The following is a 56,404-nucleotide window of genomic DNA, read 5'->3' as shown; positions in this document are numbered from 1 at the left end:
TCACGTAGGCAAACTGCATTTCCACCAGCGCTTCCCATTGCCCGGCGCGCGCCAGGGCAATCATCTGACTGCTCAGGGTATGGATCTGCTGATAGGCGGCTAAAAGCTGCTGTTGGCGTTCCATCACAATGTACCCTGAGCAGGTTGATAGTTTGGCCCAATTTGCCGCCAGGCATCGGCGATATTCTCCAGCAGCTTGACCACTTCGACGATCGCCGCTTCGTCATTATGCAGGTTGGCCTGCATCAGGCGTCGCTTCATATAATCGTACAGCGCCGCCAGATTATCGGCGATTTCGCCGCCTTGCTGGTGGTCGAGGCCGCTTTTCAACCCGTTGTCGATGATGTTGATTGCCTTCGACAGCGCCAGGCCTTTACCGGCGATATCCCCCTGATTCATCAGGATGCGTGCGCGAAGCAGGGCGTTAAGCGCCCCGTCGAACAACATTACGATTAACTGGTGCGGACTGGCGCTCATCGCGCTGCTTTCCAGACTGACCTGTGCGTAGGCTTGCGTGCCGCTACGGTTATACATGCTGTTTCATTACCTGATTAAGGGTTACTGGGACGAGAACTGCTGTTGTAAGTAGTTACCCGTGCTGCTCAGCTTGGACATCATGGTATCCAACTGAACAAACTGTTGTTTATAGCGATCGATAGTGTTCTGGATGCTGTCGGAAACGGTGTCGATCTGGATATTCAGGCGATCGAGATTGGTGTTGATGCTTTTGGTCGAGTTCTCGATGATGCCGCCCGCTTTAATATAGTTCTGGATTTCATTATGGATTTCGGTGGCCATCCCGGTGTCTTTACCGTTGCCGGCGAAGAAGTTGGCGACCTGATCCGGTTTCTCGTCGAGCGCTTTATTGAGCTTCGTGCTGTCGACTTCAAGCTTGCCGGTTTTGGGATTGGTAGAGATCCCGAGGTTACCAAGGCCTTTCAGCTCCGGGTTGTCCTGAGCGGCGCTGAGCGCGCTTTTAATCGAGGACTGAATGCCGCGCAGGGTGTTATCGCCGAGCAGCGCGCCGTTCTTGGCGCTTTGCGCTTCACCGCTTTTCACTGGGGTATATTTGGTCAGCGAGCCGAAGGTGTCGAGCAGGGAATTGTAGTTATCCACCCAGGATTTGATTTTGTCGGCGGTGCCGCTTTTATCGATGCCGATCACCAGGTTTTGCGGTTCGCCGGCTTTGGTGGTGGTTTTCAGGTCGATGGTGACGCCCTGCAGCGCATCGGCAATCGAGTTGGTGCTGCGCTTAATTTTGGTGCCGTTGACGACAATCTCCGCATCCTGCCCGGCGACGGTCTGCTTCATCGCGCCGCTTTTGCTGCTGCTGTCGTAGTTGAGGATGGCGCCGAGTTTATCGTCGTTATTCACCTGCACCGAAACGGTGTTTTTCTCGCCGGTGGTGGAGGAGCTCAGCGCCAGCTGATAGTCATTGTCGCCGACGCGCATGATGCTGGCGGTGACGCCGGCTTTAGCGCCGTTGATGGCATCGCGCATCTCCAGCAGCGAGGTCTGGTCGTCGCTCAGCGGAATCGTGGTCTCTTTTGGTGGGTCGCCGGCGGTGATCGTAATGGAGCGATTGCTATTGCCGGCGGTACCCAGCTTCTCTTGTTGGTCGGTAATCGTCGCCTGGGTGGTCAGGGTTTGCGGCTGCGCCAGCTTCTGCACTTCAACGCTATAGTTGCCCGGCACCGCCTTATTGGTGGTGGTGATGGTGAACTGGTCGTGCTTGGTGGCGGTGGTGCTGTTGAAAAACTCCGGCTTGGCCAGCTCCTTGCTCAGGTTATCGAATTTTTCCAGCGAGCTTTTTAACGTGCCGTAAGCCGTTAGCTGCGCGTTATAGCTGGTTTGCTGAGTGGTATACGGCGTCAGGCGCTGTTGTTCCGCCTTGCTGAGTTTGTCCAGTAAACCGTTGAGGTCGAGTCCTGAGCCGATGCCTAAGGAACTGATCGATGCCATTGGTGTTTCTCCTTACTAATGACGTTATTCGCTTATTGCGTTATCGGCCCAGTGGAGAAAAAGTTTACCGAAAAAGTGAAAAAGGCGATGGCGTAATAGAAGAGGGAAAAAGCGCGTTATTTTCGCCATTGGCGGAGGGGCAAAAATTTTTCAAAAAATGGCTAAAGGTTGCAAAGGATACGTCGATACCAGAAGGGACGGTGGTTGACGCCGTGGGCAAGCAAGCCCGAACCTTTTAACCACGTTGCACTGAACGCAACTGACTCGTAAGGAATGCATATAATGGCACAAGTAATTAATACCAACAGCCTGTCGCTGATGGCGCAAAACAACCTGAACAAATCCCAGTCTTCCCTGGGGACGGCGATTGAGCGTCTGTCTTCCGGTCTGCGCATCAACAGCGCCAAGGACGATGCCGCGGGTCAGGCGATCTCCAACCGTTTTACCGCTAACATCAAAGGCCTGACTCAGGCTTCCCGTAACGCTAACGACGGTATCTCCCTGGCGCAGACCACCGAAGGCGCGCTGAACGAAGTCAACGATAACCTGCAGAACATCCGCCGTCTGACCGTACAGTCACAGAACGGTTCTAACTCCGCAAGCGACCTGCAGTCCATCCAGGATGAAATCTCCCAGCGTCTGTCTGAAATCAACCGTATCTCCGAACAGACCGATTTTAACGGCGTTAAAGTCCTGAGCGGCGACCAGAAGCTGACCATCCAGGTCGGCGCCAACGACGGCGAAACTATCGATATCGATCTGAAAGATATCAATGCGAAGACTCTGGGTCTGGATAAGTTCAGCGTGGCTAATCCGATGGATCCTGCAACTCAGATCGGTGCAACCGCGGTTACTCAAGTAGGTGGTACATCTACTACAACAAATACAGCGGTATCCACGACTAGCACCGGTGCTGATACGGCGGATCTGTATCAAGATGTGGGTGGTACGGGTGATTACTACGTTAAGAAAGGTACTGATACTTTCAAAGTGGACATGGATCCTGCGACAGGTAAATATACCTACGATGTTTCTGATGCAACGACTAAAATCACAGCTACTGGTACTGAAACTAAAGTGACAACCGTACCTGTTACCACCACTACTGGTGGTAAAACCGTCTCAGGTTTGGGTACTGGTGAAGAGTTACGTACTCTGACTGATGCGAAAGGCAATGCTAACGGCTATGCCATCAAAGGTAAGGATGCAGACGGTAATGATGCTTACTTTAAGGCGAATATCGATGAAGCTACTGGTAAGGTAACGAAAGGCGATCAAATCCAGACTTCAGCGAAAACTGCCGATCCGCTGGCTACCCTCGACAAAGCCCTGTCCCAGGTTGACCAACTGCGCTCCTCCCTGGGTGCGGTACAGAACCGTTTCGATTCTGTAATCAACAACCTGAACAGCACCGTTAACAACCTGTCCGCTTCCCAGTCCCGTATTCAGGATGCTGACTACGCGACCGAAGTGTCCAACATGAGCCGCGCGAACATCCTGCAGCAGGCGGGTACCTCCGTGCTGGCGCAGGCTAACCAGTCGACTCAGAACGTCCTGTCTCTGCTGCGTTAATCGCACGTCTGATTACTGTCGCATCGCAACCCCGCTTCGGCGGGGTTTTTGTTTTTTGCCCGTAGCCGCCTGGCAAAACGGCTGAATGAGAAAGCATGTCGTAAATAGAGACGCTTTTATGCGGTTTTTCCGGCGATTGGCATTTTTGCCCCTGCGCATAATAGCGCTGACTCTCTTATCCGCAGGTTTCAGAAATAGTGAGCGATTTGTATACCGCCGAAGGCGTGATGGACAAAAATTCCCTCTGGCTGCGCTACGTTCCGTTAGTGCGGCACGAGGCGTTACGCCTGCAGGTCAGGCTGCCCGCCAGCGTCGAGCTTGACGATCTGCTGCAGGCCGGGGGAATCGGGTTGTTGAACGCCATCGAGCGTTATGACTCGCTACAGGGCACGGCCTTTACCACCTATGCGGTGCAACGTATCCGCGGCGCAATGCTCGATGAACTGCGTAGCCGCGATTGGGTGCCGCGCAGCGTGCGGCGTAACGCCCGCGAAGTCGCTCAGGCGATGCTGAAGCTGGAGCAGCATCTGGGCCGCCCGGCCACGGAAAGCGAACTCGCGCAGACGCTGGGTATCACCCTTGCCGAGTACCGACAAATCCTGCTGGATACCAATAACAGCCAGCTGTTCTCCTATGACGAATGGCGGGAAGAGCAGGGCGAGAATGCCGAACGACTACTGGAAGGGCACGAAGAGGCCAATCCGTTGTATCATCTGCTGGAAGGCAGCCTGCGCCAGCGGGTCATTGAGGCGATTGAAGCCTTGCCGGAACGCGAAAAAATGGTCCTTACCCTCTACTACCAGGAAGAGTTAAACCTTAAAGAGATCGGCGCGGTGCTGGAGGTGGGGGAATCCCGCGTTAGCCAGCTACACAGCCAGGCGATTAAGCGCCTGCGCGCGAAGCTGGCCAACGAAGGCTGATAACCACCTGCCGGGCAGGTGGTTAGCGGATTACGATTTACGCAAATCAATGCGCAGAATGCGCTCCTTCGCCCCTTCGACAAATACCTCAGGATCCCACTCGCGATTGAACCCTTCTTTAATGCCGACGTACAGGGTATCCATGTCCGGCGACAGCACCATTTGATTCGGATAAACCGGGGCGCGGAATTCACGGGTTACGCGCCAGGTTTTGCCATCCACGACGCTGATGGTGCCGCTGGTGAAATTGCTGACGTACAGCTCGTTATATTTCGGATTGAAGCGCACCGCGTTAGCGCCGATGCCGGTACGCACGTAACCCAGCGATTTGCCGTCTTTCAGATCGAATATATACAGGCCGTCGTGAGGGCCGCTGCGATCGTCGTGATCAAAGGCGACGACGAAAATACGCCCTGAGTCGGAATCGACGATCAGGTTTTGCGCGCTGGCCAACTGCGGCGCGTTAAGCGGGATAGTGCGGACAACCTGCTGGGTTCTGGCATCGATCTCGTTGATATAGTCGCGGCCGCCAACGTAGATCTTCTGCGTCTTTTCATCCAGCGTCAGGCCGTAGGCGGTGCCACGATAGGCGCCTTTGACTTCCCCTTTCAGCTGTAACGTCGTGCCGTCGAGCATCAGTAATTTATGTAGCGGACGCATCCCGTCCTGGGTTTTCAGCATATGGCTGTAGCTGACGAATAACAGGTTAGCGGCGCGGCTGTATACCATATGCCGCAGATGCTCGAAGCGCGCATCGGCGGCGCCGTCGGTGGTGAAGCTCAGGCGCGGACTGGTGCGGGTGATTTTACCGCTGGCGGCGTCGAACTGGCTGATACGCAGCGAAGCCGCCTGGGTATGGCCGACGTAAAGCACGTGCGCCGGCTGATTCATCGCCAGCGAGAAGGCTCGCCTGGGCATATCATAGCGCTGGATAACCTGCAGGGTGGCCGGATTAAAGGCGTAGAGATAACCTTTATTGGCCGCGCGGTTAACCCGGTCGGTCGCCGCGGCGAATAGCAGGTTGTCGCCATTATCGAACGCCAGCTCATAAACCCCTTCATTGGCTTCCTGCAGGTAATTGGTTTTCATCGCAAAGCGCGACGCTTCCCGCGGCGGTGGATCGATGGCGAATGCCGGCGGGGGAATCAGAGCGGCGAGCAGCAGCGCAGCCAGCGGTTTTATCAAGTTGCGATTAGGCATGATGGTTATCCTTGTTGATAAATAGGGCTCAGAACTGGATTTCGCCGCCGAAAATATAGGTGCGGCCGCGGGCGGTGGTGTTAACAGACGCCCCCTCTTTGGCGTTATCGAGACTCTGGTTCATACGGTTTAGCGCTTCGGAATAGTCACGATTCGTCACGTTCTGCACGCTAAAGCGCAGCAGCACGTTCTCGGTCATCTGCCAGCTGCTATAGAGGTCGATAATGGTCGGGATGTTCGGCATGCTCTCTTTCGGCACCGTATTGGTATCGAGGCTAATACCTTCAGTACTCAGGCGTTTTGATTTACCGGTGAATTTCACCAGGCTGCCGACGGTGAGTTTGCGATCGAACAGACGCCCGCCGACATCAACCGTGGCGTAGCTGCTGGGAAGATCGCTCAGGTCGCTATAGGCGAAGCTATAGACCGTGCTGGCAATAGAGGTGGGCTGATCGGTACGCTGCTTGCTCCATGACACATTGGCGTAGGCAAAACCGATGTCGTATCCGGCTTCAATCTCATAGCCCTCGGTGGTCACCGGCGAGGTCACGTTAACCGAGATATTGGCGTTGAAATCCGGCGAAGCATTGGCGACATCTTTACAAAGCCCGCCGTTGCTGCACAGCAGGAAGGATTCGCTGGTGATGTAATCTTTAATCCGCGAGCGGTAGGTAAGCGCTTTCAGATGCAGGCTATCCTGCTCGCTCAATAACCCTTTTTTGATAACGTTAAAACCGGCCTCCCAGGTCTCGGCTTTTTCCGGCTTCAGGAACGGATTCATCGATGCGCCGCCCTCGTTGGCGAAGAACACTTCCTGAACGTTCGGCGCGCGCGATGAACGGCTCCAGCTGACAAACGGCTGTAGCCATGGCGTCACCTGAGCGGAGAAGGTCGCCGAGGGATTAAAACCGTTATCTTTGACGTTGAGCTGGGTTGCCCCCTGCGGGAAGCATTTTTCGTTATCTGCACAGGCCGGTTTATAGCCCTGTACCCGGCTACGGGTATAGTTGAGATTAAGATCGAGCTGATAAATATCCTTGTTTAATGTCAGCCCGCTATAGAGCGAGGCGATCTTCTGTTTGCCCGCCGGGGCAAAGGCGTTATGGTCGGTCTCGTTATCCTGCACGAAGCGGCGGGAATAGCGGGTGTCCATTAACTTGCCGCCTAGCTGGAAAGCGGCATACAGATCGTCGGTAATACGAAAACGGCTGGTGTTGTTCACGTCCAGCGCGTTGGACTTATTGGTGGTCGAGGAGTCGTTAAAATTATACAGCGACTCCGGTTTATATGCCTGATTGCCGCGGCTGGTGCTGGCCAGGACATTAAACTCGACCAGTTCATTGAGCGGCGCATAGTTATAGCGCAGATAGTAGTCGTCGCTGCTAATATCGCGACGGGTAAAACTATTGCGATAATTACGCCCGGAAAACTCGAAGCGGTTAAATTGATCGACGTTGAAATTGATTTTATACAGCTGCGAGCGCGGCTCCTGGCGCAGATATTTATTATCTTCACCGATAAACTCTTCGCTGCTGCGTCCGCCGCCGTTTTTATAGGTGGCATAGGTGCGGGTGCCGCTGATGCCGAGCAGCGCGCCAAGGCCGCCGCCGTTATCGAAAGTGTCGGTTTTGCCGGCTACCGTTACCATACCGGTACGGCCGAGTCCGTTATCGCCCACGGAAAAACGCGACAGCAGGCCGACCTGATGCCCCGGTTTTAACACATCATCGATACCGATCGTACGCAGGTTGGCGCTGCCCGCCAGCGCGTTGACGCCTTGCGAACCGGCGCTATTGCCGCGGGTGATATCCACTTCGGCCAGAAAGTTAGGATCCAGCGGCACCCCGGCGGCGGTATTCGCCCCGCCGTGATAGTTAGCCGGCGCCATGCCGAAGAAGGTCTGGGTGACGCCATCCACCATGGTGTTTACCCGGCCCAGCCCGTTCATGCCGCGAATATTGACGCTGATGGTGCCCTGCAGCGGGTCGATTTGCGTATAGGTGCCCGCCATGCTGCGCAGCGAGGCGTCGAGGCTTTGCAGATTCTTATTGAGCGTTCGCGAGCTGTAGGCGCCGGGACGGGTATAGCTCTCCTCTGAGGAGCCGACCTGGCCGGCATTCTCCGCCAGCGGGTTATCGGTAATGGTGATAGGAGAGAAAACCGATTCTCCTTCGCTTTCGGCGGCGAAAGCCTGGCCGTTGACGATAAGGAGCCCGGTGACGAGCCCCTTAATGAGCTGTGATTTTTCCATAATCTAATCCTGAGGTAATAAATATTTAACGCACAAAAAGGGCAGCAGCGTGCATCGCGCTTATTGCTAAGTGCGATGACACATTGCCCAAAATAAAAAAACATCAGCGGTCAGTGACCGTTATAAATAACGTCCGGGTTGCCTGAATAAATAACAGGGAACCTGGGGTCTATATTTTTAATAAGCCGAATTCCACCGGCAGCGTGACCTTATTTATACCGTTACGCAGCAGCTCTTTTGGCGGCGGCGGAAGCGGACGCGCATTTTCCAGCGCCATCAGCGCGGCGCGATCCAGCGAATGGGTCCCTGAAGAGTTCACCAACTGTGATTGCAACACCTCGCCGCGTTCGTTGACGCTGAAGGTAATAATGGCGGTACCGGTACGTTTACGGCGGCGCGCATCTTCCGGGTAGTGGCGCATTTTGTTGATTTTGCCTTTCACCAGCGATTCCCAACTGATCTTGTTGTCGCTCAGGCGTGCGGCATCGCTATCGAGCGGCGCGGTGGTACGCTGAGTGAGGGCGGCTGGCGCCGGGGGCGCGGCGAAGCTGGTGATGGTTGAGTTACCCTTTTCCTCTTGCTGCTGGCGGCGGGACTGTTTTTTAACCTCGATTTTCTTTTTCCGCTGCGGTTCGGGTTTGCTGGCGGAGAGCTTTATTTGCGCATTGTCATGAATGAGCAGCTTCGGCGCCTCTTTCACCGCGGCGGTTTCCTGCTCGGTCATCGCCTCGACTTTGCGCTGCTGGGTGACGCCCGGCGGCAGCTCGGGGTGAATAAATGACACTTCCAGTTCCGGCGCGAACTCTACCATCACCGCGGCAGGGGGGGCGACATCCGGCGGCGAGGCGAAGTGAATGATAAAAGGCACCGCCAGCGCCAGATGGCCCAGCACGCTGGCCGTTGTCCCCGCGAACCAGCGGGGACGCGACGCTATTAATGGCGTGGAGAGAGGGATATTCATTTTTCTGCCGCTACCGACCAGACATAATCAGCCTGCTTCGCCGTCGGCGTGGCGCCGTCGGTGGTCAGCAGCAACACCAGCGGTTTTTCCGCCCTGAGGTCGGCCAGATGCAGCGGTACGCCAATATCTTTGGCCGCATGATAGCCGCCGGCAATCAGCAGCGCCGGGCGCGGCGCGGCTTTCATTTGCGTCGCCATCAGGCGATCGCGCTGCTGCTGGATGGCGAGCATGGAAGTGACCTGCTCGCCATCGATTTGCCCGTTATGCATCAGATAGATAATGGCCGATAGCGATTCATGTACCTGCGGGCTGTTGGAGAGCGTTCCGCGGGGAAACGTGGGATGCTGATAGATGTCGCTCACCTGCTGGCGGCTGAGATTGGCTGCCAGCAGCGGATAAGGCGCTTGCAGCGCGGTCATCACGACGTCGCGATAAAGCGCCCACGGCCAGCCGGGATTCCAGCGCAGGGTTTCCGCCGCGCGAGTGGCGGAAACGGTCGTCCCGCTGAGGCTGGCCTGCTTGACCCGATTAACCGCTTCCTGCTGGCTTAGGTCGATCATTTCCATCAGCACGCTACCCTGCGGGCGAAGGGTGTGAAGGTTCTGCAGCAACCAGCGCTCAATCTGGTGATGCTGGGTGTTGGTATGTTCTTCGCCAACAATAACCAGCGGCGCCTGGGCGAGTTGGTTCAGCAATTGTTGTGGCGTCAGGGAGCGCCCGCTGGCGGTATCACGAATATCCGCCTGCTCTACCAGCGCGCGCTCACCGGCAGGGGAGAGGGGATAAACCGGGCTGTGACAGGCGCTCATGAGCAACGCGCAGCCTATAACCAGAGTGTTTAAAAGGGTTTCCTTAAACATAAAATATCCATTTTCGGCTTTTTAGTCGTCTTTTCTTCGTATCTTGCTGCTGGAACAGGATGATATGTGATATTGAGAATGATTATCAAGATCATTCTCATTTAAAATTATTGGCAAGAGTGATGGTTTCATCCGGCAAACAGCGGTCCGTTGCCGTGTCGCGGGGAGAATCTGTGAAGACGATCAAGATTTTAAACAGCGATAATATTTAAATCTGCAGGCTTAATGTTGTCTTAATGTTTGTTTCGGTCGCACGTTGAAATAAGCATTTTGTCATCAGGAAATTCTAATTGGCGGTGTTTTTCACTTTTTTAAAATGATGGTAATTGTTTTCATTATCATTCACATTCCTCTGTGATTTAATCCGTGCCAGCCCGGTTTCTCCACGGCTTTTCGACTACCCATACTAAGGATTAGCTTATGAATTTCCGCTTATCGGCATATTGCGCGGCGATGCTCGCTGCGACGGCTCTGTTTACCGCTCCGCAGGTTATGGCTGCTGACAATGGCGACGGCATTGTGGTGTATAACGCCCAGCACGAAAACCTGGTGAAATCCTGGGTTGACGGCTTTACCAAAGAAACCGGTATTAAGGTCACGCTGCGCAACGGCGACGATAGCGAATTGGGTAATCAACTGGTGCAGGAGGGGTCAGCCTCGCCGGCGGATGTCTTCCTGACTGAAAACTCGCCTTCCATGGTGCTGGTCGATAACGCCAAACTGTTTGCGCCGCTGGATGCCGCAACGCTGAATCAGGTCGCCCCGCAGTATCGTCCCGAGCACGGCCGCTGGATTGGCATTGCCGCCCGCAGCACCGTTTTCGTCTATAACCCGGCGAAAATCAGCGAATCTCAGCTGCCGCATTCGCTGATGGACCTGGCGAAACCTGAGTGGAAAGGGCGCTGGGCCGCCTCACCATCGGGCGCAGACTTCCAGGCCATCGTCAGCGCCATGCTGGCATTGAAGGGCGAAAAAGCGACGCTCGACTGGCTGAAGGCGATGAAAACGAACTTCGTGGCCTACAAAGGCAACAGCACGGTGATGAAAGCGGTCAACGCCGGACAAATCGACGGTGGGGTGATCTACCACTATTACCGCTTTGTCGACCAGGCGAAAACCGGCGAGAACAGCAAAAACACCAGGCTGTATTACTTTAAAAACCAGGATCCGGGCGCTTTCGTGAGTATCTCCGGCGGCGGCGTACTGGCGTCCAGCAAACATAAAGAGCAGGCGCAGGCCTTTATCAAATGGATCACCGGCAAGCAGGGTCAGGATGAGCTGCGTACCAATAATGCTTTCGAATATGCGGTGGGCGTGAATGCCGCCTCTAACCCGAAACTGACGCCGCTGAAAGAGCTGGACGCGCCGAAGGTAGAGCCGTCAACGCTGAATAGCAAAAAAGTGATCGACCTGATGACCCAGGCTGGCCTGCTGTAATTTTATGCTGAAGTGATTTATCTATGTCTGTCCTGAGTCTGGTACTCGGAAAGAAAACAGGACGCCTGCCCGAGCGCAGGCGTCCTGCATTTCCGATGGTTGCCTTAGCTGTACTGTTTTCAGTAATGGCGTTACTGCCGTTAGGTTTTGTGGCCGCGGTGGGGATTGAGACCGGCTGGCCGACCATTAAAGCACTGGTGTTTCGCCCGCGGGTAGCTGAACTGCTCAGCAATACGCTGTGGCTGACGCTGCTGGCGGTGCCTATCTCTATCGTACTGGGCGTGGCGGTGGCCTGGCTCACTGAACGCACCGCGCTTGCCGGGCGTCAGCTGTGGTCGGCGCTGGCGGTCGCGCCGCTGGCTATCCCGGCATTTGTCCAGAGCTATGCCTGGGTCAGCGCGGTTCCTTCGCTCCACGGTCTGTCCGCCGGGGTGTTCCTCTCCGTGCTGGCCTACTATCCCTTTATCTACATGCCGGTGGCGGCTGTGCTCCGTCGTCTTGACCCGACGCTGGAAGATGTTGCCGCCTCGTTGGGCACGCCGCCGTGGAAAGTTTTTTTTCGCGTGGTGCTGCCGCAGCTGCGGTTGGCTATCTGCGGCGGCGCGCTGCTGGTGGCGCTGCATCTGCTGGCGGAATATGGCCTGTATGTGATGATTCGCTTCGACACCTTCACCACCGCCATTTACGACCAGTTCCAGTCCACCTTTAGCGGCCCGGCGGCGAATATGCTGGCGGGAGTGCTGGCGCTGTGCTGCCTGGCGATCCTGCTACTGGAGAGCGTTTCGCGCGGTAAAGCGCGCTACGCGCGCATCGGCGCCGGCGCGGCGCGCGAACAGAAGCGACGTCTGTTGGGGAACGTGGCCGCATGGGCCGCGCAACTGCTGCTGCTGACGCTGGTGATGCTGGCGATGGGCGTCCCGCTGCTGGTGCTGTGCCGCTGGCTATGGCTCGGCGGGGTGGAGAACTGGCTGCATGCCGATCTCTGGCATTCGCTACGCCAGACCCTGATGCTGGGCGCGGGCGGCGCGCTGCTGACCACCGCCTGCGCGATTCCTATCGCCTGGCTCGGCGTGCGTTATCCGCGCCGGCTGTTCCGCCTGCTGGAGGGCTGTAATTACATTACCAGCTCACTGCCGGGTATCGTCACCGCGCTGGCGCTGGTGACGGTGACTATCCACTATGCCCGCCCGGTGTATCAGACCGAAGTGACGCTGTTTCTGGCGTACCTGCTGATGTTCATGCCGCGAGCGTTAATTAACCTGCGCGCCGGTATCGCCCAGGCGCCGGTTGAGCTGGAAAACGTCGCCCGTAGCCTTGGGCGCAGTCCGGCCCGCGCCTTATGGAGCGTCACCATGCGTCTTGCCGCTCCGGGAGCGGCCGCTGGCGCCGCGTTGGTGTTTCTTGGCGTGAGCAACGAGCTTACCGCGACGTTGCTGCTGTCGCCGCTAGGCACCCGCACGCTGTCGACCGGTTTTTGGGCGTTAACCAGCGAGATCGACTACGTCGCCGCGGCGCCTTATGCGATGCTGATGATCGTGATTTCGCTACCGCTGACGGCGGTTCTTTATGTGCAGTCGAAAAAAATTGCAGGGTTGTAACATGCTGGAATTGTCTTCTATCTCGAAATCTTTCGCCGACGCGCTGGTGCTCGATAACCTTAATCTGACCGTGGCGCCGGGAAGCCGTACCGCTATTGTCGGCCCGTCGGGTTCCGGTAAAACCACGCTGCTGCGAATTCTTGCCGGTTTTGAAACCCCGGATCACGGGCGAATCGTTCTGCAGGGCAACACCCTGTTTGCCGACGGCGTGTTTGTGCCGGCGCATCAGCGTGGGATCGGTTTCGTGCCGCAGGAAGGGGCGCTGTTCCCCCATCTTAACGTCGCGGACAATATCGCCTGGGGGCTCGATTGCGGTCGCGAAGAGAAACGCCGCCGGGTCGCCGCGCTGATGGAAATGGTGGCGTTAGATTCGACATTAGCGAGCCACTGGCCGCATGAAATTTCCGGCGGCCAGCAGCAGCGGGTTGCGCTGGCGCGCGCGCTGGCCCAGCGGCCATCGCTGATGCTGCTGGATGAACCTTTCTCGGCGCTGGATACCGGGCTGCGTGCGGCGACGCGCAAAGCCACCGCCGACCTGCTGGCCGAGGCTGGGGTGGCGTCGATTCTGGTTACTCACGATCAGACGGAGGCGCTGTCGTTTGCAAGCCAGGTCGCGGTAATGCGGCAGGGGCGTTTTACTCAGGTAGGAACCCCGTTCGAGGTCTATTCGCGCCCGGTTGACGAGGCCACCGCGCTGTTTCTTGGCGATGCGCTGGTGCTCGACGCCGAGCTCACGGAGGGGCGCGCGCGTTGCGCCATCGGCGAGTTACCGACTGACAATCCTCACGCCAGCGGCCGCGGACGCGTAATGCTGCGCCCGGAGCAACTGCGGGTGTCGCCGTGCGGGCCGCAGGAGAGCGCCTTTCGCATCGTAGATGTCGATTTCGCCGGCCATATCTCGACGCTGACGGTGACGGTAGCGGGGCAATCAATGCCGCTGGTGCTGAAAACCGTCAGCCAGGCTGCCTGGCAAACAGGCGCTCCGGTTCGCCTGGAGATTATTGGCCCGGCGCGGATATTTTGCGCATAGCGGCGAAAAGCTGACCGCTCAGCTGGGATAAAAATTGATTTGGCGCGGAGATGCGTTAATTAGCTGCTGATGTAGCACATTGTGCTAATTACACTACCAGCGAACGCATTAGTATCCGCGCCACTGATCTCGTCGCCATGGAGTGGTAGGTCGTTGGAATATTTCCGCGGGGTCAGTCCATTCTTATTTCCCCTGAGATGATTATCGCTGCTGCGCGCTACGGCAGTGGCGACGATATTCCGAAGGTGAACGTTCAGTATTACGTTTAAACACCCGGCAAAAATAGTTGCTATCGATAAAGCCGCAATTATGCGCAATTTCTTTTACTTTTAAATCGTAACCGCGTAATAGTTGCTTCGCTTTTTCCAGCCGCACGGCGGTTAGATATTCATTAAAGCCCACTGAACCCGATTTCTGAAATATATGCGAAAGATAGTTCGGGGTAATATGAAAGCGTCTGGCAACCGATTCGCGGGTCAGCGGCTGGCTAAGATTTTCTTGCAGATAATCCTGAACTGCTAAAAACAGATCGCGGCTGCGGCTAACGCGCATTTCCAGACCGACAAGTTGTTCAAGGCAGTGGCTTAACAGCGCGGAAACCACCAGCCGGGCGGTTACTGGGTCAGGCTGCAGGCAGACTTCATTCAACGCCAGCAGCAGATAGGAGCCAACGCGGGGGCCCAGCCGGGCGACGTTTTGCTTTTCAGTATGTAGTTTTTTTCCGTCCCAGCGCTGAATGCAAAAGCCGAGCTTTTGGCGGCCAAATAAAATGCTGAGCGTGACCGCCGGACCGTTCCACTCGGGTAGCGTCCACTTTCCCGCCTGTACGTAGAGTACCTGCGAAGTGGCTAAAACCGCCGCGGATAGCGGTAGACCCTGATCATGGAGCTCGCCTTCAAGGACGATTTCCAGACGCGGGAAGGGCACCTTCAACGCCAGCGCCGGAACGGGAATATCCGGCTCCGGAAAGCGGACCTGCAGCCTATCTTTTTGATTAACTAAACGATTTAGTATGCCCGCCAGATCATCAATCATCCTGTCGACCCCGAGTTAAAATTATCTCTTTGATTATAATCTTTTTTATCCTGATGTTCCGCCTTACGACGCGCGGCGGATGCATTATTAAATGGGTGAATATTTACAACGAATTTACCCATCGGCAATTATTGATAAGGCTCACATTTTTGTGTCTGGCGTACGGATATCCAGTTTTTCGTAGTTTTCCCTTCCTGCCTGGTCGTTGGCCGCATCGTAGAGTTTGATTGTGTTATCTAAAAGTTAAAAGGAAGACAATATGGACTCACAATCGACGGTTCATCTGGCTGCGCTTGGCGCGACCCGGACGCTAAGCGACCAAATGAAACATGAACTTGATACGCTTGGCTATACCGTGGTGCACAACGTCGTTGATCCTCAGTGGCTGAGCGAGATGCGCGAGCGCATTGACGCGCTGGTGGAACGTGAAGGCGAGAATCTGGCGATGGAACACCATCAGGAGGCGACGGCGACGCGTATTGCCAACCTCATCAACAAGGGCGTTATCTGGGAGAAGGTGTGGTCGCATCCGCTCATTCTTTCCGCCTGTCGTTATATTTTTAATGGCGCGTTTAAAGTTTCCAGCCTTAATGCCCGCGAGGCGCTGTATAACGGTGGTCATCAACCGCTGCACGCCGACTGGAAAAAGCCACGGGTAGACTTCCCGAAAGTGCATCTGGTCAATACGATATGGGCTATTGATGATTTGAGCGCCGCCAACGGCGCGCCGCGGATTATTCCCGCGACCCATCTGCGCCCGGAGCTGCCGGAAGAGGTTTTGGCGGATCCGCAAAAGACGCATCCTGATGAAATTGTTTTTGCCGCGCCGGCCGGCAGCGTAATGATTTATAACGCGCATGCCTGGCACGGCGGCACCCGCAATCTTGAAGGCAGCAGAAGGCGCGTGCTTCATGGCTTATATATTGATCGTGCTGATACCGCGCAGCAGGACCAGCAGCGCTGGCTGACGCCGGAAACGGCGAGCCGCCTGACGCCCGCGCAAAAGTGGCTGCTCGACGTGCAATAAACGCCGTGGCCGGTCAGGGAACTTCCAGGTAAACGACCGGCTTTTTCATAATGCTATTAACGGCTTTGACAATCTGCTGTGGCTGCAACAGGAATGTGGCGATACTGGTTTTAATGGTACGGAGTCCGTCAAAGCGTTGAGCGCCATCGATTTCGATATCGGTTACCAGTAACACCACCGTGGCGCGGGCAATATCCTCTTCGCTAATTCGGTTTTCCACGCCGAGCGCGCCCTGGGTTTCCACTTTCAGAGACCATTTTTCATGATGACCGACTTTTTCCAGTAGCTCGGCTGCCATATAGGTATGTGCAACCCCGCTCACGCAGGCGGTCACCGCGACAATGTTGAAGTCCATAACATCCTCCAGGCGTTAACCGCCGATAGTGACGTGATATCCTGCTGCTTCAGCCAGCGCTTGATAAGGATGAATATCCGCCTCTCGGGGAGCGTTGACGTTGGCCAGCGGCCAGGTTTTACCCAGCAGACGGTATTTCGCCTCGCCATATTGATGAAACGGCAACAGATGAATCTCCGTCAGACCGAACGGCGCGAGGAACTTTAAGATCTGCTTAAAATTCTCCGTGTTCATCGTGTAGCCAGGGATCAGCGGCACGCGCGGGATAAGATTCATTTTGCGGATGGCCAACTGACGGAAGTTGTCCAGCACTCGCGGCTGATTCATCTGCAGTAGTGAATGGGCCTGCTCGCTATTCATGATTTTCAAATCAAACAGTATTTCGTCACAGGCTTCGGCCACCGGGAGAAAACGGCTAAAGGCGCAGTCGCCCGCGGTCTCGATAGCGGTGCGCACCCCCCAGTGGCGCAGGTGCTGGAGGAAGCGGGCGGCAAACACGGCCTGCATCAGCACTTCGCCCCCTGACAAGGTGACGCCGCCGCCGGAGGCGCGGAAGAAGACCTCGTCCTTAAGCACCTCGCGCAGCAGGGCATCGAGCGTAACATCCCGGCCAATCTGCTCCCATGCGCCGGAGGGACACTCGGCGACGTCCTGCAGGCAGCGCGTGCAGCGCAGGCATTTACTCTCCCGGCGCACGGTCTGGATCTTTGGCGAGATCGATTCAGGATTGGCGCACCACGGGCAGGTGTGGGGGCAGCCTTTGAAAAACACCACCGTGCGGATCCCTTGCCCGTCATTAAGCGAGTAGCGTTGGAGGTTAAAAATGCGCGCCGTATCGGCGCGCGTTTCGATGACCTCACAGCTGATGCGCGGTGCGGCGGATAATGTCATCCTGTATCTCCTTTGACAGCTCAACAAAGAAGGCGCTGTAACCTGCGACGCGCACCACCAGACCGGCAAAATCCTGCGGCCGCTGCTGCGCTTCACGCAGCGTGTCGGCGTTGACCACGTTAAACTGGATATGCTGCAGTTTGAGCTTGCAGAAGGCCTGTAAAAAGTCTGCCAGTTTGTTCAGGCCGCTGTCGCCGGCAAGCGTTGCCGGGGTGAATTTGACGTTCAGCAGCGTACCGTTCGATAGCAGATAATTATCCAGTTTGCTGACCGATTTCAGCACCGCCGTCGGCCCCTGGGCATCCTGCCCAACCATTGGCGACAGGCCGCCGTCCGCCAGCTGTTCGCCGGCCAACCGGCCGTCCGGCGTCGCGCCGACCACCGAGCCCAGCGGCACATGCGCGGATACGGTATAGGAGCCTGGGGTGAAATGGCCGCCGCGCGGGTTTAGATACCGTTCTACCTCTTTACAGTAAAAACGCAGCAGATCGGCGCTAATATTATCCACTTCGTCGATATCGTTGCCGTATTTCTCGTAACGGTTGATCAAACGGGCGCGGATTTTTTCTCCTTCCGGCGTGCGGAAGTTGGCTTTCAGTACCGCCATCAGTTCGGCAAAGCTGAGGCGCTGTTGCTCGAAGACCATGCCCTTCAGCGCGTGCAGCGAATCGCTCAGGTTAGCGATTCCGATACCCTGAACGCCGGAGAAGTTATAGCGCGCGCCGCCTGCGGTGATATCTTTGCCGTGCTGCACGCAATCTTCGATAAAGGATGACAGCAGGGGGACCGGAGCCCAGTCGCGGTGTCCGATATCGCAAATGTTGCTGCCCTCGACCATCAGCTTGATGTAATAGCGGATTTTGTCGCGGATTTGGCTGATGAGACCGTCCCAGCTGACTTCAGGCTGATGTTCATTTTCCTGCAGCACAATTTCCATCACCTTCAGCAGATTAAACATCGCGATATCGTGCAGGCCGTAGGTGCGCCCTGGAATAGAGAGCTCTACGCAGCCGACCACCGCGTAATCGCGGGCATCTTCCAGCGACACGCCGCGGTTAAGGAAGGCCGGGACGACCACTTCATCGTTGAAAATCTGCGGGATCCCGGTACCCAGGCGAATGGTCTCAGCGGTTTTGCGCAGGAACGGGCGGTCAATCAGCTCATTGACCCGCACGCCCAGATTCGGCTGCGGTAGCTGCACATTCTGGTAAGCATCGAGAGAAAGAAAGGACAGTACGTTTACCGCACTACGCCCGGTTTCCGTCAGTCCGCCAAGCAGGGCGGTGTAGCCGGTGGGAAAACCGGCGAAATAGCGTGCGCTGCTGGACGAACGCAGCAGAACGATATCGTTACACTTCAACCAGAGCGACTCCAGTAGCTCCTTGAGATACGCGGGATCCTGACCCTGATTCAGCGATGCCTGATAAAAAGGCAACATGTACTGGTCAAAGCGTCCGAGCGAAATCGAGCTGGCGTTGGACTCGTACTGCAAAATAATATTCATATACCAGAACAGCTGGCAGGCCTGGGCAAAATCCTGCGGCCGATGCTGCGCGTTATGGCGTGAGATGGCGGCGATGGTTGCCAGCTCCTGCTGACGCCGGGCATTCGTACAGTTGGCGGCCATCTCTTCCGCCAGCGTGGCGTAGCGCAAAATATGACGCTGCGAAGCTTCAAGCAAGATCAGGACCGCCTGATAAAAGTGGTTATCAGGCTGCCGGGCGCAGTGTGATTTCAGCTCGGCGATCAGCGCATCAAGGCCATTATTCAGCAGCCGCGGATAGTCGATAATAATATGGCCCTGGCCTTTATCCGTCTGATTAACGCTGAAAATCTGCGTGCCGATCGCGGCCTTGACCTCCTCGGTTATTTGACCGTTAATGAAATCTTTCATCGAACGCTTTTCCCAGTAAGGGAACAGCGTTTCGCGGTAAATCCGCTTATCTTCTTCACTTATCGCGAAGCGGTCCTGCGGGCGGGTCGGGAAGGCGTCGAGCTCGTTGAGCAGCCAGTAGGGGTCCATCTCCGGCGACATGATCCCCGCACGTGGTTTGACGGTGCGGTTGCCGGCAATCAGTTCATCATCACGAATCGAAATGGCCACCTTATCGAGGATCCACGCCGTGGCTTTCGCCCGGCGGATAATCACCGGCTCCCCCTCCGTCAGCCGATGGCTGGCGGTATAGAGCAATGCGCGTTCAAGGGAGATTTCGCGCGGCTGGGCGAACAGGCTGGCTTTCAGGCGTTGAGTACGATTCGTCATGACAAACTCCATGTTGTGGCTAAGAGGCGCGTAGCGCCTCTGAGATTAATGACAAACCTCATGCAATCATTGAGCTTGCAAATTGCACCAGGCAAATAACAAGGAAAATCAATTTATTGATTTTCGGCTGATAACCACAAAGAAGGAAAAACCACGCTTTTTCCTTCTTTGTCAGCAGTCTGAGAGGCGCGTAGCGCCTCTTTTGGGCTTCAGGCGTTCTGGGAAAGGTGGCTGTCTATCTTGTTCATGATGGCGTCTGCGCGTTTTACCGCATCGCTGATGTTGACGCGCACAATGGTTTTCCCGGCAAAGCGTTCTTCAAACTTAATGCCGATGTCTTTGGTCAGGATGACCATATCGGCAGCGGCGATCTCTTCCGCCGTGAGTTCGTTCTCAATACCAATGGAACCCTGGGTCTCTACCTTAACCTGCCAACCTTTGGCTTTGGCGGCGCTTTCCAGCGACTCGGCGGCCATATAGGTATGAGCGACGCCCGATGGGCAGGCGGTAACGGCGATAATGTGGGTCATAGGGTGTTCCTTCCAGTCTGTTAGTTAATTTCGAAATCAAGATCTAATTCATCGTCGTCCTGGGCGTCGGACGGTTTCTTTTTGGTGAATGCTTTCAGAGTGATGACACAGGCCGCGCTGACGCAGGCGCCGACAAAGAGTGCGGTGACGAAGGCGAGTTTGCCCTGGACCACCGGCAGCACGATAAGCCCGCCCCAGCCGGCATAGCACTGCGCGCCCATCAGCGCGGCGGTAACGCAGCCGCAGGCGGCGCCAATCATGTTGGCGGGAATAACGCGCAGCGGGTCGGCGGCGGCAAAGGGGATGGCGCCTTCGGTCACGCCGACGCAGCCCATCACCAGCGCGGCCTTGCCGGTTTCACGCTCTTCGGCGGTAAAATATTGACGGCCAATCAACGTCGCCAGCCCCATGCCCAGCGGCGGTACGGCGATGCCGACCGCGGCGATTGCCACGACGCTGTAGACGCCCTGAGAGACGCAAATCAGCATAAAGGCGTAGGCCACTTTGTTGACCGGGCCGCCCATATCAAAGGCCAGCATCAGGCCCATAATGATGGCCAGCACCACGATGCTGCCTTCGCGCATCCCCTGCAGCCAACTGGTCAGGTTTGCGGTCAGCGCGCCTACCGGCTCGCCGAGCCCCCACATCATGATCCCGGCGGTGATAAAGGTGCCGACGATGGGAATGATGAAAATCGGCATCACCGAGCGCAGAACTTTATGTACGGGGATTTTTTTCAGGTAATAGACCACCAGACCGCCAATCATGCCGGCTATCAACGCGCCGAAGAAGCCGGCGCCGAAGCTGTTGCCCACCCAGGCGCCAATGGCGCAAGGGGCCAGCGCGGCGCGGTCAGAAATGGAGTAGCCGATATAGGCGGCAAGAAAAGGCACCATCAGCGTCAGCCCGGCGACGCCGATATCAAAGAGCTTCTTCAGATTAGGGTCGGTGGCGGCATCGGGCACCGCGCCTTTGCCATACAACATGACGGACACCGCCAGTAGGATCCCACCCGAGACGACGAAGGGGATCATGTGTGAGACGCCGGTCATCAGATGCTGGCGAGTATTTTTTAGTATTTGCACCAGTTCGTTCATTGCTTGCTCCTGAGCGCTGTGTGGCCCGTGACAGTATTGATGCTTCAACATTAGAAAAAGGGCGGGGTATAAAATAGTAGAGAAAAAGTGCATTTACTGGATATTTGTAAGGTGAGAAAGGAATTGCGATCAACCTCAAATCTTAGCTGTGAAGAGGGTTATGTATGTCCTGTCTGATGAATTGTGATGGTGAGCATAAAAAAGATGTATGTGTACAATAGTCCAGTAATTGCCAGTTTTATCACGTAGTTCATTGCGCCTTCTTTCATTACCTTTGGCTGAAATAACGCATTGCTCAGGAGGAAGGCGATGGCACTGGTAATTGAATTCATATGTGATTTGCCAAATGGCGTGCATGCGCGCCCGGCAAGCCTGGTCGAAACGCTGTGTAACCGCTTTTCATCGGCGGTTGAGTGGCGGAATCTGCGTAGCGACGGTCGCGGGAATGCGAAAAGCGCGCTGGCGATCATTGGTAGTAACACCCTCAAGGGCGACGCCTGTCAGCTGATTATCAGCGGTGAGGATGAAGCCGAAGCATTTGCCGCGTTAACCGCGTTTATCGAAAATGAGTTTCCGCACTGCGATGCGCCGCTACCTGCCGCGCAAGCGCTGGATATCGAGCCGGTGCCGGAATCGCTGTCGCGGCTGAATCCAACGCTGTTTCCTGCGCGCCCGGTCTGCGCCGGCAGTGCGGGCGGTAAGCTGGTTCATCTCAAATCACGCGATCTTCACGACCTTGGCGAACTGCCCGTCGCCGCCGGCCTTGAACAGGAGCAGACGGCGCTGGATAACGGTTTGCGTCTGCTGGTGCAGGATATCGATCTGCGGTTGCTGGACAATGACGGCACCGCCAGCGCGATTCTGCAAGCTCACCGTTCGCTGGCGACCGATGCTTCCCTGCGCCAGCACCTGCTTGGCGGTATTCTTACCAGCCTTAGCTGCGCGCAGGCTATTGTCGCCACCGGCGACCACTTCTGCGCCCAGTTCCGCGATTCCGGCAACAGCTATCTGCAGGAACGAGTGCTGGATGTCCGCGACGTCTGTTTCCAGCTATTGCAGCATATTTACGGTGAAGACCGCTTTCCGGCACCGGGACAACTGCGGGAAGCGGCTATTTGTCTTGCCGATGAACTGACCCCAAGCCAGTTTCTGGAACTGGATAAGTCGCAGTTGAAAGGGCTACTGCTGCGCAGCGGTGGCACCACTTCACATACTGTCATTCTGGCCCGTTCGTTCAATATTCCTACCCTGGTGGGGGTTGACCTGCCGGCGCTGCTGCCGTGGGTCGATACCCAGGTACAGATAGACGGTAATGCCGGGCTGCTGGTGGTGGACCCCAGCCCAGCGGTGGCGCGTTATTATCAGCAGGAGGCCTGGCTACAGGAGCAAATTCAGCAACAGCAGCAGGTATGGCTCGATAAAGCCGGGCAGACGCAAGACGGTATCCGCGTCGAGATTGCCGCCAATATCGCGCATTCGGTGGAAGCGGTGGCGGCATTCAATAACGGCGCGCAGTCGGTTGGGCTGTTCCGCACCGAAATGTTGTATATGGACCGCCCTGGCGCGCCGTCGGAAAATGAGCTCTACAACATCTTTTGTCAGGCGCTGGAGCCGGCCAACGGCCGCAGCATTATCGTGCGGACCATGGATATCGGCGGCGATAAGCCGGTGGCGTATCTCAATATTCCGGCGGAAAACAATCCGTTCCTCGGCTACCGCGCGGTGCGCATTTATGAAGAGTATCAGGCGCTGTTTCATACTCAACTGCGGGCGATTTTACGCGCCTCGGCGCATGGCTCGCTGAAAATTATGATCCCGATGATTTCATCAATGGAGGAGATTCTGTGGGTGAAAGAGCGGCTGGCGGAGGCCAAGCAGTCGCTGCGCGCCGAACAGATCCCGTTTGATGAAAAGATCCCGCTCGGTATCATGCTGGAGGTACCGTCGGTGATGTTTATCATCGATCAGTGCTGTGAAGAGATCGATTTCTTTAGCATCGGCAGTAACGACTTAACGCAGTATCTGCTGGCGGTCGATCGCGATAACGCTAAAGTAACGCGCCACTACAACAGCCTGAATCCGGCCTTCCTGCGCGCGCTGGACTATGCCGTGCAGGCGGTGCATCGTCAGGGAAAATGGATTGGCCTGTGCGGCGAGCTGGGGGCGAAAGGATCGGTGCTGCCGCTGCTGGTTGGCCTCGGTTTAGATGAATTGAGTATGAGCGCGCCGGCAATCCCGGCGACCAAGGCGCGCCTGGCGCAACTGGATAGCCGCGCCTGCCGCCAGCTGCTGAATCAGGCGATGCAGTGCCGTACTTCGCTGGAAGTGGAACATCTGCTGGCCCAGTTCCGCATGCGTCAGCAGGATGTTCCGCTGGTGAGTACCCAGTGCATTACGCTTAATAGCGACTGGCGCAGTAAAGAAGAAGTTCTGAAAGGGATGACCGACAATCTGCTGTTGGCCGGGCGTTGCCGCTATCCGCGTAAGCTGGAAGCCGATCTGTGGGCCCGCGAGGCGGTGTTCTCCACCGGTCTGGGCTTTAGCTTCGCCATTCCGCACAGTAAATCCGAGCATATTGAGCAGTCGACCATCAGCGTCGCGCGGCTGGCGCAACCGGTGATGTGGGGCGATGAAGAAGCGCAATTTGTCATTATGCTGACGCTGAACAAACACTCGGCGGGTGACCAGCATATGCGGATCTTCTCACGCCTGGCGCGGCGGATTATGCATGAGGGTTTTCGTACCGCTCTGGTGAATGCGGCAAGCCCCGAGGATATCGCCGAACTGTTGCGCCGCGAGCTGGAACTGTGATTGTCTCTCCGGCCAGCGCCGCTGGCCGGAGAGTGAGCTATAAATCCAGCACTAACCGGCCGCCTTTAGCGCGTGAGCAGCAGATCAGCATACTCTGCTGGCTGGCTTTCTCTTCATCGCTGTAGTACTGATCGCGGTGGTCGGCTTCACCCTCGAGAATCATCGTTTCGCAGGTGCCGCATACTCCTTCGCGGCACAGGCATTCCACCTTCGCCGCTTTGTTATTCTCAATAACCTGCAGAATGGTCATATCCTGCGGCACGGTAAATTCGCGTCCGGAACGCGCCAGCACCAGCGTAAATGCTTCTCCGCCTTTATCCTCAAGGATAAATTGCTCAAAGTGCAGCTGGCTGGCGGGAACCTGATGCCGTTCGGCGGCGGCTTTCACCGCCTCGTTAAGCGCAGCCGGGCCGCAGGTATAGACGTGGGTTCCGGGCTCGATGTCGGCGAACAGGCGCGACAGATCGAGACGGCTGCCGAGCGCTGAGATGTGAATATTGACCCGGTCGCGCCACGGCGCGGCGCGAAGCGTATCGACGAAAGCATTACTGTCTGCGTCGTGAAAACAGTAATGCAGCTGCCAGTCGGCCTGGCGCTGTTCCAGTTCCGGAATATGCGATAAGAATGGCGTAATGCCGATGCCGCCGGCGATCAGCAGATGCTTGCGCGCCTGTGGCTCGATGGCGAACAGGTTGTTGGGGGTGGACACCGTCAGGGTATCGCCCGGGCGCACCTGCTGGTGCATAAAACGCGAGCCGCCTTTGGAAGGCGACTCAAGACGCACCGCAATCTGCCAGCTGGCGGTATCCAGCGGCGAGCTCATTAGCGAATAGGCATTGCTGTAGCGCTGCTCGCCATCCTGCATCTGGACGATTATATGGCTGCCGCCGCTGAACTCCGGTAGCGGGGCGCCGGTCGACGAGACTAGCGTAAAACGCTTAACCTGGGCGGTGATCTGTTCAACATCGCGAACGATCGTCTCAAACATTTGATAATCAGACATCGCTGAACTCCATCAAAAATCCCGGCGTGGCCAGAGCCGCCGCCGGGAGAATACAGTTACAACCCCTGGCAGAGATACTTCATCTCCAGGTAATCTTCGATACCGTGTTCCGAACCTTCGCGGCCAAGACCTGACTGTTTCACTCCGCCAAATGGCGCGACTTCATTAGAAATCAGCCCGGTATTGATGCCGACCATGCCGTATTCCAGCTGTTCGGAGACGCGCCAGATACGGGCGGCATCGTTGCTGTAAAAATAGGAGGCGAGGCCGTAGATAGTGTTATTGGCCTGCTCAATGACCTCTTGCTCATCCTCAAATTTCACCAGCGCGGCCACCGGGCCGAAAATCTCTTCCTGCAGCAGCAGTGACCCCGGCTGTACGTCGCCGATCACCGTAGGGGTGAAGAAATTACCGCCCAGCGGATGCGCTTTACCGCCGGTTAACAGCGTCGCGCCGCGGGTGAGCGCGTCGTCGAGCAGGGACTGGACTTTGCGTCCGGCGTCGGCGTTGATAAGCGGGCCAATCTGGACATCGGACTCGCTGCCATCGCCCACTTTCAGGGCGGCGACGCGGGCAACGAACTTATCGCAGAATTGGTCGTAGACGGCGCGATGAATATAGAAGCGGTTGACGCAAACGCAGGTTTGCCCGGCGTTGCGGAACTTGGCGATCAGCGCCCCCTCGACCGCTTTATCGATATCGGCGTCGTCAAAGACGATAAACGGCGCGTTACCGCCGAGCTCTAAAGAGAGCTTTTTGATGGATTCCGCGCACTGGCGCATCAGCACGCGGCCGACTTCGGTCGAACCGGTAAAGGAGAGCTTACGCACCCGCTCATCGCCGGTGAACACCGCGCCAATCTCACGCGACTGCCCGGTTACGACGTTAATGACGCCCTGCGGGATCCCGGCCTGATTCGCCAGTTCCGCCATCGCCAGCGCGGTAAACGGCGTTTCATTGGCAGGCTTAATTACCATCGTACAACCCGCGGCCAGCGCCGGGCCGGCCTTACGGGTGATCATCGCCGCCGGGAAGTTCCACGGGGTGATCGCCGCGCAGACGCCCACGCCCTGGCGGATCACCATCAGGCGTTTATCGGCGCCGGGGGAGGGAATTATCTCGCCGTTGGCGCGTTTCCCTTGTTCGGCAAACCACTCGATAAACGAGGCGGCATAGGCGATTTCGCCTTCCGCTTCCGCCAGCGGCTTGCCCTGCTCGGCGGTCATAATCTGCGCCAGCGCGGACTTGTTTTCGAGGATCAGGCGGTGCCAGTTCTTCAATAGCGCGGCGCGCTGGGCGGCGGTAAGCGCGCGCCATGCCGGCAGCGCGGCAGCGGCGGCATCCACCGCCTGCTGCGCTTCCGTCCGGCCCATATTGGGGATCTGGCCGAGCGCCTCGCCGGTGGAGGGATTGCTGACGGCAAGGGTCGTTCCGTCGGCGGCGTCGCGCCAGCTTCCGGCAATCAGCGCCTGCTGGCGAAACAGATTTGAGTGAAATACGGACATAGCCAACTCCTTCAACGATTACGGCTGGAACACCTGGGCGACCAGATTGTGGAAATGCGCGATCCCATGCTCGGAGATACCGCTGCCGCTGTTATCCGCCATAATGCGTCCCTGGCCGCGATAGCCGCGGGACTTCAGCCCCTTTTGCACGCTTTCCACCAGGCGTAAATCTTCCGGGCGGAACACGTCGCGATACCACTCAATCAGCGCCTTCTGATCGTCGGTCAGCTCTTCATTGGTGAAATAGATGTCGTAGTTCTGCAGGGTGGTCTCTTCATCCACCGGGAATTCATAAATGACGGTCATCATGCCTTTGATCGGCGTGACGTTGAGCATGGTGCACGGCCACAGCCAGAAACCGTGGAACGCGGCGTCGGTGCCTTCTTCGAATTTAAATGACTGCTCGGACGGTTTGGCGAAGCCATACTGCAGCGTCCATTTGCCGTGCATGGTGTGCCAGTAACGGTCAACCTGCACGGAATCCGAGAAGCCCGGGTGCGCCGGGCCGCAGTGATAACATTCCAGATAGTTATCGACGATATTTTTCCAGTTCGCCGGGGTAAGGGTGGTAAAGCGCGCCGCCAGTTTCAGCTCATGAACATCCGGGCAGGCTTCCAGCACTTTGTCCTGCAGTCCCGGTAGCTGCGTTTCCACGCTCTCCGCTTGCGGGTTCATATTGATAAACACAAAGCCGGCATACTCTTCAAGGCGCACCGGCACAAGCTTTGCCTTTTCGCTATCGAAGTTCGCTACGTTTTCGCAGTTGCGGGCGTGGGCGAGATTGCCGTCCAGCTTGAAGGCCCAGGCGTGATAGGGGCAGGTAATCACGTTTTTGGCTTTACCTTCACCGCTCAGCAACTGGTGGCCACGGTGCGGGCAGACGTTATAGAAGGCGCGCAGAATGTTGTCGCGACCGCGGACGATAACGATATTTTCGCCGATGATCTCCCGGGTGATGTAATCGTTCGGCCTGGCGACTTCGCTACCGTGGGCGACGCAAATCCAGCTATTGGCGAAGATACGCTCTTTCTCGTGCTCAAACGCCTGGCTGTCGGTGTAAAAACGGGCCGGAATGGTCCAGGCGTCCTGCGGATTGGCGCAAAAGTTAATCGGCAGGGTAAAGTCAGGGCTTAAATTGCTCATGTAGGGTCACCTTGTGATTATTGTCAGTAAGCGTTTTTTACAGCGACTGGCCGTCGCCTTTAAGTACCGCGCCAACCGGCAGCGTCTCGGCTTTAACGATCGGCTCGGGCGTATGGGTTTCTATCTGATGCACAGGCACGTGGGCGTAGTCCTGTTTTAGCCAGCGTACAAAGCCGCCGGTCTTGATCAGTAAAATGGCAAGGAACGGTAAGGCGGTCAGCACCACGGTGGTTTTCATGGTTTCCAGCGAGGCGCCGGTAAACAGAATCGATAGCGGGATGAGGGTGATCACCACGCACCAGAACAGGCGCATGCCGCGATCCGGATCTTCGCCTTCGCGCAGGTTACGGGTACTGGTCGCCGCCATGGTGTAGGCCACCGCATCCATATGCGAGGCGAGGAAAACGATCATCACGAACAGATAGGCGGCGAGGAACAGCTTGCCCGCCGGCAGCGACATCAGCACCTGCTGGACGGCGGTTTCGCCGCCGAGAGACTGCATCACCTGCGGCACGTTAATCACGCCGTTGACGAACTGATGCATGGCATAGCTTTCCATCACCCCGAAGAAGAACCAGCAGCCGGCGGTGCTGCCGAGGATAAGCCCCCAGATCACCTCTTTAATCTTACGTCCGCGGGAGACGCGGGTGACGAACATCGCCACGCCTGGGGTATAGGAGATCCACCACAGCCAGTAGAAGACGGTCCAGTTGCGGGTAAAGGCGCCATCGCCGAGCGGGTCGGTAAACAGGCTCATCTGCAGAAAGTTTTGGCTCGTCAGACCGATGGCGTTGATGATGTTATTGGTGATGAATTCGGTCGGACCAACCAGTAATACCACTAACGGCAGCAGGAACGCTCCCCAGCCGACCATTTTGCTCAGTCGCTGCAGGCCGTTATTGATGCCAATCCACGAGCTCATGCAGAAAATACCGCCGGAGAGCAGGATCACAAACGCCTGGACGGTGAAGTTATCCGGCAGTCCGGTGAGAGCTGACAGACCGCGGGTGAAGGTGGCGGCTGTGACCACCAACGAAATGGTTAACGCGCCGACGGTGGCGATCAGGAACATCAGGTCAACCAGGCGACCCCAGAAGCCCTGCGGATTGACGCCGGTGATCGCCGAAATGATCCCGGAGAGGCTGAGGCCTTTATTTTTCCGCACGTGAAAGTGATAGGCCATGATCAGCGAGGCGAGGGTGTAGGTCGCCCACGCGCTAATGCCCCAGTGGAAGAAAGAGTAGGGGATGCTGTATTCCAGCGCTTTTGCTGAATGCGGCGCAATATTCAGGCCAGGGGTCTGGTAGTAATAAGCCCACTCGGCAACACCCCAGTACAGCGTAGAGGAGCCGAGTCCGGCGCAAATAAACATAAACAGCCATGAGAGAGTGCTGTATTCGGCTTTGCCTTCGCCGAGCCGGATATTGCCGTATTTGCTGGTGGCCAGATACAACACCAGTCCCAGCGCCAGAAGTACCAGCACCTGTACCGCGGAACCCAGCAGGCGGGTGACGCCGTTAAAAATCGAATTAGCCGCCTGCGCGGTTTGTTGGGGGAAGAGACTTAATGTAGCGGCGATGAAAACAATGGCCGCCAGGCTGATGACAATCAGCGGCACATCTTTTTTCTTTACGTTGCTCAACATGAGTGATCTCCTGGGCACGGTTGCCCGTCGGTGGCTTTAGCCTGTCGTTGTTATCACGCTGTAGGGTCAGGGTTCGTAGCAAAATGCTATTAACAATTGGATTATTTCTTCGTTACATGAATTAAACAATTGGCCGATTCGTGAAGCAATAAAACACGGAACGGAAATAATAAAAGGTGAATTGGCGCAGGTTCTTTCCTTTCGGGAATCAATAAAGTTCGCCGCTGTGATGCGGTTCACTTGTCAATCGTGGGGGATTCTGCATTCAGAGGAGAGAGGGGAGTTGGCAGGCCAGGCGTGCGGGTTTTCCCGGGTAGCGGCTACGCCTTACCCGGGCTACGGTCCGAGCGACCTGCCTTTTATTTATTCACCACGCTGGCTGAAACTGCTGGTGTTGGTGGCCTCAAAATCGCTGAGACGTTCCCGGAAGGCCGGGGCAGCCCGCATGGATGCGGGCTGAGGGCCGTGTTTTGCAAGGACGCTGCCTCGGCCCGACCCGAAGCCTGCAGGGATAAGTCGAAGGTACCACGAAGTGGCGATTTTGGCGGCCAGAGCCCGGGAGTACAGAGGGCGGCGGCGAATGGCCGCCCTCTGTGCGCTCCCTGCGCCATGAGAGCCATAACGCAGAAGAAATATCGGGAGCGCAATGTGCTCTGAATTAACACAAAGCACATGTTTTTCCCGGACCAAAACCGTTGCAAACCGATGCGATATCTACATGAGCGTGCCATTGTAGCCCCGGTAAGCGCAGCGCCACCGGGGAGCGGCGGGGTAATTACGCCAAAATGGCCTTGCAGATAGCGTCGCTGACCTGCTGCGTTGAGGCGTTGCCTTTCATGTCCGGGGTTTTCGGCCCGCTGGCGATCACCTGCTCTATCGCCGCCAGAATGCCGTTATGCGCGGCGTGGTAGCGCTCATCGCCGTTGCCAAGGAAATCGAGCATCATCGCCCCGGCCCAAACGGTAGCGATCGGGTTGGCGATATTTTTACCGTAAATATCCGGCGCCGACCCGTGAACCGGTTCGAACAGCGACGGGAAAGTCCGCTCTGGATTGAGGTTAGCCGACGGCGCAATACCGATAGTGCCGGTACAGGCCGGGCCGAGATCCGACAGAATATCGCCAAACAGGTTCGAGCCGACGACCACGTCGAAACGTTCCGGCTGCAGCACGAAGCGGGCGCAGAGAATATCGATATGCTGCTTGTCCCAGCGAATTTCGGGATAGCTTTTGGCCATCTCTTCCACGCGTTCATCCCAGTAGGGCATGCTGATCGCCAGACCGTTAGATTTGGTCGCGGAGGTCAGCGTTTTGCGCGGGCGGCTTTGCGCCAGCTCAAAGGCGTAGCGCAGGATCCGGTCAACGCCGCGGCGGGTGAAGACCGACTCCTGAATCACCACTTCATGCTCCGTGCCTTCATTGGCGCGACCGCCGAGGGCGGAATATTCGCCTTCGGTATTTTCGCGCACCACGTAAAAATCGATGTCGCCGGCCTTTTTACCTGCCAGCGGACAGGGGACGCCGGGGAACAGGCGCACCGGGCGCAGATTGACGTACTGATCGAACTCACGGCGGAACTTCAGCAGCGAACCCCATAGGGAGATATGGTCGGGGACGGTATCCGGCCAACCGACGGCGCCGAAATAGATAGCATCGAAGCCCTGCAACTGCTCGCGCCAGTCGTCCGGCATCATCTTGCCGTGATGGGCGTAATATTCGCAGCTTGCCCACTCCATCTGCTCGAAGCTCAGCGACAGATCCCAACGCTGCGCGGCGGCTTGCAGCACGCGAATACCTTCAGGCAGAACTTCTTTACCAATTCCGTCACCGGGGATGGCGGCAATACGACAGGTTTTTTTCATTCCGGTTCTCACTTTTTAGCGATGATGTTTGACCACCTGCCTATCCTATAATTGACTGGTTCATAATTAATCACGCTAACTGGTGAAACATAAAACACAGATCATGAATAATCTGCCGCTGCTAAATGATTTACGCGTGTTCATGCTGGTCGCTCGCCGGGCCGGTTTTGCCGCCGCCGCCGAGGAGCTTGGCGTCTCACCGGCGTTCGTCAGCAAGCGGGTTTCGCTGCTGGAGCAAACCCTGCATGTGATGTTGCTGCACCGTACCACCCGCCGGGTCACCATTACCGAAGAGGGGGAGCGGATCTACGAATGGGCGCAGCGCATTCTGCAGGATGTGGATGAGATGATGGACGAGCTTTCCGACGTGCGTCAGGTACCGCAGGGAACGCTACGAATTATCAGCAGCTTCGGCTTTGGTCGCCGGGTGGTCGCCCCCGCGCTGTCGGCGCTGGCCCGCCAGTACCCGCAACTTGAGCTGCGCTTCGATGTCCAGGACCGTCTGGTGGATTTGGTCAATGAAGGGGTGGATCTCGATATTCGCGTCGGCGACGATATCGCGCCGAATCTGATTGCCCGCAAGCTGGCGACCAACCACCGTATTCTCTGCGCGTCGCCGCAGTTCCTTGCCCGCCACTCGCCGCCGAAACAGCTAAGCGACCTGGCAGCCTTACCCTGTCTGGTGATTAAAGAGCGCGATCATCCGTTTGGCGTCTGGCAACTGCACAGCAAAGAGGGCCAGCACGCGATCAAGGTAACCGGGCCGCTCTCCTCCAACCATGGTGAAATTGTGCATCAGTGGTGTCTGGATGGACAGGGGATTGCATTACGTTCATGGTGGGATGTCAGTGAAAATATCGCCAGCGGCCATTTGGTACACGTGCTGCCGGACTATTATCAGCCCGCCAACGTCTGGGCGGTCTACGTGTCGCGGCTGGCGACCTCAGCCAAAATTCGCACCACCGTGGAGTTTCTGCGCCACTATTTTCAGCAGCACTATCCCCAGCAGTGTATCGTCAGCAGTGAGGAAAACAGCCGGCGACCAGCGCCGCCGGCGGAGGGCGTTACAGACGAGTGACGCTCTGCAGGATCGTCAGCGCGCGGGAGAATTGAGCATCCGGGATGGTCAACGGATAGAGGAAGCGAATAACGTTGCCATACTGGCCGCAGGTCAACAGCAGCAGGCCCTGCTCCAGCGCCTGCTGCTGGATTTTCTGCGCAATCGCCGCCGACGGTTCGCCGGTCGCCGGATCGAAGAACTCGGCGGCGATCATCGAACCCACGCCGCGCGCTTCCACCAGCGCCGGACACCAGCCCTTAACTTCCTGTAGCGTCGCCAGCAGGCGCTCGCCGAGGAACTGCGCGCGCTCGCACAGCGCTTCGTTATCAATGATATCCAGCACCGCATGCGCGGCCGCCACCGCCAGCGGGTTGCCGGCGTAGGTGCCGCCTAAGCCGCCCGGCGCCGGGGCATCCATGATCTGCGCGTTACCGACCACGCCGGAAAGCGGCATGCCGCCCGCCAGGCTTTTAGCCATCGTCATCAGATCCGGTTTATCGGCATAGTGATCCATGGCGAACAATTTACCGGTGCGGGCGAAGCCGCTCTGTACTTCATCGGCAATCATCACGATGCCGTGCTCATCGCAGAGGCGGCGTACTGCGGCAACCAGCTCTTTCGGCGCGACGTTAAAGCCGCCTTCGCCCTGTACCGGTTCGAAAATAATCGCCGCCACCTGTTTGGCTTCGATATCGGCTTTGAACAGGCGTTCAAGGGCGGTAATCGAATCGGCGGTGCTGATACCGTGCAGTGCTGACGGGTACGGCACGTGGTATACCGAGCCGGGGAACGGCCCGAAGCCCAGTTTGTACGGCGCGACCTTACCGGTTAGCGCCATCGTCATATAGGTACGGCCATGGAAACCGCCGCCGAAGGCGATAACGCCGGGGCGTCCGGTATGGGCACGGGCGATTTTCACCGCGTTTTCTACCGCTTCCGCGCCGGTAGAGAAGAAGGCGGTTTTTGCCGGGCCTTTGACCGGCGCCAGTTCGTTGAGCTTCTCCGCCAGCGACACATAGCTTTCATAAGGCACGATCTGATAGGCGGTATGGGTAAATTGCTGTAGCTGCTGTTCAACCGCGGCGACCATCCGCGGATGGCGATGGCCGGTATTCAGCACCGCGATGCCGGCGGCGAAATCGATATATTCATTGCCTTCGACATCGGTCAACGTGGCGTTTTGTGCGCTCTGGGCAAAGAAGTTGCACATAACGCCCACGCCGCGCGGGGTAGCGGAAAGACGACGCTGATGGAATTCATTGTTGCTCATAATAAACACCCTTTAGCAAAAGTTAATCACGGAACCGAACGGCAAATCAGACCCCAAGGCGATCGCGCAGGCTGTAGTAGGCGGCGCCCATGGCGGTAAAAGGAATTCGCAGGCTGCGCCCGCCCGGGAACGGGTAGTGCGGCAGTTTGGCGAAGGCATCGAAGCGCTCGGCATCGCCGCGCAGCAGTTCTGAAATCAAGCGTCCGGCCAGATGGGTACAGGTCACGCCGTGACCGCTGTAGCCCTGCATGTAGTAAATATTGTTATCCAGACGGCCGAACTGCGGCATACGCGACAGGGTCAGCAGGAAGTTGCCGGTCCAGCGGTAGTCAATTTTCACCCCCTGCAGCTGCGGGAAGGTTTTCAGCAGCTTCGGCATAATCAGCCGCTCTACGTCGTCCGGGTCACGGGCGCCGTAGACCACGCCGCCGCCGTACAGCAGGCGGTTGTCGCCGGTAAGACGGTAGTAGTCCAGCAGGTAGTTACAATCTTCCACGCAGTAGTTTTTCGGGATCAGCGAGCGGGCTAAGTCTTCCGACAGCGGAGCGGTCGTCACGACCTGAGTGCCGCACGGCATGCTGCGTTTTGCCAGCTCCGGTTCAAGCTTGTCGCCGAGATAGGCGTTACCGGCGACGATCACGTAGCGCGCGGTTACCTGGCCGCGCGCGGTACTGACCACCGCCGGGCTGGTGTGCTGAATTCGGGTCACCGGCGACTGCTCATACACCCGGCCGCCGTTAAGACGAATGGCGTCCGCTTCGCCGATGGCGAGGTTCAGCGGGTGAATATGGCCGCCGCTGTGGTCGAGCAGGGCGCCGACGTAGCGGTCGCTGTCTACTTCGCGACGAATGGCATGGCTGTCGAGCAGTTCCAGTTGGGTATTGCCGTAGCGCTCCCAGTTGGCTTTTTGCTCTTCCAGCGTTTCCATTTGCTTATGGTTCATGGCCACAAACAGGCCGCCTGGGCGGTAATCGCACTGGATCTGGTAGCGCTGAATGCGTTCGCGAATAATATCGCCGCCTTCGAACATCATGCTGCCGAGCATTTTGGCCGCATCCGGGCCGTAGTTCTTCTCAATAACGTCGATATCGCGGCTATAAGAGTTAACCAGCTGTCCGCCGTTGCGGCCGCTGGCGCCGAAGCCGATACGCGCGCCTTCCAGCACCACCACGTCGTAGCCCATTTCGGCCAGATGCAGGGCCGAGGAGAGGCCGGTGTAACCGCCTCCGACGACGCAGACGTCACAGTTGATTGATTCCTCCAGCGTTGGGAACGGTTCATACTTGTTGGCGCTGGCGGCGTAGTAGCTAGTGGTATGTTCAGTCATGATCAAGACTCCAGAGCAATCCAGATGGTTTTCAGTTCGGTGAATTTTTCCAGCGCGTGCAGCGATTTATCGCGCCCGTTGCCGCTCTGCTTATAGCCGCCGAACGGGACGGTCATATCACCATCGTTGTAGTTGTTGACGAAGACTGAGCCGGCCTTCAGGCGGCGACTCATGCGGTGGGCGCGCGACAGATCGCGGGTCCACACCGCGGCGCCGAGACCGTAGTCGCTGTCGTTGGCCAGCTGCAGCGCCTGTTCTTCGCTTTTGAAGCGCGTGACCACCAGCACCGGGCCGAAGATCTCTTCGCGGCTGAGGGTTGAGGACGGGTCGACATCGACGAAAATGGTTGGGCCGACGGCGGCTGGCCACGGATTTTTCCGCCCGTCGAGGAATAGCGTGCTTTTGGCCTCACCGCCGCGGATAAAGCTGTGCACGCTGTCGGCATGGGCGTTATCAATTAACATCCCCATGGTGGTATCGGGATCGAGCGGATTGCCCGGCTGCCAGTTTTGCGCCTGGGCTTTCAGTAATGCCAGGAACTCGTCGGCGATGCTCTCTTCCAGCAGCAGGCGGGTGCCGGCGATGCAGACCTGCCCCTGGTTATAGAAGATACCGCCGGCGGTGGCGTTGACCGCTTTTTGCAGATCCGGACAGTCGGCGAAGACGATATTGGCGCTCTTGCCGCCGGCTTCCAGCCACACGCGCTTCATGTTGCTGTCGCCGGCATCTTTCAGCAGCTGTTTGCCGGTACGGGTGGATCCGGTGAAGGTGATGACTTCAACGTCAGGATGCAGCGCCAGCGCCTGCCCGGCCTCGTGGCCAAAGCCGCTGACCACGTTTAACACCCCGTCCGGAAGTCCGGCTTCTTTTGCAAGCCCTGCCAGACGCAGGGCGGTGAGCGGCGATTTTTCCGAGGGTTTGAGGATTACGCTATTGCCTGCCGCCAGCGCCGGGCCGAGTTTCCAGCAGGCCAGCAGCAGCGGGAAGTTCCACGGCACCACCGCGGCCACCACGCCAATCGGTTCACGAACGATCATTGCCAGCTCGTTGCCGCCGGTGGGCGCCACTTCGCCATAGACTTTATCCAGCGCTTCGGCGTACCAGCGAATGGCGCGGGCGGCGCCGGGAATATCGTCGCGCAGGCTGTGGCGGATCGGTTTGCCGGTATCGAGCGTTTCCAGCAGCGCCAGCTCTTCACGATGGGTTTCCATCAGGTCGGCAAATTTCGTGAGAACCGCTTTACGCCGGGCCGGGGAGGCCTGCGACCAGTCGCCGTTATCAAAGGCCTGGCGCGCGGCTTTCACTGCCCGTTCGACGTCGGCTTTTTTACCGCGGGCGACCTGCGCTAATGTCTGCTGTGCGGCAGGGTCGATAGTCTCGAAGGTGGTATTATCGGCCGCGGCGCAATATTCGCCGTTAATAAATAAGCGCGTTTCAATGGCCAGGTTTTTCGCTTTTTCCTGCCAGTAAGCCAGGTGCTGAAAATTCATCATGACTCCTTAAAAACATCATCGGCAAAATATAGGGTTCGGCGTTTTCAGGGGCTCAGGGCGCAGGGCGTCCCCGGGGTAGAAAACCGTCTCTTCGCCATTCACTGGCGTTAATTATCTTTGGGCCAGCAGGAAATAAGATTTCCGCGCTGCGCAGGTATTATTACTGCGAGTTCTTCGCCGCGGCGGAAATATTACATCCGCCGCGGCAGGCCTGAAGAAAGCCTGAAACCTGCTCAGGCTAAGAAATTAGAATGTGGTGGGGGTGTGGGCACTGATAATGCGGCAGATACCTGCCGAGGTGTTGCTGAAGCTATGAGGGATGCCGGTATTAATGGCATAGCTCTGTCCAGCCACCAGGTGGTACGACTGACCGTTAATCGTCAGCACGATTTCACCTTCCAGTATGGTGCCTATCTCCTCACCCTGATGCTTTATTCTCTCCCCGGTTGTGGTCCCAGGCTGGTAAGTTTCAAAAATCATCGCCAGCGTACGGTTCGGATTTCCGTTATGAACCAGTTTCATTGAAACGCCCTGACTCCCCATTTCGATAAGGTCGTCCTGATTAATGACGACCTGCGGTTCATCCGGCTTTTCGGGTTCAGAAAAGAATTCCGAGAGCGACAGCCCATATACTTTCAGCAGCTTTTGCAGCGTACTGATGGCAGGACTGACTTTGTCCTGCTCTATGGTGCTGATGGCACTATGTGTTAACCCAGACAGTTCGGCGGCACGACGCTGTGAAAGACCCAGCTGTTGGCGGATCTCTGACAGACGTTTCCCTGGCGCCAGTCCGTCATCGCTCATATTTGCATTTCCTTAACTGTAGTGGTCAGAGCCGCCGCTTTTCGGCGACATGGCTCTGACAGGCGGTGATAAAACCATCAAACAACATACGCGACAGGGCGTATTCGCTACTGTTCCATTCAGGATGCCATTGTACGCCCAGCGCGAAAGGGTGGTCGTTGACGCTGACCGCCTCAACCAGCCCATCCGGTGAACGGGCCTCCACGCGCAGACGCGAACCCAGCGTTTTTGCGCCCTGGCCGTGTAGCGAGTTTACCCAAAACGTGTTGCAGCCCGGTATTAACTGAGAAAGTAAACCTCCTTCCTGCACCTCCACCTGGTGGGACGGCGCATACTGCTGCTCCACCGGTAGTTCAGGATCTTCGCGATGCTCCAGCAGTTCCGGCTGTTCAAACAGACGACGATACAGAGTCCCGCCAGTGGCGACAACCAGTTCCTGCAGCCCTCGGCAGATGGCGAAAATGGGGATGCGCCTTTCGAGCGCGGCGTTAATTAGCGCCATGCTCAGAAGATCACGCCCGGGGTCGGCGTCAGGCTCATCGCCGTTTTCACCATAAAGGTGCGGCTGCACGTTGCTGGGGCTGCCTGGCAGGTAGATCCCGTCCAGTTTATCGACTAACGCATCCAGCAGTTCCGGCTCGGCCAGCGCGTGCGGCAGGGCAATCGGCAGTCCGCCAGCGTTAACAATGGCATTCAGGTACTTTTCTTGCAGAGTCTGGGTCTGGTGACCCTTAAGCCTGTTTCTACACATCACGACGCCAATAACTGGCTTGTACATTATATTTTCCATGATCGCCCTCACAAAGTGGACTAAATTATGACCGCCAGTGGCTGATAAACGGCCATATCGTTCAATATTTTCTCAATCTAGCAGTGGAAATAGCCGTTTGCAAACTTAATTTAACATTTGACAAACATTTTGTTTGCATACACATTCGAAGGGTGGACATTATATTTGACGTTTTCAGTCAGGGTCCGAAAACTAAAACAACGGCGGTGAATCATGGAAACCAATATCGTAGAAGTTGAGAATTTTGTTCAGCAGACGGAAGAGAGACGGGTAAGCGCGTTCGCTAAAGAAGTGAAGCGCTACCTCGAAACCTACCCCAACACTCAGTACGTCGATGTACTCCTCACAGACCTTAACGGCTGCTTCCGCGGCAAACGCATTCCGGTCGCCAGCCTCAGCAAGCTCGAGAAAGGCTGCTACTTCCCGGCGTCCGTTTTCGCGATGGATATTCTCGGCAACGTGGTGGAAGAGGCCGGGCTTGGCCAGGATATGGGCGAACCGGACCGCAGCTGCGTCCCGGTATTAGGTACGTTGACCCCTTCGGCCGCCGATCCGGAATACATCGGCCAGGTCTTGTTGACCATGGTTGATGAAGATGGCGCTCCCTTTGACGTTGAGCCGCGGAACGTACTCAACCGCCTCTGGCAGCAGCTCCGCCAGCGCGGATTGTTCCCCGTGGTAGCGGTAGAGCTGGAGTTCTATTTACTCGATCGCAAACGCGATGCCGAAGGCTACCTGCAGCCGCCGTGCGCGCCCGGCACCGACGACCGCAATACCCAAAGCCAGGTCTATTCCGTTGATAACCTCAACCATTTTGCCGATGTACTGAATGATATTGATGAACTGGCCCAGTTACAGCTGATCCCGGCGGATGGCGCGGTGGCCGAAGCCTCTCCGGGGCAATTCGAAATCAACCTCCACCACACCGATAACGTGCTGGATGCGTGCGATGATGCGCTGGCATTAAAACGTCTCGTGCGTTTAATGGCGGAGAAGCATAAGATGCACGCCACTTTTATGGCGAAACCTTATGAAGAGCATGCGGGTAGCGGGATGCATATCCATATCAGCATGCAAAACAATAAGGGTGAAAACGTGCTGGCGGATGCGGACGGCGAGGATTCAGCCCTGCTGAAACGCGTGCTGGCCGGGATGATTGACCTGATGCCGGCGTCGATGGCGCTGCTGGCGCCGAACGTGAACTCGTATCGTCGCTTCCAGGCGGGCATGTATGTGCCGACGCAGGCGTCATGGGGGCATAACAACCGTACGGTAGCGCTGCGTATCCCGTGCGGCGATCGACATAACCACCGCGTTGAATACCGCGTAGCCGGGGCGGACGCCAACCCGTATCTGGTGATGGCGGCGATTTTCGCCGGCATCCTGCACGGCCTGGATAATCCGCTGCCGCTGCAGGAAGAGGTGGAAGGTAACGGTCTGGAACAAGAAGGCTTGCCGTTCCCGATCCGCCAGAGCGACGCGCTGTGGGAGTTTATGCAAAACGATCATCTGCGGGAGCGTCTTGGCGAGCGTTTCTGCCACGTTTACCACGCCTGTAAGAATGATGAGTTACTGCAGTTTGAGCGTCTTATCACAGAAACCGAAATTGAGTGGATGTTGAAAAACGCCTGATGTTCGCCCCGTAAGGGGCGCATTAGTTTAATCAGTAGCATCATACGGCCTGAGCGGAGCCTGGTCGTCCTTTTTGCTGGGAGCCCAGCCATTTCCCGGATGTCGCGTTAAGGAGCGCAGGCGGCAACGGGGCTTCAGTTAACGACACAGTGTGTGACGAGGAAATGAGATGATGCAGATGTTCAAATATCCGCAGGGAGAAGGGGGCCTCTTTGGCCGCATTGGATGCCAACTTACCGCCGTTCATCGGTCCGTCTTACCCTTTTATTTACGTCTTACCCCCTTGCTAAGCAGGTTTGTTACCCGGTCTTTGTGCCCGCAAACTGTCGTCGGCATGGGGGGAATGCGTCATGGCTGCTAATCTTCCTGCAGAAAACGCCGCTCAGGCGGGAAAACCGCGTCTGCGTAAATCGCTCAAACTGTGGCAAGTGGTGATGATGGGGCTGGCTTATCTGACCCCCATGACGGTGTTTGATACCTTCGGCATCGTTTCCGGCATCAGTAATGGCCACGTTCCAGCCTCTTATCTGCTGGCGCTGGCTGGGGTGCTATTCACCGCCATCAGCTACGGCAAGCTGGTGCGCCAGTTCCCGGAAGCGGGTTCGGCCTACACCTATGCGCAAAAATCAATTAGCCCGCATATCGGTTTTATGGTCGGCTGGTCCTCACTGCTGGACTATCTGTTCCTGCCGATGATTAACGTCCTGCTGGCGAAGATCTACCTCTCCGCGCTGTTTCCGGAAGTGCCGCCGTGGGTGTGGGTGGTGACCTTTGTCGCCATTCTGACCGCGGCGAATCTGAAAAGCGTCAACCTGGTGGCCAACTTCAATACCTTGTTCGTGCTGGTGCAGATCTCCATCATGGTGGTGTTTGTGATTCTGGTGGTACAAGGGCTGCATAAAGGCGAGGGCGTTGGTACCGTCTGGTCGCTGCAGCCGTTTATCAGCGAGAATGCGCATTTGATCCCGATTATTACCGGCGCGACGATTGTCTGCTTCTCGTTCCTCGGCTTTGACGCCGTTACCACGCTTTCAGAAGAAACCCCGAATGCCGCGCGGGTGATCCCGAAGGCCATCTTCCTTACCGCGATGTACGGCGGCATTATTTTTATCGTCGCCTCGTTCTTTATGCAGTTGTTCTTCCCGGATATCCATCGTTTTAAAGATCCGGACGCCGCGCTGCCGGAAATTGCGCTGTACGTCGGCGGCAAGCTGTTCCAGTCGATTTTCCTGTGCACCACTTTTGTTAATACCCTGGCATCGGGCCTGGCGTCGCACGCCAGCGTGTCGCGCTTGCTGTACGTGATGGGCCGCGATAACGTCTTCCCGGAGCGCATTTTCGGCTATGTGCATCCGAAATGGCGTACCCCGGCGCTGAACGTGATTATGGTGGGCATCGTCGCGCTGTCGGCGCTGTTCTTCGACCTGGTGACCGCGACGGCGCTTATCAACTTCGGCGCGCTGGTGGCTTTTACCTTCGTTAATCTCTCGGTATACAACCACTTCTGGCGGCGCAAGGGGTATAACAAAACCTGGAAAGACCGCTTCCACTATCTGCTGTTGCCGATGGTTGGCGCGCTGACCGTGGGGGTGCTGTGGTTGAACCTTGAGGCGACCTCGCTGACGTTGGGTCTGGTGTGGGCCGCGCTGGGATTGCTTTATCTGACCTACCTGACCCGCCGTTTCCGTAAACCGCCGCCGCAGTTTGACGCGACGAAAGCGGATCAGGCCTGGGAGTCGTAATTCGCCGTTACTATGACAACAAGGCAGGCAAGCCTGATGTCGAATAAGGGCTCCATGTTTATCATGGAGCCCTTTTTAATGACTTGAATATCTGCTTTACCCCATCTTTTGTTTTTTTGTCGACTTTAAATGAATGTTTTTTATTTCCGCTGTGAATGTAATGGGCTGGTAATATTATATATTATGGAATAATAAACTTATATTTTAATTTTGTGTTGCCGGGCGTATTATTTTTGAGTGACCCTGTTTTATCAAAAGGATATTTGGTTGTGACAGAACAAACGAAAATAATTCAATTACAGGATACGTTAAACCGTTATTTGCTTTACTTTCCTCGAAGCAAAAATATGGCTGCCGATGTGTATTCTTTTATAGGCGAAGAGACGCTCAGTAAGCCGTGTATTTGACTATAAAGTAGGTAAATTCTGGGAAGATCTACTGCATCGTGCAGACTGGCGCGATCCTTTGAGTTTGAACCAACAGGCAATTGAATATTATCGTTCCGGTAAATTGCCTGCAGCTGTAACCAAATTCTTTATGAACAAACCGAATGAAGTTTTACCCACGGGCAAGTTTGGAGTGTTAAACGAATTTAACAATGCGACCAGGGTGAGGCCATCCCGCGATCTGGCTGCCGGTAATCAGAAAGTGGCAAACCTGCAGTGGGAGATGCCGAAACCCAAAAGTGACAGGGAACTGGGTATAGGAAACCAACGGTCAGCTCTCGATATTTAGGGAATATTTATGAAGCAGACATACACATCAGGGACCGTTCTGGCGGCCATGCTTATGGTCGTTGGATGTCAGGCGCAACAACCGCCGACGCAGGTTATTATCGTTTCGATGACCACCGTTATCTGGAGCTGAAGGGTTGGGACTGTGAGGGCGAACTCTGGTACACGGATACGCTGAGGGGGATTCATACTGAGCCGGTAAGTCAGTTCTACCGAATTTTTACCAAAAAATTTATCCACCCTTCTGATCGCTATACATTACCGCGGAACTGAATTTATCGTCTGGGTACGTGGGGAGATAACTTCTGTGTGGATGCATTGAGGAGGGTACTGGAGCATCTGAACATCCCTAACGCCAACGCCTGTGAAGTGGAATACCTTACCGAGTGTCCTGAATACGGCATTGTGGGTAAATGGATCGCTGCGCCCGATGACAACGTCATTAACCGAATCGTCATTACTGTCGATATGCATGAAGAAGACAGTGATTCAAAAAGTATGGAAAGCGCCTGTGCGTTTTCGTTCACTAATCACTATGTCAGAGTATCAGGCGAAAAGCCGGTATATCTTTACCAGCCGATGTCCGGCATTGCTGATGTAGAAGAAAAGATCCCAGTCTATCTGGAGGTTAAGTCCGTTACTGCGCCTAAAACACTGTGGTATACAGGATTGCCCAGAGTGGATAAATACCCATTATTGCTTTTGGCGCCGGTGTGTCATTGACTGTTTTAGCCGTCAATAAGGCATATCAACATATGGGGTATTGAGCTGAATTTTATTGTATTTACGGGAAGAAGCCGACCGTGAGATCGGCTCCTGTCCCTGTTAATACGCAGCCCGGGTGTAAAGATTGGCAAAGTGAAATTATTTCTTTTTTTTATCGGTTGGCAACTGAGCGGCGCGGCGTTCTTTGATATAGGACACCAGACTGTAGACGGCGACTCCCAGCAGAGCAATCGCCACGATAAAGAGCACAAAACCCGACATAAATTAACCTAATGAGTTGTTTAAACAGAAGAAAAAATAACGCCTCACGAAGACGATATCATCGGGATGTTTCCGAAAGATGACCTAAAAGTGCCAAAGGCATCCGGCATGGCTCGTTATGTTAAAGTATTGATGGTGTTAATGGGTTTATGACGCTCTGTGGGCGTCCTGGCGTTGGATGTAACACTCCGTTAAGTCAATTTACAGACGAACGGGGCTGCGGCTGTTACGCTAATCGTTGAATGAGAATTTTCTGAGAGTAATGCATGTTTAAAACAAGTCTCGCCGGCCTGCTTGCTTCGGCGCTTATGCTGACGGCTTTTGCCAGTTGGGCGCAGTCGGAAAGCCAACAGGTTCGCGAACGAATTGTCGAGCAGGTGTTAAAACCCTGCGAAGGTAAAAAGGCCGGGGATAAAGTGGTGATGGTCGACCGCCGGGGCGGCGAACATGAAGCGATTTGTACGCTGGCGGCGGTGCCATTACCGGAATAGGTAGCCGCTTTCGCCACTCCCTCTGCGACACTCATCCTGACTCTGTTTTATGCCTTCGGTAGCGGTTAAGATCATACCAACTGAGGTACTCGCGGGTTATGGCTTGCGCTTTATCCGGGCGACCTGCCGTTAATTTATTCACCATGCAGGCTGAAACTGCCGGTGTTGCGGCCTCAAATCCCCGGTGGCGCTGCCGCTTACCGGGGCTACAGCGCTTTGCGATTTGGTAGCCCGGAGAAGGCGCAAAGCGCCGCGTCCGGGAAAACTCCTTAAGAAAGTTGCCAACCGATAACCGTATCTACGGTCCTGAATCTGCCGCTCCCGGCCATCTCTGAAGTGTTAAAAAAGCGACCGACGCCTCAGTTTGTGAGCCATTGCCCGCAAAAATGCCATAAATCCGTCACAATGATGGCGATGATAATAAATGACTGAGGATGAAGGGATGAAAAAAAGTCTACTCGCTGCCGCAGTGGCCGGGGCCGTATTGTTATCCGCCGGCGTGCAGGCGCAGGACGCCGTTGCGCCTGAGGGCTATCAACTGCAACAGGTGCTGATCATGAGCCGCCATAACCTGCGCGCGCCGCTGGCCAATAATGGCAGCGTACTTGAGCAGTCGACGCCGAAATCCTGGCCGCAGTGGGATGTACCAGGCGGTCAGTTGACCACCAAAGGCGGCGTGCTGGAAGTCTACATGGGTCACTATATGCGTGAATGGCTGGCGCAGCAGAAGCTGGTGACCAGCGGCGAGTGCCCGCCGGAAAATGCGGTTTACGCCTACGCCAATAGCCTGCAGCGCACCGTTGCAACCGCGCAGTTCTTTATCACCGGCGCTTTCCCGGGCTGCGGGGTGCCTGTGCATCATCAGCCGCAGATGGGAACCATGGATCCTACTTTCAATCCGGTCATTACCGATGATTCAGCCGAATTCGCGCAAAAAGCGGTGCAGGCGATGGAGAAAGAGCGTCAGGGGATGCAGCTCGCTGAGAGCTACAAGCTGCTGGAAGAGATGACCGACTATCGCAATTCGCCATCCTGTAAAGAAAAGCATGTCTGCTCGCTTAGCGACGGTAAAGATACCTTTAGCGCCAAATATCAGCAGGAGCCGGGCGTCTCCGGGCCGCTGAAGGTCGGCAACTCGTTGGTCGACGCCTTCACCCTGCAATACTACGAAGGTTTTCCGAAAGATCAGGTGGCGTGGGGTGAAATTGCCAGCGATAAGCAGTGGCAGGTGTTGTCGAAGCTGAAAAATGGCTATCAGGACAGCCTGTTTACTTCCGCGGAAGTGGCGCGCAACGTCGCTAAGCCGCTGGTCAAATATATCGATAATGCGCTGGTGGGCGATGGCGCCGGTAAGGCGAAAGTAACGCTGCTGGTCGGGCATGATTCCAACATCGCTTCGCTGCTGACGGCGTTGGACTTTAAACCTTATCAGTTACCTGGTCAGTATGAGCGCACGCCCATCGGCGGCAAGTTGCTGTTCCAGCGCTGGCACGATAGCGGCAGCAATCGCGATTTAATGAAGATTGAGTATGTCTATCAAAGCACTGAACAGCTGCGCAACGCGGATGCCTTGAGCCTGCAATCCCCGCCGCAGCGGGTCACGCTGGCGCTTAACGGTTGTCCGGTAGATGATCAGGGATTCTGCCCGCTGGAAACGTTCAAAAAGGTCATGAACGAGGCGGCAAAATAAAACAAAAAACCCGGAGCAATCCGGGTGAAGAATTAGCGCGGGCGCAATGCCCGCGTAATTGAGCTATCAGACGTTTTTACGTTCGATGGTCTGTTCGCCCCAGAAGAGGCTGTCTTTGTCGGTTTTGGCGAAAGCTCGCGACAGCACCTCATCGCTGCCTTCTTCCCAAATTTTCTCCGCCAGCTTTTCATCGTAATTCGCGAGTTCGAAAATGGCTTCGGCGATTTCCAAAGAGGTATTACGTAAGCTTGCCCATTCGCCCACGTGGTGGGCCTTCGCTTCTTGGTTCGGCATGCAACTCCTCCTGTTAAAGGTTAGCCGTGTAATTTCACAGCCACATTGGCGACGTGTTCACCCTGATAGCGAGCGATAGCCAGCTCTTCCTGGCTTGGTTGACGGGAGCCGTCGCCGCCTGCGATGGTGGTTGCGCCATACGGCGTGCCGCCGCGCACCTGGGAGACATCAAACAGCTCCTGCGCGCCGTAGCCAATCGGCACAATAATCATCCCATGATGGGCAAGGGTAGTCCAGGTTGAGGTAATTGTCTGCTCCTGGCCGCCGCCGGTACCGGTTGAACTAAAGACGCTGGCGACTTTGCCATACAGCGCGCCGGAAGCCCACAGACCGCCGGTCTGATCCAGGAAGGTGCGCATTTGTCCCGACATATTGCCGAAACGGGTAGGGGTACCAAAGATGATGGCATCATACTCCGCCAGTTCCTGCGGTGTGGCGACGGGCGCATTTTGTGTTTTCCCGCCTGCTTTGGCAAACGCTTCAGCCTGCATAGTTTCCGGCACGCGCTTCACAACCACCTCAACGCCGTCAACTTTATTTGCCCCTTCGGCAACGGCATGGGCCATGGTTTCGATGTGTCCATACATGGAATAATAAAGCACCAGAATTTTAGCCATTTGCATCACTCCTCGGTTGCGTAATTGTCCAGCCAAACGACTGGCTATCTATAAAGATAAGGCCTGTGGCGCAGAGTGCAAATCCAACAAACATTTGTTTGATTTATAACAAAATGGCAAAGATTAATTTGCAACGTATCTCGTAGCAAATAGATACATTTTGCGCAGGGCTGATTTCAGCTGAGAGAAGAAATGTTTAGCGGTTGCGCTCGCGGCTGGCGTCTGGTTTTGACGATTAAATGTTGCGGAATGTGACTATTTGCCCAGGAAATGAGTTTCATTTACTACGCTTATAAGCACGCGATGCATAATGGCCATGCCATATGCCGCGGGGGCTTAGGCCCTGAACTCACCTAATGCAATATGATGTCAAATCCAATGGAGGTCAGTAATGGCAAACCATCGTGGCGGTTCCGGCAACTTTGCCGAAGATCGTGCCAGAGCATCAGAAGCAGGTCGTAAAGGTGGCCAGCACAGCGGGGGGAACTTTAAAAACGATCCTCAACGCGCCTCGGAAGCTGGCAAAAAAGGGGGTAAAAATAGTCACGGTAATCGCAATAGCTAGCCGGGACTGTCTTTAATGATGCGGTGTTAATCTCCCCCGACCCTGCCGCATCACCCTCGCCGCCGACGTATGTCGGCGGTTTTTTTGTCAATGGGTGTTGCTTTCGGCCTGAAGCGCCTGCGAAACTGGTTAGCTATTTTTTGCTATTGGTCGCCGCATGTCTTCGCTCAAACTCTCAATAACGCCGCAGGAACTGATCCTGATTGTGATCACCATGTTCTGGGGCGGAACCTTTCTTGCCGTACAATACGCCGTGAGCTTTAGCGGGCCGTTTTTCTTCGTCGGCCTGCGCTTCGCCACCGCCGCGCTGGCGGTGGCGCTACTGTCGCTGCGTACGCTACGCGGCCTGACCTGGCTTGAGGTTAAGGCCGGTGTCGCGATCGGCGTGGCGATTGCGCTCGGTTACAGCCTGCAAACCTGGGGCTTACAGTCCATCTCCAGCAGTAAATCGGCGTTTATTACCGCCATGTATGTACCGCTGGTACCGCTGTTGCAGTGGCTGTGTCTGGGGCGCATGCCCGGCGTCATGTCCTGCGTGGGCATCGTGCTGGCGTTTATCGGGCTGATCCTGCTGGCGGGGCCGGAAAATAATCTGCTGGCGTTGGGAATTGGCGAAATGATTACCCTGGCAAGCGCCGTGGCTATCGCTGCCGAAATCATTTTAATCAGCGCGTGGGCGCGTCAGGTCGATGTGCGCCGGGTGACGGTGGTACAGCTGGCGACCGCTTCGCTGGTGGCTTTTGCCGCGATGGGCCCGGCAGGGGAGTCTATCCCGCCGATGCGCCCGGAACTGCTGGCCGTCGCGCTGGGGTTGGGGATTTTCAGCGCCATCATTCAGGTCACCATGAACTGGGCGCAGCGTAGCGTATCGCCAACGCGGGCGACGCTGATTTACACCGGCGAGCCGGTTTGGGCGGGCGTGTTTGGTCGTATCGCCGGCGAGCGTTTGCCGCTGCTGGCGCTGGTGGGCTGTCTGTTTATTCTCGCCGGGGTACTGGTCAGCGAGCTGAAGTGGAAGAAAAAATCACGGTCGCAGATCGCGGCGGAGGAAGCACCAGAGCTTGCGGATCGGCACGAGCCCTAATTTTCGCCCCGGCAGCCGCGCCGCCGGGGCGAACCCATCCCTCGTTATACCGTAGTGGCTTTCGCCACCTTTTCCTGATGCTGGCGGCGGTTAAGCAACGCATGCAGCGCAATAGCGCCGAAAGTCGCCGTCCCAATCCCACCCAGGCGGAAGCCACCCAGCGACAAGGTAAAATCGCCTGCGCCCAGAACCAAAGTCACCGCCACCATGATTAAATTCGCATTCTGGCTGAGATCGACCCGATTCTGCACCCATATCCTCGCCCCGGTGACCGCAATCAAACCAAAAACCACGATTGACGCGCCGCCAATGACCGGGCCTGGAATCGTATGAATCAGGGCGCCGAACTTGGGTGAAAAACCGAGCAGGATGGCGATCAGCGCCGCGGCGACAAACACCAGCGTTGAATAGACTTTGGTCACCGCCATAACGCCGATGTTCTCCGCATAGGTGGTGACGCCGCTACCGCCGCAGGCGCCGGAAAGCAGGGTCGCTAGCCCGTCGCCGACAAACGCGCGCCCCATCCAGGGATCCAGATTGCGTCCGGTCATTCCCGCGACGGCCTTCAAATGCCCCAGGTTTTCCGCCACCAGAATGATGGCCACTGGCGCTATCAGCAGCATCGCCTGGCTGTCAAAGGTGGGCGAAGTAAAGTGCGGAACCCCAAACCATGCCGCCTGAGCGACAGGGGCAAAATCCAGCGGTTTGCCAAGACCGAATCCATTGGCCAGCAGCGCATAGAGCGCACAGGCGATAATGAGCCCCACCAGGATCAGCAGACGCTGCAGCAGTCCTCGGGTAAATACCGCGACGGCGCCGATACAAAGCACCGTCAGCATCGCCATCCAGCTGTCGAAGGCGTTGGCGGAAACGCTGTGCACGGCAATCGGCGCCAGGTTAAGACCGATCGCCATCACCACCGCGCCGGTTACCGCGGGCGGCATCAGACGCTCTATCCAGCCGGTGCCGATTTTCATCACCACCAGCCCAATCAGGGTATAGAGCAGCCCGCAGGCGATGATGCCGCCGAGGGCGACGCTGAGATGAGGATTCAACCCCTGACCGGTAAAGCCGGTAACGGTGATGACCACGCCGACGAAGGCGGCGCTGGATCCAAGATAGCTCGGTACCCGACCGCCGGTGACGACGAAGAACAGCAGAGTGCCCACTCCCGACATCAGGATAGCCAGGTTTGGATCAAGCCCCATCAATAAAGGCATTAATACGGTCGCGCCAAACATCGCCACGGCGTGCTGCACGCCCATGATCAGCGTTTGTGCGGCGGATAAACGTTCATCCGGGGCGACAACGCCGGCATCCGCGGCGGGGGAGGTTAACTGCCAGCGAGGAAAACTGAAGAGTGCCATGATGATATCCCGGGTGAGAGGTTAACAAACGGGTCGCATAAGCGTGTGGTAGCCGCGGTCAAACCACATCAGACCGCGCGGTTCCGGCTGGCGGCTGATAGCCACGACCTGGCAAAACAGAATGTCATGGGTGCCGACCTGCAGCCGCTGGTCGATGCGGCAGTCGAAACTGACCAGCGCCTCTTTCAGCCGCGGGCAGCCGGTCGCGCCGGTTTGCCAGACGGCGGCGGCGAAACGTTCCGCCATCGGGGTTTTACCGCCAAAGATAGTCGATAATTCCTCCTGCCCTGCCGCGAGGGTATTGACGCAAAGGGTCTGATGCTCGCTGAATATCGGCCAGACCGAGGCCGAACGGTTGAGGCACACCAGCAGCGTCGGCGGGGTATCCGTTACGCTGCAGACCGCGCTGGCGGTAAAACCGGCGCGCCCGGCAGGTCCTTCGGTGGTGATAATGTTCACCGCCGCGCCGACGTGGGCCATGGCGTCGCGAAAACTGTGTCGATCAGCTAGGTTCATTATCGTCTCCTTATGCCAGCAGGCAGGCTTCATCAAAGGTCAGGCGCGGCAGTCGGTCGTACAGTTTGCCGGGGTCGCCATAGCCAATATTCACCAGCAGATTGCTTTTCCAGCCGCTGTCGGCGAAAAACGCCGCATCGACTTTCTCGCGCTCGAACCCCGACATCGGGCCGGTGTCGAGGCCCAGCGAGCGGCAGGCGAAAATCAGATACGCCGCCTGCAGCGAGCTGTTGCGAAAGGCGGTTTCCTCAGCCAGCTGCGGGCTGGAAGTAAACCAGCTCCGGGCGTCGCCGTGGGGAAACAGCGCGGGCAGGCGGTCGTAAAACGCGCTATCCCAGGCCACGATGGCGGTGACTGGCGCCTGCATGGTTTTTTCCACATTGCCGCTGGAGAGCGTTGGGCGGAGTTTCGCTTTGCCCTCGGCGCTGCGCACAAAAACGATTCGCGCCGGTGAACAGTTGGCCGAGGTCGGCCCCATTTTCATCAGGTCGTAAATTGCCCGCAGTTGCTGGTCACTAACCGCGTGATCCCGCCAGCCATTGTAGGTCCGGGCACGGGTGAATAGGGTTTCGCAAGCCTTTTGGCTTAATGCTTCGCTCATATATTCTCCTCGGCGACCGGCAGCAGGGTCGTCAGGCCGTCGCGTAAAATAGGGTTAAAAGTGTCGCTGTCGGTAACGTTGCAGGCATGGCCGCCCCAGGCCATTTCCACGAGTCGGCTACCGGGTATCGCCGCCTGCAGCATTCGCGAGCAGGAGGCGGGGACCAGCAGGTCGTCGGCGGCGCTGATGATGAGCGTCGGGCAGGCGATAGCCGCCGCGCGGCGCGAAAAATCCGCCTGTTTCAGGGCCTGCAGCCGTTTCAATAGATTCTCCTTGCCCTGGAAATGGCTAATGGCCAACGCGTCTTCCGCTTCGAGACGCGGCAGGCGGGCCGCCATCCACTCTGCCGGATAGAGAAACAGCGGTTGAGCCTCGACCCACGCCTGAACGCCGCCGGCATGCAGCAGGCGTTCGCGGACCTGAAAGCAGCGGCGGGTATGCGGCGACAGCGTCAGCCAGCCGTTGACCAGCACCAGGGTGCTGACCGCGCGTGGATAGTCGAGCGCCAGCTGCAGGCCAATCAGCGCCCCCAGCGCGTGGCCCACCAGCGCGAAGCGCATGATGCCTGCTGCCTGCAGGGCGAGGAAAAGCTCCTGCGCCATCGTCGCCATACTGTAATTTTCCGCCAACGGGCCGCGATTCTCCCCGGTACCGTTATGGTCATAGAGCACCAGTTGATAATGCTTTTCCAGCGCCGCCCGCTGCGCCAGCCAGTACGCGCCAGCGCCGCCAAGCCCGGCGCTCAGCACCACCACCGTCGCGCCGGGCCACGGCGGCGGGGCAATATTGAGCCTCATCATGTTGGAGTACCGATATGGGCGACGCTGGCAATTTCCACCAGCGCATCGGGTTTCACCAGCCCGCACTGAATACAGAAACGCGCCGGTTTATCACCGGGGAAAAACTCGGCGTAGACCTCGTTAATCGCGGCGTAATTTTGCCAGTCGGTAATAAAGATACTGTTGAAGGTCACATCCGCCATACTGCCCCCCGCCGTTTCGATAACGCATTTGATGGTCTCCAGCACGTGACGGGTTTGCGCCTTTGGGTCGCCGGGGTAGAGCACATCGTTTTGCTTATCAAACGGCAGAGTGCCGGAGACATACACCACCCCGTCGGCGAGCGTCCCAGGAACAAAGGGGGCAATCGGCGTAGCGGTGCCGGGGGGAATAATCACCTGTTTAGGCATAGCGTTTCTCCTCGCAAAAAGCGAGCGGGGCGGCGGGTTCTATGGCGCGACAGAAGCTGCCGACATCGCTGACCCAGCCGAAAAAGGTTTCAATGTTGAACAACGCCGCCTGTTGGGCGAAGGCGGGACCTGCTTGATGGGTGGCATCCTCCAGCACCACGCCGAAGTATTCGAGGAAGAAGCCATCGCGCAGCGTCGATTCGACGCAGACGTTGGTGGCGATGCCGGTGAACACCAGGTGGCGAATACCGCGGCTGCGTAAAATGCTGTCGAGCGGGGTATTGAAAAAGCCGCTGTAACGGGGTTTCGGCAGGATGATATCGCCCTCGCGGGGGCGCAATTCGTCAACCAGTTGATAATCCCAACCGCCTTTTGCCAGCAGCTTGCCCTGCAGTTCCGGGCGTTGGCGCATGGTCTTCAGCGCGTTGGATTTATGGTAATTCGGCGAGCCAGGGCCGCCGGCTTCCACATACTGTTCGTCCCAGCCATTCTGGAACCAGATAATTAACATGCCGGCGGCGCGGGCGGCGGCCACCGCGAGATTAATATTATCGATAACCGGCCGGGTGGCGGAGACGTCAAAACCGGCGAGATCCAGATATCCGCCCTGGCTTGCATAGGCGTTTTGCATATCGACCACGATCAGCGCGCTGTGCTGGGGCGCGAAGGTCAGCGATTCCGGGCGAGCGGGAAGGGTAATCATCAGGCCACCTCGCGGGTAATGGGAGCAATATGGTCACGGCAGCGCATCAGCGGCTGAATACGTTCGCCGAAGGCGTCAATGCCCTGCAGGAAATCATCGAAGGTCAGCAGTACGCCGTCGGTACCGGGGACCGCCGCCACCTCATCGAGCATACGGGCGACGTTGGCATAAGAGCCGACGAGGGTGCCCATATTGATGTTGACCGCGGAGGTGGGGTCGGCCATCTGGCGGACGTTGGTATCGCTGCCGGAGCGGGTATCTTTCTGGCTCTGTTCGGTTAGCCAAGCCAGCGCCTCTTCATCCGCGCCGGCCTTGTAGTGTTCCCATTTAGCGCGGGCCGCTTCGTCAGTTTCGTCGGCGATCACCATAAACAGCACGTAGGAGCCAACGTCGCGGCCGGTTTTTTCCGCCGCCTGCATCATCCGTGCGGCGGTGGGCGCGAAGGCGGCGGGGGTATTAACCCCTTTGCCAAAGCAAAAGTTGTAGTCGGCGTGTTGGGCGGAGAACGCCATGCCGGCGTCGCTTTGCCCGGCGCAGATAACCTTCATCGGCTGCGAGGGCCGCGGGCTGACCCGGCAGTCGTTCATGGTGAAGTAATCACCTTTAAAATCGCTGCGCCCGGTGCCCCACAGGTCGCGCAGAACCGTAACGTATTCAGTCAGGTAGTCATAGCGACTGGCGAAGTATTCATCGCCGGGCCAGATCCCCATCTGGTCATATTCCGGTTTTTGCCAGCCGGTCACCAGATTCACGCCAAAACGTCCGCCGGAGATAGAGTCGATAGTGGACGCCATGCGGGCGACGATGGCCGGAGGGAGCGTCAGCGTCGCGGCGGTGGCATAAATCTCTATCTTCGACGTCACCGCCGCCAGACCGGCCATCAGGGTGAACGATTCCAGGTTATGATCCCAGAATTCCGTTTTTCCTCCAAAGCCGCGCAGTTTGATCATGGAGAGCGCGAAGTCGAAATGGTAGCGCTCGGCCTTCTGCACAATCGCCTTATTCAGTTCGAAGGACGGCATATACTGCGGCGCATGCGTGGAAATTAACCAGCCGTTATTACCAATGGGAACGAAAACACCGATTTTCATAACTACCTCTCTGTCGTCATGGAAGATGAAATCGCGCGGTGCGGCATCCTGCCTCTCCCCGAACCACCTCGCAGTGGAAATAAAGCAAAGGTAATGCCAGTTTTAAAAAAGGTTTTGTTATTAATGTGTTGTGTAATGGTTGCCGGATTTGATGATGAAAATGTGGACCGAATGGTCAAAATCAGTGCACGAAAAAACGGCAGTCATGCGCGATCGGAGTGCGCAGGGTCGTGTCGGCGAGGGGCTTTTGCTATGCTGAAGATGACTACTGAAGGAGAAGACGTATGGCACAGGGCGCCGTGAAAAAAACCGGCAAGCGTTCACAGGCGGTGAGCGCCAAAAAAGAGGCCATTCTGGCCGCTGCGCTGGAGACCTTCTCGCAGTTCGGCATTCACGGTACGCGGCTGGAGCAGGTCGCTGAACTGGCCGGGGTATCGAAAACCAATTTACTCTATTACTACCCGTCAAAAGAGGCGCTGTACGTTGCCGTGCTGCAGCGGATCCTCGCCATCTGGCTGGCGCCGCTGCGGGCATTTCGCGAAGATATCAGCCCGCTGGTGGCGATCCGCGAGTATATTCGCCTCAAGCTTGAAGTATCGCGCGATCATCCTCAGGCCTCCAGACTGTTCTGTCTGGAGATGCTACAGGGGGCGCCGCTGCTCATGGGCGAACTGACCGGCGATCTGAAGGCGTTGATAGATGAAAAGTCGGCGATAATCTCGTCATGGATTGATAGCGGCAAGCTGGCGGCGGTCGATCCGCAGCACCTTATCTTTATGATCTGGGCGACGACGCAGCATTACGCCGATTTCGCCACTCAGGTGGAGGCGGTAACCGGCGCAACGCTGCAGGATGAGCAGTTTTTCCAGCAAACCGTGGATAACGTGCAGCGGATGATTATCGAAGGGATCCGCGTACGTTAATTAGCTGGCGGCAGCGGGCAGTTTTGGTCGCCGTCTTCGCACTGAAGCAGCGAGGCGAGGAAGGCTTCGCGCTCGACGCTCTTATCGGTCATGCACTGGCTTATCAGCATCGGTTGCATACTGCCGCCTTCCGCGCCGGAAGCGAGAAACGCGCAGTCGGCGTCACGCAGGGAAATCCAAGCCTGCTGGGCTTTTTTCAGCAATTCAAGCTGTTTGCCGGAGGCGCGTTTCAGCGCCTGCTCCCAGGTCTCATTCAGCTTTTTATCGGCCGCCTGATATTGTGCGGCGGCGCACTGGTTCATTTCGGTTTGCGTGTTGGCGTTGCTGCAGTCATCCGCCCACGCCGCGCCGCTGGCTAATAGGGCAGCCACGGCAATTAAAGTGCGTTTCATCGTTCTACTCCCATAAAAAAAAGCTCCCGTCCGGGAGCCTTAATTAAGCACAGCTAACGTCGGCTGTCATTAGTTGAACACGCCGTAGATGTCCCGGATGGCGGCCGGGCTACCCTTTGGCGGGGTTATGTAGCCCCGGTAAGCGTAGCGCCACCGGGGAGCCCGTTTTAGCCGATGGTCATCAGGCTGGCGTTACCGCCTGCCGCGGCGGTGTTGACGCTCAATGAACGCTCGATATACAGGCGCTCCAGCAGCAGATTGGTTTCGCCGCGCGCAAAGCCCTGCACCGATACAATTGCCCCGTCGCGCGCCGCCACCTGCTCACACAGCTCGCGCAGCTGATCGGAATCACCATGATAAATGACCGCGTCGAAGGCCTGACTGGTCAACTGATCCGCTTTCGCAAAATGAATCCGCTCGCTGACCTCACGCGGCAGTTTCTTCGCCAGTTCGCGCTGCAGGGCGCTATCCGGCCACAGCACTTCACAACCAACCGCCATCGCCGCCGCCAGCTGAATCAGCGCGTCCTGCTCGTTATCCGCCACGCACAATACGCGCTCGCGCGGCATCAGCGTCAGAGTATTGCGCTCGCCGGTTGGCCCTGGCAGCAGGCGTTGGGTGCCGCTTTGCGCCAGCTCGCTGTATTGCTGACACAGCGCCTGCAGTTCAGGACGGCCAGCCGCCCACTGCTGCAGCGCCTGCAGCGGTTTTTCCAGCAGCGTTTTCAACTGGGCGTCCAGCGGACGCTCCGCATCCTGGCGGGCGAAAGTGACGCCGACCGCGCCCTGCGGGCGACTGGACAGCAGACGATACAGGTACAGCGGGCCGCCGGCTTTCGGGCCGGTGCCCGATAACCCTTCGCCGCCGAACGGCTGTACGCCGACCACCGCGCCAACCATATTGCGGTTGACGTACAGGTTACCGACTTTCGCGCTGCCGGTGACCTGCGCAATGGTCTCGTCGATACGGGTATGCACGCCGAGGGTCAAGCCGTAGCCGGAGGCGTTAATCTGCTCAACCAGCTTATCCAGTTCGTTACGGTTATAGCGCACCACGTGCAGAACCGGGCCGAAGACCTCTTTTTTCAGTTCGTCGAAGCTCTCGAGTTCGATAAGCGTCGGCGCCACGAAAGTACCATGATTCCACTCGCGGGCATCTTCGCTATTTTCACGTACCGCCTGGAAGACATTGCGGCCTTTCGCGCGCAGCGCCTGAATATGGCGTTCGATATTCTCTTTGGCTTCCGCGTCGATTACCGGGCCGATATCGGTGGTCAGGCGACCCGGATTACCCATCCGGCATTCGCTCATCGCGCCGCGCAGCATGGTTAACGTATGGTCGGCGACTTCTTCCTGCAGGCAAAGCACGCGCAGGGCGGAACAGCGCTGGCCGGCGCTGTCGAAAGCCGAGGCCAGTACGTCGATCACCACCTGCTCGGTGAGCGCCGACGAGTCGACGATCATCGCGTTCATGCCGCCGGTTTCCGCGATAAGCGGTGTCGGACGGCCCTGCGCATCAAGGCGGTTAGCGATGTTGCGCTGCAGCAGCGTCGCTACTTCGGTCGAACCGGTAAACATTACGCCGCGAACGCGTTCGTCTGAGGTTAGCGCGGCGCCGACGGTTTCCCCGCGGCCCGGCAGCAGTTGAATCACGCCCGGCGGTACGCCGGCTTCCAGCAGAATCGCTACGCCTTGCGCGGCGATAAGCGGCGTCTGTTCGGCCGGTTTGGCCAGCACGCTGTTGCCTGCCGCCAACGCCGCGGCAATCTGGCCGGTGAAGATCGCCAGCGGGAAGTTCCACGGGCTGATACAGACGACCGGGCCTAACGGGCGGTGGGTTTCATTATCGAAATCGTCACGCACCTGACCGGCATAATAGTGCAGGAAGTCGACGGCTTCGCGCACTTCAGCAATGGCGTTGCTGAAGGTTTTGCCAGCCTCGCGTACCAGGATCCCCATCAGGGTCGGCATCTGGCTTTCCATCAGTACGGCGGCGCGCTCAAGAATGGCGGCGCGTTCCTGCGGCGGGGTGGCGAACCAGATTGGCGCGTTATTGATAGCGCTGGTCAGCGCCTGCTGCACTTCG

52 protein-coding genes and 2 pseudogenes (2 of these 54 only partly in view) are annotated in these 56,404 nt (G+C 57.0%); 18 read left to right on the top strand and 36 right to left on the bottom strand.

The window, feature by feature from the left end:
• The 3 genes in view from fliT to fliD are tightly spaced (at most 24 nt apart) and all read right to left on the bottom strand, a layout consistent with a single transcriptional unit that may run on beyond the window.
• A protein-coding gene (gene fliT, locus KGA69_RS21465) for a flagella biosynthesis regulatory protein FliT (RefSeq protein ID WP_045397410.1) crosses the window boundary here: on the bottom strand, positions 1 to 124 show its start. 284 nt of this gene lie to the left of the window's left edge; the window shows 124 of its 408 coding nt (coding positions 1-124); the start codon lies at positions 122 to 124; its stop codon lies beyond the left edge, outside the window.
• Positions 124 to 534, bottom strand: coding sequence for a flagellar export chaperone FliS (gene fliS / locus KGA69_RS21460; protein WP_015704959.1), 411 nt, complete (start codon positions 532 to 534; stop codon positions 124 to 126). The genes fliT and fliS overlap by 1 nt, the downstream gene beginning before the upstream one ends.
• Positions 535 to 558: 24 nt before the next feature.
• On the bottom strand, positions 559 to 1,962 hold the full coding sequence (gene fliD / locus KGA69_RS21455) for a flagellar filament capping protein FliD (protein ID WP_045397414.1): 1,404 nt from the start codon (positions 1,960 to 1,962) through the stop codon (positions 559 to 561).
• Here fliD and KGA69_RS21450 point away from each other — a divergent pair.
• The 3 genes from KGA69_RS21450 to KGA69_RS21440 all read left to right on the top strand — a co-directional run bounded on the left by KGA69_RS21450 (position 1,956) and on the right by KGA69_RS21440 (position 4,454).
• Entirely contained in the window at positions 1,956 to 2,201 is a 246-nt protein-coding gene (locus tag KGA69_RS21450) for a hypothetical protein (RefSeq protein ID WP_020079192.1), read from the top strand. The two genes, fliD and KGA69_RS21450, sit on opposite strands and share 7 nt — an antisense overlap.
• A gap of 43 nt (positions 2,202 to 2,244) precedes the next feature.
• Positions 2,245 to 3,534 (top strand): flagellin FliC, encoded by a 1,290-nt coding sequence (locus KGA69_RS21445; RefSeq protein ID WP_047050582.1) that lies wholly within the window; start codon positions 2,245 to 2,247, stop codon positions 3,532 to 3,534.
• Positions 3,535 to 3,731: 197 nt separating this feature from the next.
• Positions 3,732 to 4,454, top strand: a complete 723-nt coding sequence (locus KGA69_RS21440) for an RNA polymerase sigma factor FliA (protein WP_213292640.1) — start codon at positions 3,732 to 3,734, stop codon at positions 4,452 to 4,454.
• Positions 4,455 to 4,484: 30 nt separating this feature from the next.
• Here KGA69_RS21440 and KGA69_RS21435 read toward each other — a convergent pair whose 3' ends face one another.
• The 4 genes from KGA69_RS21435 to KGA69_RS21420 all read right to left on the bottom strand — a co-directional run bounded on the left by KGA69_RS21435 (position 4,485) and on the right by KGA69_RS21420 (position 9,726).
• Positions 4,485 to 5,654: a YncE family protein gene (locus KGA69_RS21435; RefSeq protein ID WP_213292639.1), complete on the bottom strand. Its 1,170-nt coding sequence runs from the start codon at positions 5,652 to 5,654 to the stop codon at positions 4,485 to 4,487.
• 28 nt (positions 5,655 to 5,682) lie between these two features.
• The gene (locus KGA69_RS21430; protein ID WP_213292638.1) at positions 5,683 to 7,905 is read right to left on the bottom strand and encodes a TonB-dependent receptor domain-containing protein; all 2,223 of its coding nucleotides are present in this window, start codon (positions 7,903 to 7,905) and stop codon (positions 5,683 to 5,685) included.
• 169 nt (positions 7,906 to 8,074) lie between these two features.
• Positions 8,075 to 8,866 carry an energy transducer TonB gene (locus KGA69_RS21425; RefSeq protein WP_223683771.1) on the bottom strand — a complete coding sequence of 264 codons (792 nt, stop codon included), beginning with the start codon at positions 8,864 to 8,866 and terminating at the stop codon, positions 8,075 to 8,077.
• Positions 8,863 to 9,726, bottom strand: a complete 864-nt coding sequence (locus KGA69_RS21420; RefSeq protein WP_045397427.1) for a ChaN family lipoprotein — start codon at positions 9,724 to 9,726, stop codon at positions 8,863 to 8,865. The genes KGA69_RS21425 and KGA69_RS21420 overlap by 4 nt, the downstream gene beginning before the upstream one ends.
• Before the next feature lie 420 nt (positions 9,727 to 10,146).
• Between KGA69_RS21420 and KGA69_RS21415 the strand changes: the two genes are divergently transcribed.
• The 3 genes from KGA69_RS21415 to KGA69_RS21405 are packed head-to-tail and all read left to right on the top strand — an operon-like array spanning position 10,147 to position 13,791.
• Positions 10,147 to 11,163 (top strand): iron ABC transporter substrate-binding protein, encoded by a 1,017-nt coding sequence (locus KGA69_RS21415; protein ID WP_213292637.1) that lies wholly within the window; start codon positions 10,147 to 10,149, stop codon positions 11,161 to 11,163.
• 23 nt (positions 11,164 to 11,186) lie between these two features.
• Positions 11,187 to 12,761, top strand: coding sequence for an ABC transporter permease (locus KGA69_RS21410; RefSeq protein WP_047050572.1), 1,575 nt, complete (start codon positions 11,187 to 11,189; stop codon positions 12,759 to 12,761).
• 1 nt (position 12,762) lies between these two features.
• On the top strand, positions 12,763 to 13,791 hold the full coding sequence (locus KGA69_RS21405) for an ABC transporter ATP-binding protein (RefSeq protein ID WP_047043625.1): 1,029 nt from the start codon (positions 12,763 to 12,765) through the stop codon (positions 13,789 to 13,791).
• 201 nt (positions 13,792 to 13,992) lie between these two features.
• Here KGA69_RS21405 and KGA69_RS21400 read toward each other — a convergent pair whose 3' ends face one another.
• On the bottom strand, positions 13,993 to 14,826 hold the full coding sequence (locus tag KGA69_RS21400; protein WP_047050570.1) for a helix-turn-helix transcriptional regulator: 834 nt from the start codon (positions 14,824 to 14,826) through the stop codon (positions 13,993 to 13,995).
• A 236-nt stretch (positions 14,827 to 15,062) separates the two neighbouring features.
• Positions 15,063 to 15,182, bottom strand: a pseudogene (locus KGA69_RS24385) (hypothetical protein); the annotation flags it as partial.
• On the opposite strand from KGA69_RS24385, the gene KGA69_RS21395 reads away from it, so the two are divergent.
• A complete protein-coding gene (locus KGA69_RS21395) occupies positions 15,149 to 15,853 on the top strand; it encodes a phytanoyl-CoA dioxygenase family protein (protein WP_411710450.1) in 705 nt (234 codons plus the stop codon). The pseudogene KGA69_RS24385 and the gene KGA69_RS21395 sit on opposite strands and share 34 nt — an antisense overlap.
• A gap of 13 nt (positions 15,854 to 15,866) precedes the next feature.
• Here the strand turns inward: KGA69_RS21395 and KGA69_RS21390 are convergent, their stop codons facing one another.
• From KGA69_RS21390 to KGA69_RS21370, 5 genes are all read right to left on the bottom strand, one after another.
• A complete protein-coding gene (locus KGA69_RS21390) occupies positions 15,867 to 16,208 on the bottom strand; it encodes a PTS fructose-like transporter subunit IIB (RefSeq protein ID WP_047043619.1) in 342 nt (113 codons plus the stop codon).
• A 15-nt stretch (positions 16,209 to 16,223) separates the two neighbouring features.
• Positions 16,224 to 17,099: a [formate-C-acetyltransferase]-activating enzyme gene (locus tag KGA69_RS21385; protein WP_047050567.1), complete on the bottom strand. Its 876-nt coding sequence runs from the start codon at positions 17,097 to 17,099 to the stop codon at positions 16,224 to 16,226.
• Positions 17,065 to 19,362: a formate C-acetyltransferase gene (locus tag KGA69_RS21380; protein ID WP_047050565.1), complete on the bottom strand. Its 2,298-nt coding sequence runs from the start codon at positions 19,360 to 19,362 to the stop codon at positions 17,065 to 17,067. Before KGA69_RS21380 ends, KGA69_RS21385 begins: the two co-directional genes overlap by 35 nt.
• Before the next feature lie 209 nt (positions 19,363 to 19,571).
• Positions 19,572 to 19,892, bottom strand: coding sequence for a PTS fructose-like transporter subunit IIB (locus tag KGA69_RS21375; RefSeq protein WP_032711368.1), 321 nt, complete (start codon positions 19,890 to 19,892; stop codon positions 19,572 to 19,574).
• Positions 19,893 to 19,912: 20 nt separating this feature from the next.
• Complete coding sequence (locus tag KGA69_RS21370) at positions 19,913 to 20,989, bottom strand: PTS fructose transporter subunit EIIC (protein ID WP_047043613.1); 1,077 nt, start codon at positions 20,987 to 20,989, stop codon at positions 19,913 to 19,915.
• 309 nt (positions 20,990 to 21,298) lie between these two features.
• On the opposite strand from KGA69_RS21370, the gene ptsP reads away from it, so the two are divergent.
• Positions 21,299 to 23,800 carry a phosphoenolpyruvate--protein phosphotransferase gene (gene ptsP / locus KGA69_RS21365; protein WP_047050564.1) on the top strand — a complete coding sequence of 834 codons (2,502 nt, stop codon included), beginning with the start codon at positions 21,299 to 21,301 and terminating at the stop codon, positions 23,798 to 23,800.
• Positions 23,801 to 23,837: 37 nt separating this feature from the next.
• Here ptsP and KGA69_RS21360 read toward each other — a convergent pair whose 3' ends face one another.
• The 5 genes from KGA69_RS21360 to KGA69_RS21340 form a co-directional block, all read right to left on the bottom strand.
• Positions 23,838 to 24,803 carry a PDR/VanB family oxidoreductase gene (locus KGA69_RS21360; protein WP_032714222.1) on the bottom strand — a complete coding sequence of 322 codons (966 nt, stop codon included), beginning with the start codon at positions 24,801 to 24,803 and terminating at the stop codon, positions 23,838 to 23,840.
• Between the two features lie 56 nt (positions 24,804 to 24,859).
• Positions 24,860 to 26,308, bottom strand: coding sequence for an NAD-dependent succinate-semialdehyde dehydrogenase (locus KGA69_RS21355; protein ID WP_047043609.1), 1,449 nt, complete (start codon positions 26,306 to 26,308; stop codon positions 24,860 to 24,862).
• A gap of 18 nt (positions 26,309 to 26,326) precedes the next feature.
• Positions 26,327 to 27,451, bottom strand: a complete 1,125-nt coding sequence (gene yeaW, locus KGA69_RS21350) for a carnitine monooxygenase, oxygenase subunit YeaW (protein ID WP_045397447.1) — start codon at positions 27,449 to 27,451, stop codon at positions 26,327 to 26,329.
• A 37-nt stretch (positions 27,452 to 27,488) separates the two neighbouring features.
• Positions 27,489 to 29,096, bottom strand: a complete 1,608-nt coding sequence (locus KGA69_RS21345) for a BCCT family transporter (RefSeq protein WP_032714225.1) — start codon at positions 29,094 to 29,096, stop codon at positions 27,489 to 27,491.
• Positions 29,097 to 29,871: 775 nt separating this feature from the next.
• A complete protein-coding gene (locus tag KGA69_RS21340) occupies positions 29,872 to 30,957 on the bottom strand; it encodes a tartrate dehydrogenase (RefSeq protein WP_015367268.1) in 1,086 nt (361 codons plus the stop codon).
• Between the two features lie 82 nt (positions 30,958 to 31,039).
• On the opposite strand from KGA69_RS21340, the gene KGA69_RS21335 reads away from it, so the two are divergent.
• Complete coding sequence (locus KGA69_RS21335; protein WP_161801883.1) at positions 31,040 to 32,035, top strand: LysR substrate-binding domain-containing protein; 996 nt, start codon at positions 31,040 to 31,042, stop codon at positions 32,033 to 32,035.
• Here the strand turns inward: KGA69_RS21335 and puuE are convergent.
• From puuE to puuD, 5 genes are all read right to left on the bottom strand, one after another.
• Positions 32,022 to 33,287 carry a 4-aminobutyrate transaminase gene (puuE, locus tag KGA69_RS21330; protein WP_045386357.1) on the bottom strand — a complete coding sequence of 422 codons (1,266 nt, stop codon included), beginning with the start codon at positions 33,285 to 33,287 and terminating at the stop codon, positions 32,022 to 32,024. The two genes, KGA69_RS21335 and puuE, sit on opposite strands and share 14 nt — an antisense overlap.
• Before the next feature lie 46 nt (positions 33,288 to 33,333).
• The gene (locus KGA69_RS21325) at positions 33,334 to 34,614 is read right to left on the bottom strand and encodes an NAD(P)/FAD-dependent oxidoreductase (protein WP_045397003.1); all 1,281 of its coding nucleotides are present in this window, start codon (positions 34,612 to 34,614) and stop codon (positions 33,334 to 33,336) included.
• Between the two features lie 2 nt (positions 34,615 to 34,616).
• A complete protein-coding gene (gene puuC, locus KGA69_RS21320) occupies positions 34,617 to 36,104 on the bottom strand; it encodes an aldehyde dehydrogenase PuuC (RefSeq protein WP_047050558.1) in 1,488 nt (495 codons plus the stop codon).
• 249 nt (positions 36,105 to 36,353) lie between these two features.
• Positions 36,354 to 36,911, bottom strand: a complete 558-nt coding sequence (gene puuR, locus KGA69_RS21315) for an HTH-type transcriptional regulator PuuR (RefSeq protein WP_002898590.1) — start codon at positions 36,909 to 36,911, stop codon at positions 36,354 to 36,356.
• A 25-nt stretch (positions 36,912 to 36,936) separates the two neighbouring features.
• Positions 36,937 to 37,689 carry a gamma-glutamyl-gamma-aminobutyrate hydrolase gene (gene puuD, locus KGA69_RS21310; protein ID WP_161798760.1) on the bottom strand — a complete coding sequence of 251 codons (753 nt, stop codon included), beginning with the start codon at positions 37,687 to 37,689 and terminating at the stop codon, positions 36,937 to 36,939.
• 225 nt (positions 37,690 to 37,914) lie between these two features.
• Here puuD and KGA69_RS21305 point away from each other — a divergent pair, with 225 nt between their 5' ends.
• The 4 genes and pseudogenes from KGA69_RS21305 (at position 37,915) to KGA69_RS21290 (ending at position 42,532) form a co-directional block, all read left to right on the top strand.
• Complete coding sequence (locus KGA69_RS21305; RefSeq protein WP_045396993.1) at positions 37,915 to 39,333, top strand: glutamine synthetase family protein; 1,419 nt, start codon at positions 37,915 to 37,917, stop codon at positions 39,331 to 39,333.
• Positions 39,334 to 39,683: 350 nt separating this feature from the next.
• The gene (locus KGA69_RS21300; protein ID WP_213292636.1) at positions 39,684 to 41,075 is read left to right on the top strand and encodes an APC family permease; all 1,392 of its coding nucleotides are present in this window, start codon (positions 39,684 to 39,686) and stop codon (positions 41,073 to 41,075) included.
• Between the two features lie 744 nt (positions 41,076 to 41,819).
• A pseudogene (locus KGA69_RS21295) lies at positions 41,820 to 42,064 on the top strand (hypothetical protein); the annotation flags it as partial.
• A 54-nt stretch (positions 42,065 to 42,118) separates the two neighbouring features.
• Positions 42,119 to 42,532: a hypothetical protein gene (locus KGA69_RS21290; protein WP_045396988.1), complete on the top strand. Its 414-nt coding sequence runs from the start codon at positions 42,119 to 42,121 to the stop codon at positions 42,530 to 42,532.
• Between the two features lie 141 nt (positions 42,533 to 42,673).
• Here the strand turns inward: KGA69_RS21290 and KGA69_RS21285 are convergent, their stop codons facing one another.
• Positions 42,674 to 42,796, bottom strand: a complete 123-nt coding sequence (locus tag KGA69_RS21285; RefSeq protein ID WP_072251592.1) for a small membrane protein — start codon at positions 42,794 to 42,796, stop codon at positions 42,674 to 42,676.
• A 266-nt stretch (positions 42,797 to 43,062) separates the two neighbouring features.
• On the opposite strand from KGA69_RS21285, the gene KGA69_RS21280 reads away from it, so the two are divergent.
• Both KGA69_RS21280 and agp read left to right on the top strand, forming a co-directional pair.
• Positions 43,063 to 43,287, top strand: coding sequence for a hypothetical protein (locus KGA69_RS21280; RefSeq protein ID WP_015704988.1), 225 nt, complete (start codon positions 43,063 to 43,065; stop codon positions 43,285 to 43,287).
• Positions 43,288 to 43,729: 442 nt separating this feature from the next.
• On the top strand, positions 43,730 to 44,977 hold the full coding sequence (gene agp / locus KGA69_RS21275; protein ID WP_045396982.1) for a bifunctional glucose-1-phosphatase/inositol phosphatase: 1,248 nt from the start codon (positions 43,730 to 43,732) through the stop codon (positions 44,975 to 44,977).
• A 66-nt stretch (positions 44,978 to 45,043) separates the two neighbouring features.
• Here agp and KGA69_RS21270 read toward each other — a convergent pair whose 3' ends face one another.
• Positions 45,044 to 45,271, bottom strand: coding sequence for a YccJ family protein (locus KGA69_RS21270; protein ID WP_015367252.1), 228 nt, complete (start codon positions 45,269 to 45,271; stop codon positions 45,044 to 45,046).
• Positions 45,272 to 45,291: 20 nt separating this feature from the next.
• A complete protein-coding gene (wrbA, locus tag KGA69_RS21265) occupies positions 45,292 to 45,888 on the bottom strand; it encodes an NAD(P)H:quinone oxidoreductase (RefSeq protein WP_015367251.1) in 597 nt (198 codons plus the stop codon).
• 391 nt (positions 45,889 to 46,279) lie between these two features.
• Between wrbA and KGA69_RS21260 the strand changes: the two genes are divergently transcribed.
• Both KGA69_RS21260 and KGA69_RS21255 read left to right on the top strand, forming a co-directional pair.
• Positions 46,280 to 46,453 (top strand): con-10 family general stress protein, encoded by a 174-nt coding sequence (locus tag KGA69_RS21260; protein WP_015367250.1) that lies wholly within the window; start codon positions 46,280 to 46,282, stop codon positions 46,451 to 46,453.
• Between the two features lie 157 nt (positions 46,454 to 46,610).
• Positions 46,611 to 47,537: a DMT family transporter gene (locus tag KGA69_RS21255; RefSeq protein ID WP_045396980.1), complete on the top strand. Its 927-nt coding sequence runs from the start codon at positions 46,611 to 46,613 to the stop codon at positions 47,535 to 47,537.
• Between the two features lie 44 nt (positions 47,538 to 47,581).
• Here the strand turns inward: KGA69_RS21255 and rutG are convergent, their stop codons facing one another.
• Genes rutG through rutA form a run of 7 tightly spaced genes read right to left on the bottom strand, consistent with a single transcriptional unit; the run spans position 47,582 to position 53,004 of the window.
• Positions 47,582 to 48,904: a pyrimidine utilization transport protein G gene (gene rutG, locus KGA69_RS21250; RefSeq protein WP_045396978.1), complete on the bottom strand. Its 1,323-nt coding sequence runs from the start codon at positions 48,902 to 48,904 to the stop codon at positions 47,582 to 47,584.
• Between the two features lie 21 nt (positions 48,905 to 48,925).
• Positions 48,926 to 49,420, bottom strand: a complete 495-nt coding sequence (gene rutF / locus KGA69_RS21245) for an NADH-dependent FMN reductase RutF (protein WP_045396975.1) — start codon at positions 49,418 to 49,420, stop codon at positions 48,926 to 48,928.
• A 10-nt stretch (positions 49,421 to 49,430) separates the two neighbouring features.
• Positions 49,431 to 50,021: a malonic semialdehyde reductase gene (locus tag KGA69_RS21240; RefSeq protein ID WP_045396972.1), complete on the bottom strand. Its 591-nt coding sequence runs from the start codon at positions 50,019 to 50,021 to the stop codon at positions 49,431 to 49,433.
• Positions 50,018 to 50,821: a pyrimidine utilization protein D gene (rutD, locus tag KGA69_RS21235; RefSeq protein WP_047050553.1), complete on the bottom strand. Its 804-nt coding sequence runs from the start codon at positions 50,819 to 50,821 to the stop codon at positions 50,018 to 50,020. Before rutD ends, KGA69_RS21240 begins: the two co-directional genes overlap by 4 nt.
• Complete coding sequence (rutC, locus tag KGA69_RS21230) at positions 50,818 to 51,210, bottom strand: pyrimidine utilization protein C (RefSeq protein WP_045396967.1); 393 nt, start codon at positions 51,208 to 51,210, stop codon at positions 50,818 to 50,820. Before rutC ends, rutD begins: the two co-directional genes overlap by 4 nt.
• A complete protein-coding gene (rutB, locus tag KGA69_RS21225; protein WP_045396964.1) occupies positions 51,203 to 51,913 on the bottom strand; it encodes a pyrimidine utilization protein B in 711 nt (236 codons plus the stop codon). The genes rutC and rutB overlap by 8 nt, the downstream gene beginning before the upstream one ends.
• On the bottom strand, positions 51,913 to 53,004 hold the full coding sequence (gene rutA, locus KGA69_RS21220; RefSeq protein WP_045396962.1) for a pyrimidine utilization protein A: 1,092 nt from the start codon (positions 53,002 to 53,004) through the stop codon (positions 51,913 to 51,915). Before rutA ends, rutB begins: the two co-directional genes overlap by 1 nt.
• Positions 53,005 to 53,288: 284 nt before the next feature.
• Here rutA and rutR point away from each other — a divergent pair, with 284 nt between their 5' ends.
• Positions 53,289 to 53,927, top strand: coding sequence for an HTH-type transcriptional regulator RutR (rutR, locus tag KGA69_RS21215; RefSeq protein WP_045396960.1), 639 nt, complete (start codon positions 53,289 to 53,291; stop codon positions 53,925 to 53,927).
• Here the strand turns inward: rutR and KGA69_RS21210 are convergent.
• On the bottom strand, positions 53,924 to 54,319 hold the full coding sequence (locus KGA69_RS21210; RefSeq protein ID WP_045396958.1) for a lysozyme inhibitor LprI family protein: 396 nt from the start codon (positions 54,317 to 54,319) through the stop codon (positions 53,924 to 53,926). The genes rutR and KGA69_RS21210 overlap by 4 nt on opposite strands.
• Positions 54,320 to 54,486: 167 nt before the next feature.
• On the bottom strand, positions 54,487 to 56,404 hold the 3' end of the coding sequence (gene putA, locus KGA69_RS21205) for a trifunctional transcriptional regulator/proline dehydrogenase/L-glutamate gamma-semialdehyde dehydrogenase (protein ID WP_047050552.1). The gene runs 2,045 nt beyond the window's last position; 1,918 of the gene's 3,963 nt are visible here — the last part of the coding sequence; the start codon falls outside the window, past its right edge — the gene reads right to left on this strand; it ends in the stop codon at positions 54,487 to 54,489.

The organism is Klebsiella sp. A52, from assembly GCF_018388785.1.
In the GTDB taxonomy this organism is placed as follows: domain Bacteria; phylum Pseudomonadota; class Gammaproteobacteria; order Enterobacterales; family Enterobacteriaceae; genus Klebsiella; species Klebsiella aerogenes.
Note: the sequence above shows the minus strand (reverse complement) of the source record. Positions and strands in the feature narration are given on the sequence as shown.

Bases quoted from the DNA above. Each gene is read 5' to 3' on its own strand.
- yeaW (WP_045397447.1), bottom strand. From the start codon at position 27,451: ATGAGCAATTTAAGCCCTGACTTTACCCTGCCGATTAACTTTTGCGCC.
- KGA69_RS21280 (WP_015704988.1), top strand. From the start codon at position 43,063: ATGTTTAAAACAAGTCTCGCCGGCCTGCTTGCTTCGGCGCTTATGCTG.
- KGA69_RS21255 (WP_045396980.1), top strand. From the start codon at position 46,611: ATGTCTTCGCTCAAACTCTCAATAACGCCGCAGGAACTGATCCTGATT.
- ptsP (WP_047050564.1), top strand. From the start codon at position 21,299: ATGGCACTGGTAATTGAATTCATATGTGATTTGCCAAATGGCGTGCAT.
- puuR (WP_002898590.1), bottom strand. From the start codon at position 36,911: ATGAGCGATGACGGACTGGCGCCAGGGAAACGTCTGTCAGAGATCCGC.
- rutB (WP_045396964.1), bottom strand. From the start codon at position 51,913: ATGATTACCCTTCCCGCTCGCCCGGAATCGCTGACCTTCGCGCCCCAG.
- KGA69_RS21410 (WP_047050572.1), top strand. From the start codon at position 11,187: ATGTCTGTCCTGAGTCTGGTACTCGGAAAGAAAACAGGACGCCTGCCC.
- rutF (WP_045396975.1), bottom strand. From the start codon at position 49,420: ATGAACCTAGCTGATCGACACAGTTTTCGCGACGCCATGGCCCACGTC.
- puuD (WP_161798760.1), bottom strand. From the start codon at position 37,689: ATGTACAAGCCAGTTATTGGCGTCGTGATGTGTAGAAACAGGCTTAAG.
- KGA69_RS21420 (WP_045397427.1), bottom strand. From the start codon at position 9,726: ATGTTTAAGGAAACCCTTTTAAACACTCTGGTTATAGGCTGCGCGTTG.
- KGA69_RS21450 (WP_020079192.1), top strand. From the start codon at position 1,956: ATGCCATTGGTGTTTCTCCTTACTAATGACGTTATTCGCTTATTGCGT.
- KGA69_RS21355 (WP_047043609.1), bottom strand. From the start codon at position 26,308: ATGTCCGTATTTCACTCAAATCTGTTTCGCCAGCAGGCGCTGATTGCC.
- puuE (WP_045386357.1), bottom strand. From the start codon at position 33,287: ATGAGCAACAATGAATTCCATCAGCGTCGTCTTTCCGCTACCCCGCGC.
- KGA69_RS21260 (WP_015367250.1), top strand. From the start codon at position 46,280: ATGGCAAACCATCGTGGCGGTTCCGGCAACTTTGCCGAAGATCGTGCC.
- KGA69_RS21270 (WP_015367252.1), bottom strand. From the start codon at position 45,271: ATGCCGAACCAAGAAGCGAAGGCCCACCACGTGGGCGAATGGGCAAGC.
- KGA69_RS21360 (WP_032714222.1), bottom strand. From the start codon at position 24,803: ATGTCTGATTATCAAATGTTTGAGACGATCGTTCGCGATGTTGAACAG.
- KGA69_RS21370 (WP_047043613.1), bottom strand. From the start codon at position 20,989: ATGAACGAACTGGTGCAAATACTAAAAAATACTCGCCAGCATCTGATG.
- rutR (WP_045396960.1), top strand. From the start codon at position 53,289: ATGGCACAGGGCGCCGTGAAAAAAACCGGCAAGCGTTCACAGGCGGTG.
- rutA (WP_045396962.1), bottom strand. From the start codon at position 53,004: ATGAAAATCGGTGTTTTCGTTCCCATTGGTAATAACGGCTGGTTAATT.
- KGA69_RS21430 (WP_213292638.1), bottom strand. From the start codon at position 7,905: ATGGAAAAATCACAGCTCATTAAGGGGCTCGTCACCGGGCTCCTTATC.
- KGA69_RS21435 (WP_213292639.1), bottom strand. From the start codon at position 5,654: ATGCCTAATCGCAACTTGATAAAACCGCTGGCTGCGCTGCTGCTCGCC.
- KGA69_RS21445 (WP_047050582.1), top strand. From the start codon at position 2,245: ATGGCACAAGTAATTAATACCAACAGCCTGTCGCTGATGGCGCAAAAC.
- KGA69_RS21405 (WP_047043625.1), top strand. From the start codon at position 12,763: ATGCTGGAATTGTCTTCTATCTCGAAATCTTTCGCCGACGCGCTGGTG.
- puuC (WP_047050558.1), bottom strand. From the start codon at position 36,104: ATGAATTTTCAGCACCTGGCTTACTGGCAGGAAAAAGCGAAAAACCTG.
- KGA69_RS21305 (WP_045396993.1), top strand. From the start codon at position 37,915: ATGGAAACCAATATCGTAGAAGTTGAGAATTTTGTTCAGCAGACGGAA.
- agp (WP_045396982.1), top strand. From the start codon at position 43,730: ATGAAAAAAAGTCTACTCGCTGCCGCAGTGGCCGGGGCCGTATTGTTA.
- KGA69_RS21345 (WP_032714225.1), bottom strand. From the start codon at position 29,096: ATGTTGAGCAACGTAAAGAAAAAAGATGTGCCGCTGATTGTCATCAGC.
- KGA69_RS21340 (WP_015367268.1), bottom strand. From the start codon at position 30,957: ATGAAAAAAACCTGTCGTATTGCCGCCATCCCCGGTGACGGAATTGGT.
- KGA69_RS21385 (WP_047050567.1), bottom strand. From the start codon at position 17,099: ATGACATTATCCGCCGCACCGCGCATCAGCTGTGAGGTCATCGAAACG.
- KGA69_RS21390 (WP_047043619.1), bottom strand. From the start codon at position 16,208: ATGGACTTCAACATTGTCGCGGTGACCGCCTGCGTGAGCGGGGTTGCA.
- KGA69_RS21415 (WP_213292637.1), top strand. From the start codon at position 10,147: ATGAATTTCCGCTTATCGGCATATTGCGCGGCGATGCTCGCTGCGACG.
- KGA69_RS21300 (WP_213292636.1), top strand. From the start codon at position 39,684: ATGGCTGCTAATCTTCCTGCAGAAAACGCCGCTCAGGCGGGAAAACCG.
- KGA69_RS21380 (WP_047050565.1), bottom strand. From the start codon at position 19,362: ATGACGAATCGTACTCAACGCCTGAAAGCCAGCCTGTTCGCCCAGCCG.
- fliS (WP_015704959.1), bottom strand. From the start codon at position 534: ATGTATAACCGTAGCGGCACGCAAGCCTACGCACAGGTCAGTCTGGAA.
- KGA69_RS21210 (WP_045396958.1), bottom strand. From the start codon at position 54,319: ATGAAACGCACTTTAATTGCCGTGGCTGCCCTATTAGCCAGCGGCGCG.
- rutD (WP_047050553.1), bottom strand. From the start codon at position 50,821: ATGATGAGGCTCAATATTGCCCCGCCGCCGTGGCCCGGCGCGACGGTG.
- KGA69_RS21240 (WP_045396972.1), bottom strand. From the start codon at position 50,021: ATGAGCGAAGCATTAAGCCAAAAGGCTTGCGAAACCCTATTCACCCGT.
- rutG (WP_045396978.1), bottom strand. From the start codon at position 48,904: ATGGCACTCTTCAGTTTTCCTCGCTGGCAGTTAACCTCCCCCGCCGCG.
- KGA69_RS21400 (WP_047050570.1), bottom strand. From the start codon at position 14,826: ATGATTGATGATCTGGCGGGCATACTAAATCGTTTAGTTAATCAAAAA.
- KGA69_RS21285 (WP_072251592.1), bottom strand. From the start codon at position 42,796: ATGTCGGGTTTTGTGCTCTTTATCGTGGCGATTGCTCTGCTGGGAGTC.
- fliD (WP_045397414.1), bottom strand. From the start codon at position 1,962: ATGGCATCGATCAGTTCCTTAGGCATCGGCTCAGGACTCGACCTCAAC.
- wrbA (WP_015367251.1), bottom strand. From the start codon at position 45,888: ATGGCTAAAATTCTGGTGCTTTATTATTCCATGTATGGACACATCGAA.
- rutC (WP_045396967.1), bottom strand. From the start codon at position 51,210: ATGCCTAAACAGGTGATTATTCCCCCCGGCACCGCTACGCCGATTGCC.
- KGA69_RS21425 (WP_223683771.1), bottom strand. From the start codon at position 8,866: ATGAATATCCCTCTCTCCACGCCATTAATAGCGTCGCGTCCCCGCTGG.
- KGA69_RS21375 (WP_032711368.1), bottom strand. From the start codon at position 19,892: ATGACCCACATTATCGCCGTTACCGCCTGCCCATCGGGCGTCGCTCAT.
- KGA69_RS21395 (WP_411710450.1), top strand. From the start codon at position 15,149: ATGAAACATGAACTTGATACGCTTGGCTATACCGTGGTGCACAACGTC.
- KGA69_RS21325 (WP_045397003.1), bottom strand. From the start codon at position 34,614: ATGACTGAACATACCACTAGCTACTACGCCGCCAGCGCCAACAAGTAT.